We start from the raw sequence: 57671 nt of genomic DNA, 5'->3' as shown, positions 1-57671 counted from the left end.
ACCGTGCTGGCCAACGAGGAGGTCACCGCCGACGGCCGCTCCGAGCGCGGCAACTTCCCGGTCTTCAAGGCCAAGCTGCGCCAGTGGAACATGCGGATCACGTCGTACGCCGACCGGCTGCTGGACGACCTGACCGAGCTGGACTGGCCCGAGGCCATCAAGCTGCAGCAGCGCAACTGGATCGGCCGCTCCGAGGGCGCCCGCGTCGACTTCCCCGTCGACGGGGAGAACATCACCGTCTTCACCACGCGCCCCGACACCCTGTTCGGCGCGACCTACATGGTGCTGGCGCCCGAGCACCCGCTGGTCGACAAGTTCACGCCGGCCGCCTGGCCCCAGTCCACGCACGACGTGTGGACCGGCGGTCACGCCACCCCGACGGAGGCCGTCGCCGCGTACCGCGCGCAGGCCGGCGCCAAGTCCGACGTCGAGCGGCAGGCCGAGGCCAAGGACAAGACCGGTGTCTTCACCGGTGCGTTCGCGACCAACCCGGTCAACGGCGAGCGGCTGCCCGTCTTCATCGCCGACTACGTACTGATGGGCTACGGCACCGGCGCGATCATGGCCGTACCGGCGGGCGACCAGCGTGACTTCGACTTCGCGCGCGCCTTCGAGCTGCCGATCACCTGCATCGTCGAGCCGACCGACGGCCGCGGCACGGACACGTCGACGTGGGAGAACGCGTTCGGGTCGTACGACGCGAAGATCATCAACTCCTCGAACGACGAGGTCTCCCTGGACGGCCTGCCCGTCGCCGAGGCCAAGGCCCGCATCACGGAGTGGCTGGCCCGCAAGGGCATCGGCCAGGGCACCGTCAACTTCCGCCTGCGCGACTGGCTGTTCAGCCGCCAGCGCTACTGGGGCGAGCCCTTCCCGATCGTCTACGACGAGGACGGCACCGCCCGCGCCCTGCCCGAGTCGATGCTGCCGCTGGAGCTGCCCGAGGTCGAGGACTACTCGCCGCGCACCTTCGACCCGGACGACGCGAACACCTCCCCGGAGACGCCCCTGTCCCGCAACGCGGACTGGGTCAACGTCACCCTGGACCTGGGCGACGGCCCCAAGAAGTACCGCCGCGAGACCAACACCATGCCCAACTGGGCCGGTTCGTGCTGGTACGAGCTGCGCTACCTGGACCCGCACAACAGCGAGCAGCTGGTCGACCCGGAGATCGAGCGCTACTGGATGGGCCCGCGCGAGGGCCAGCCGCACGGGGGCGTCGACCTGTACGTCGGCGGCGCCGAACACGCCGTACTGCACCTGCTGTACGCCCGCTTCTGGTCCAAGGTGCTGTTCGACCTGGGGCACATCTCCTCGGCGGAGCCGTTCCACAAGCTGTACAACCAAGGCATGATCCAGGCCTTCGTCTACCGCGACAGCCGGGGCATCGCCGTGCCGGCCGCCGAGGTGGAGGAGCGCGACGGCGAGTACTACTACGCGGGCGAGAAGGTCTCCCGGCTGCTGGGCAAGATGGGCAAGTCCCTGAAGAACGCGGTCACTCCGGACGAGATCTGCGCCGAGTACGGCGCCGACACCCTGCGCCTGTACGAGATGGCGATGGGCCCGCTGGACGTCTCGCGGCCGTGGGACACGCGCGCGGTGGTGGGCCAGTTCCGGCTGCTGCAGCGGCTGTGGCGCAACATCGTCGACGAGGCGACCGGCGAGATCACCGTCACCGGCGCCGAGCCCGACGAGGAGACGCTGCGCGCCCTGCACAAGGCGATCGACGGGGTGCGCCACGACCTGGACGGCCTGCGCTTCAACACCGCCATCGCCAAGGTCACGGAGCTGAACAACCACCTGACCAAGTCGCGCGGTTCGCTGCCGCGCGCCATCGCCGAGCCGCTGGTACTGCTGGTCGCGCCGCTGGCCCCGCACATCGCCGAGGAGCTGTGGCGCCTGCTGGGCCACACCGAGTCTGTCGTCCACCAGGACTTCCCGGTCGCCGACCCGGCCTATGTCGTCGACGAGAGCGTGACCTGCGTCGTGCAGATCAGGGGCAAGGTCAAGGCACGCCTGGAGGTCTCCCCGTCCATCTCCGACGAGGAGCTGGAGAAGGTCGCGCTGGCCGACGAGAAGGTCGTCGCGGCGCTGGAGGGCGCGGGTATCCGCAAGGTGATCGTGCGGGCGCCGAAGCTGGTGAACATCGTTCCGGCGTAGCGCTCCGCGGTAGAAGGCGCAGCGCTCCGCGGTAGAAGCGGTGGGCGTGGGTACCGGAGGCGTGGGTACGTCTCCGGGTAGTCCCCTACGGGCAGGTTCGGGGTTTTTCTGGAACTCCGGGCCTGCTCTTTGCGTTTACCGTGGAAGAGCGGCGCGACGTCCGTCGCGACGCCGGAGGAGGAGTGTGGTGGAAGCCGTGATCGCAGTGTTCGCCCTGCTCTTCGTGCTCTTCCTGGTGCTCGGTGCCTACGCGACGGTGAAGGTGATCGGCGCCGCCAAGCGCGGTGTGGACCGCACCATCGGCGAGGCCCGCCGCACGGTCGAGGACCACGCCCTGCGCGCCAGGTCCTTCGTCCAGCAGGGCCCGGCCGGCGAGGTCGCCCAACTGCGCCTGCAGTTGCGTACGTCGATGCGCGCCACCCAGGACGCGCTGCGCGCCGGTGCGCCGGCGGACGAGTCCCTGAAGGAGTCCGTCGCCCTCTTCCAGCGGCTCAGCGCGCACGGCCACGAGTTGGACGGCGAGCTCAGGCGCCTGGAGTCCGACCCCGACCGCGCCACCCTCACCCAGCGACTGCCCGACCTGCGTGGCCGCACCGCGCGCATCACGGAATCGGCCGACGCCCTGCGCTGGGCGGTCCGCGACCGGGCCCACCGGTTCGCCGAGGACGACCTGGACTCGCTCAGCTCACAGATAGACATGGAGGCCGGCGCCCTGCGGCACTGGACGAAGGCGGAGCCGCAGGGCACCCCGACGCCGTGGCCCGAGGCACCGGCCGCAGATGCGGCGGCCTCGCAGCAGACCTGGCCGGAGACCCCCGGCTCGCGCCCTGCCGAGGAGCCGACCCGGACCGCCATCACCCCGCCCGGCCGGCGCCCCACCTACCCTTGGCAGAAGAAGCCCCGCCCGGAGAGCACTACTTGATCCGGAGAGCACGACTTGATCCGGGAGCACGACTTGATCCGGTCAAAGGCTGCCCAGGTGAGCGGGCCCGGGCTGCCGTCCAGGCGCTACGGCAGGTAACCTCCAGCTCATGTCCCGCCATGTCGCGATCGTCACCGATTCAACGGCCTACCTGCCGCCGCGGACGATGGAGCGGCACGGCATCACTGCGGTGCCGCTGACGGTGGTCCTCGGCAATCAGGCGCTGGACGAGGGCACCGAGATCTCGACCCGTTCGCTGGCCCAGGCGCTGCAGAAGCGGCGTCCCGTCACCACTTCCCGCCCTAGCCCCCAGCTCTTCGCCGAGACCTACCGCAAGGTAGCGGACGCGGGTGCCACCGGCATCGTCTCCCTCCATCTCTCCGCCGAACTGTCCGGCACCTACGACGCGGCCGTCCTCGCGGCGCGCGAGGCACCGGTGCCGGTGCGGGTGGTGGACACCGGGATGGTCGCGATGGCCCTCGGCTTCTGCGCACTCGCCGCGGCGGAGACCGCGGAGGCCGGCGGCACGGTGGACGAGGCGGTCACGGCGGCCGAGAAGCGCGCCGCCGGCACGTCCGCCTACTTCTACGTCGACACCCTCGACTATCTGCGCCGCGGCGGCCGCATCGGCGCCGCGCAGGCCCTGCTGGGCTCGGCACTGGCCGTGAAGCCGCTGCTGAAGCTGGAGGGCGGCCGCATCGAACTCCTGGAGAAGGTCCGCACGGCGTCCAGGGCGATCGCCCGCCTGGAGGAGATCGTGGCCGACCGGGCCGGCAGCGCGCAGGTCGACATCGCGGTCCACCACCTGGCTGCGCCGGACCGGGCGGCGGCCTTGGCGGATCGGCTGCGGGCGCGGGTGCCGGGGTTGGCGGATCTGCATGTAAGTGAGGTGGGGGCGGTGATCGGGGCGCATACGGGGCCTGGGTTGTTGGGGGCCGTGGTTTCGCCTCGATGATGCTGAGGCTCACTCGTGCGGGTGGCGAAGTTATCCACAACTGGGCGGTAATCCCCGGGAATTGAGCAAGATCATCGCGATGGTGGCGGGTGTCCGATCCTCGTCGCATGGCACTTCGATCACGATCACGCACAGCGACGGTGACCAGCGGGCCGGGCCGCGGTCCTGCTTCCGACGGCAGGACTCGCCATCGCCGCCAACCGTCCCGGAGTACGGGTAGGGGCAGGGCTCGGCAGCGGCACGCGTCGGCGCAGGAACTCCGGCGTCGGGCGGAGGTGTTGTTTCCCGGGCGCGCCGGCGTGGAGGAGTGGCGGGAGCCCGGAGTTGGGCCGCCGGTGGGGGACGACGGTGAGGCGGCGGGGCCGGTTTCGGTGGCTGCGGCGGTGCCTGTCGACCTCGGTGCCGGAAGCCCGGTGGACGCCTGGCGCGGGCGGGCTGGGGCTGCGTTGCGGGAGCGGATGCCGTTGTGGGTGCAGGCGCGGTGTGGGATGGAGCGGCGGAGTGTGGTCGCGCTCGGGGTGCTGCTCGTGGTCGCTGCCGTGTTCGCCGTGCAGCACTTCTGGACCGGTCGGACGGAGTCTGTGCGGGCGCCCGAGGTGGTGCGGGCGGGGGCTCCGTTCGGGGCGGGGAGGGCGGGCGGGGAGTCCGCGCCACCGGGCTCGGCGGGCGTGGCGGGCTCGGCCGGTGTGTCGAACACGGCGGGCGTGGCCGGTGCGGCGGGTGCCGAGATCGTGGTGGACGTCAGCGGCAAGGTCCGGGAGCCCGGGATTCATCGACTGCCGGCTGGGTCGCGTGTCGCCGATGCGTTGCGTGCGGCGGGCGGGGTGCGGCCGGGGACGAGTACGGATGGACTCAATCGGGCGCGGTTCCTCGTGGACGGGGAACAGGTGGTCGTTGGCGGTCCGGCCGTCGCCGCTGCTCCGGGGGTGGTGCCCGGAGCGGCGGGGGGTTCGGTCGGCTCCGGGGCGGGTCCCGCGGCCCCGGTTGCTCTGAACACGGCCACCGTGGACCAGCTCGACACACTGCCGGGCGTCGGGCCGGTGCTGGCCCAGCACATCATCGACTACCGCACCCAGCACGGTGGCTTCAGGTCGGTGGATGAGCTGCGGGAGGTCAACGGCATCGGCGACCGCCGCTTCGCCGATCTCCGGAATCTCGTACGGCCATGAGCGCGGCCGGTTCCGACGAGCGGTCGGCCGTTCACGCCGCCTCCGGGAAGCGGCTCGGCGATGCCCATCCCCGGCAGGAAGGGCCGACGGATCTGCGGCTCGTACCGCCCGCGCTGGCGACCTGGGTGACGGCCGCGTTGATGCTGGACGCGTCGCAGACGTGGGTCACCGGGGTCACCGTCGGGTGCCTTGTCGCGGCGGGAGTACTGCTGCTCCTGCGTCGGAGTAGGGCGGTCGGGGGTGGTGCGGCATGGCCACGCGTCTTGGCCGCCGCCGTCCTGCTCTGCGTCGCCGCGGCTGCCCTTTCCGCCGGGCTGCACGGAGCCGATGTGCGGCGGGGGCCGGTGCCTGGCCTGGCGGACCGCTACGCCACCGTCAACGCCGAGGTCGAGGTCACCGGTGATCCACGGCTCACCCGGCCGCGGATCAGCGGGGATCAGGCGGCGCCGGCGTCCGTGGTGATCGAGGGGGAGGTGCGGCGGGTTCGGGAGACGGGCGGGACGGAGGTGAGGACGCGGGCGCCGGTGTTGGTGATCGTCGATATCGGCGTCGGCAGCGGTGCCGGTAGGACGCCTCCCGCTGACACCGCCACCGCCACCGGCGTCGGCCGCGCGCCCTCAGCCAAGGGCCCGGCCCAGTCGCCGTGGCTCGGTGTGCTGCCCTCCACGCGGCTGTGGGTCGTCGGGCGGTTGGCGCCGGCGTTGGTCGGGGGTGATCGGGTCGCGGGGGTGTTGCGGGTGCGTGGGCAGGCGGTGCCTCAGGTGGTGGAGGGGCCGTCGGGGGCGCAGCGGTTCGCGGGGCGGTTGCGTGCGGGGCTGCGGGAGGCGACCGACGGGTTGCCGGGGGATGCCCGGGCGCTGCTGCCGGGGCTGGTCGTCGGGGACACCTCGCGGATCTCGCCCGAGTTGGACGAGGCCTTCAAGGAGACGGATCTGGCGCACACGCTCGCCGTGTCCGGGAGCAACCTCACGATCATCCTCGCCCTGCTCATCGGGCCACCGGGACTGGCCCAACGGGCGGAGCGCAGGGGCCTCGCCCCGCGGCTCGGCATCTCGCTGCGGACGACGGCACTGTTCGGCGGAGCACTGACGCTCGCGTTCGTCGTCGTGTGCCGGCCCGACCCGAGCGTGCTGCGGGCCGCGGCCTGCGGAGCGGTCGCGTTGCTGGCGCTGGCGACAGGGCGCCGCAGATCGCTGATCCCGGCGCTGGCGACAGCGGTACTGCTGCTGGTGCTGTACGACCCCTGGCTGGCCCGGAGTTATGGCTTCCTGCTCTCCGTGCTGGCCACCGGCGCCCTGCTCACACTCGCGCCGCGCTGGAGCGAGGCGTTGCGACGGCGCGGGGTGCCCGCGAGGTGGGCCGAGGGGCTGGCCGCGGCGGCTGCGGCGCAGGCGCTGTGTGCGCCCGTGGTCGCTGTGCTGTCGGCGCGAGTGAGTCTGGTGGCCGTGCCGTGCAACCTGCTCGCGGAGGTGGCGGTGGCCCCGGCGACGGTGCTGGGGTTCGCGGCGCTGGCGACGGCTCCGTTGGCGCTGCCGGTGGCCAAGGTGCTGGCCTGGTGCGCGAGTTGGCCCGCCGGGTGGATCGCGGGGGTCGCCCGCACCGGGGCCGCGCTGCCGGGTGGGGGCGTGGACTGGCCGGGGAGTTGGGGCGGGGCGGCACTGCTCGGACTGGTCACGGTGGTCGTCCTGTTCGCCGGCCGATGGCTGCTCCGGCATCCGTGGTGGTGCGGGGTGTGTGGGGTGCTGCTCGTACTGGTCGTGGTGCAGCCGCCGCCGTTGACCAGGGTGGTGACGGGGTGGCCGCCGCCGGGATGGCGGTTCGCGATGTGCGACGTCGGCCAGGGCGACGCCACGGTGCTCGCGGCGGGCGAGGGCACCGGTGTGGTCGTGGACACGGGACCCGACCCGGCGCTCGTCGACCGGTGCCTGCGCACGCTCGGTATCACCAGGATCCCGCTGGTCGTGCTGACCCACTTCCACGCCGATCACGTTGCCGGGCTGCCCGGTGTGCTGCGCGGGCGTGCGGTCGGGGCGATCGAGACGACGGGGTTCGAGGAACCGGCGGACCAGGTCGAGTTCGTACGGAAGGAGGCGGCGGCCCGACACATCCCGCTCGCCCAGGCTGTCGCCGGGGAGGAACGGCGGACCGGGCCGTTGTCCTGGCAGGTGCTGTGGCCACCGCCTCCCGGGGCGCCCACCCCGGACGGGCCGAACGACGCCAGCGTCACCCTGCTCGTCCGGTCGGGCGGACTGCGCCTCCTGCTGCTCGGCGATCTCGAACCCCCGGCCCAGCAGGCGCTGTTGAGATCGCCGGAGGGGGCTTCGGTGGCCGGCGTGGACGTGTTGAAGGTCGCCCATCATGGGTCGGCGTACCAAGATCCGGAGTTGATACGCGTGGTGGCGCCGCGGCTCGCGCTGATCTCCGTCGGGGCGGACAACACCTACGGTCACCCGGCCCCCAGCACGGTCGCGGCGCTGGGCGCCCTCGGCGCGGTGGTGCTGCGGACCGACCGGGACGGGGCATTGGCGGTCACGGGGACGGGCGAGGAGGTGCGGGTGGCGAGAGACTGAGCCGCATGGACTCCGTACAGATCGATGCCTACCTCCGCCGACTGGGAATCGAGCGCCCGGCGGGCTCCGTCGAACCCGCCGTCGGTTCGCCTCCCGAACCCACTGTCGACGTGCTGCGCGACCTGCATCTGCGGCATCTGCGGGCTGTGCCGTTCGAGAACCTCTCGGTTCATCTCGGCGAGGAGATCGTGCTGGAGGAGGCGCGGTTGGTGGAGAAGGTCGTGGGGGCGCGGCGGGGTGGGTTCTGTTACGAACTGAACGGGGCGTTCGGGGCGTTGCTCACCGCGCTCGGCTTCGAGGTCACGCTGCTCGCGGCGCGGGTGCACGGGGACGAGGGGCGGCTCGGGATCCCGTACGACCATCTCGCGCTGCGGGTGCGGACGGTGGACGGGAGCGAGTGGCTGGCCGACGTCGGATTCGGGGCGCACAGTCACTATCCGCTGGCGTTCGGGGAGCGGGGGGAGCAGGTGGATCCGGGGGGCGTGTTCCGGATCGTCGAGGCGGAGACGGAGGCGGCGGAAGGGGAGGGGGTGGGGGCGGGGGAAACGGGAGACCTCGACGTCGTGCGGGACGGACAGCCCCAGTACCGCATTGAGACGCGGCCCCGAGTACTCGGTGACTTTGTCGCCGGCGCCTGGTGGCACAGTACCTCCCCGGTCTCGCACTTCACGCGGTCGCTGGTGTGTTCGCGGGTTGCGGAGGACGGCGGGAGGATCACGCTCAGTGGGCGCACCCTCAAGGTGACGGGCGGGGACGGGGCGCGTGAGGAGCGGGAGTTGGACACGGACGAGGAGGTGCTGGCGGTCTACCGGGATCGGTTCGGGATCGGACTCACCTGTGTGCCAACTGTGCGGAAAACCGACCAGTATGGCTAATTCCCGCGATGTGGTCCCGAGTTGCCTCGAAAGCCGCAACGGTGATCGAATGTATCTTCGGCAAGAGTGATGTCGAGGCGTGCAGAGGTGGCGTTGATGTTCGGCCGCTGGCTTGGAAACCGTACGAACCGGGTGCAACGGTCGAGTCCCCTGGCGGCGGTGCAGACCCCGCCGAGTGCCGGGGTGCTGAGCTGTCGGGTGCTCGATCCGGTCAACGAGCCGGTGACGCATGCGGAGTTCGCGGTGAGCGACGCCCAGGGGCGCAAGGTGGTGTGCGGCGAGACGGACCCCTTCGGGGCGTTCGTGACCGCGGTGCCGGCGGGGGAGTACCGGCTGGCGGTGTCGGCCGAGGGGTACACGCCGTACCGGGCGAGTGCGACCGTCGCGGCGAGCACGCTCGCCTCGTTCGGCGATGTGACCCTTCAGGTGGCGCAGCCCCTGGAGCTGCCGGCGGCCGGTGACTGGGACATTGAGCCGGCGCACTCCTCGATCGCCTTCACCGCACGGCACATCGGCCTCGCGCGGGTCCACGGGCGGTTCAACACCTTCGCCGGGGCGATACGGATCGTCGATCCGGTGGGACAGTCGGCGATGCATGTGGTGATCGACGCGGCGTCCATCGACACCAATGTGCGGATGCGGGACGACCATCTGCGGTCGGCGGACTTCCTGGACGTGAACCGTTTCCCGACGCTCGAGTTCTACAGCGAGCGGTGTGTGCACAAGGGCGGCAATCGGTGGGCCGTCACCGGGGCGCTGACGTTGCACGGGGTGACGCGCACGGTGACCCTGGACACGGAGTACCTCGGCCTCGGGAACGGTATGGAGGGCGAGGTGCGGGGGGCCTTCCGGGCCACGACCGAGCTGCATCGCGATGACTTCACGGTGAGTTGGCAGACGATGCTGGCGCGGGGGATCGCGGTGGTGGGGCCGAGTATCCGGATCGAGCTCGACGTGCAGATCGTGCGCAAGGGCTGACCCGTGAGCGGGGGGCGGGCCGTGCGTCCGGTGCTCACGGGGTGCCGGAGAATGGGCCCGTGAGTGATGTGAGACATGTGCTGGTGCTGCCCGATCGTGATGCCGCCGAGGAGGCGGTGCAGGCGCTCGGGGAGCGGTTCGCTGTCGCCGAGGAGCCGCAGTTGGTGCGGGACGCGCTGGCCGGTGAGGACGATGCCGAGGACGCGCAGTGGCTGGTCGTGCTGCGGGACGAGGCGGGGCGGTTGGATCCGGCGGAGTTGGACGCGTTCGCCGGGGAGTGGGACGGGTGGCGCGAGGAGCCGTAGGGCTGCCGGCCGTTGCGGTTGGCGCAGTGCACTGAGGGCGTTCGTTGTCAGTGCCGCGTGCCATGCTTGTCGCAATGGCCAGGAAGACTGCTGATGACGACCCTCTCGCCCCCGTGACGCTCGCCGTGGGCCAGGAGGACCTCCTGCTCGACCGTGCCGTGCAGGAGGTGGTGGCCGCCGCCAAGGCCTCCGACGCCGACACGGACGTACGTGACCTCACCTCGGACCAGTTGCAGCCCGGCACCCTTGCCGAGTTGACCAGCCCGTCGCTCTTCGCGGAGCGCAAGGTCGTGGTCGTACGCAATGCGCAGGATCTGTCCGCCGACACGATCAAGGATGTGAAGGGGTATCTCGGGGCGCCCGCCGAGGAGATCACCCTGGTGCTGCTGCATGCGGGCGGGGTCAAGGGCAAGGGGCTGCTCGATGCCGCGCGCAAGGCGGGGGCGCGGGAGGTGGCCTGTCCGAAGATGACCAAGCCGGCGGATCGGCTGGCGTTTGTGCGGAGTGAGTTTCGGGCCACCGGGAGATCTGCCACGCCCGAGGCTTGTCAGGCGCTTGTCGATTCCATCGGGAGCGATCTGCGGGAGTTGGCGGCCGCCGTCTCTCAGTTGGTCGCCGACATCGAGGGCACGATCGACGAGGCGGTGGTGGGGCGGTACTACACGGGGCGTGCCGAGGCGTCGAGCTTCACCGTTGCCGATCGGGCGGTTGAGGGGCGGGCGGCTGAGGCGTTGGAGGCGTTGCGGTGGTCGTTGTCGACCGGGGTCGCGCCGGTGTTGATCACCAGTGCGCTGGCCCAAGGGGTGCGGGCGATCGGGAAGTTGTCGTCTGCTCGGGGTGGGCGGCCCGCTGATCTGGCGCGGGAGTTGGGGATGCCGCCGTGGAAGATCGATCGGGTCCGGCAGCAGATGCGGGGGTGGACGCCTGATGGGGTGGCCGTCGCGTTGCGGGCCGTGGCCGATGCGGACGCGGGGGTCAAGGGGGGCGGGGACGATCCTGAGTACGCGTTGGAGAAGGCGGTTGTGATCATTGCGCGGGCGGCTCGGTCGCGTAGGTAGTTCTCGCTCCGCGACATACCGAAGGCCCCGGCGTCCGCCCGAGGAGGGCGAGGCCGGGGCCTTCGGTGCAAGCTGATTGGAACCGCGCCCGCGTGGCGAACGCAGTCGCGCGCGGTATCCGTAAGTGCCGGTCGGGGGCGGAGAGAGAGGGCCCGCCCGGGTCCTTCCGGCGATCACATCAATGTGTCAGCCCTTGAGGGCAACGACCTTCGAAGCAAGCGCCGACTTCTTGTTGGCGGCCTGGTTCTTGTGGATGACGCCCTTGGAGACGGCCTTGTCGAGCGCACGCGCGGCAGCGCGCTGCAGCTCGGCGGCCTTCTCGACGTCACCCGCGGCAGCAGCCTCACGGGCCTTGCGGACCGCGGTCTTGAGGGAGGACTTCACGGCCTTGTTGCGCAGCCGGGCCTTCTCGTTGGTCTTGATCCGCTTGATCTGGGACTTGATGTTCGCCACGAATGAGCCTTTTCAGGTTCAGGCACGAGACCGCGAGGGACTCGCACCAGGTGATTTCTTGGGTGCGTCTCGTGCAGAGAGGGCATGAGACACAGCTGCCCACGGTACCAGGGGGCCACCGGATGGCCCAAACCGGTCTCAGGTCCCCACCCGTGGGACGATGGAGCCTACGTATCGATCCGACCCGAGGCACAAGGCGCCTCAAGAGACAGGACCCTGCGTGCCCGCGACCCCTGACATTGTGCCCGCGCCGAGCCGTACCGCCCCGGCTCTGATCCGCAATTTCTGCATTATCGCGCACATCGACCACGGCAAGTCCACCTTGGCCGACCGGATGCTCCAGCTGACCGGTGTGGTCGAGCAGCGACAGATGCGCGCTCAGTACCTCGACCGGATGGACATCGAGCGCGAGCGCGGCATCACGATCAAGTCCCAGGCGGTGCGTCTGCCCTGGGCCCCGACCGAGGGGCCCGACAAGGGCACCACGCACATCCTCAACATGATCGACACCCCGGGGCACGTCGACTTCACCTATGAGGTCTCGCGATCGCTGGCCGCGTGTGAGGGGACCGTCCTCCTCGTCGACGCCGCCCAGGGCATCGAGGCCCAGACCCTCGCCAACCTCTACCTGGCGATGGAGAACGACCTCACGATCATCCCCGTACTGAACAAGATCGACCTGCCGGCCGCCCAGCCGGAGAAGTTCGCCGAGGAGCTGGCGAACCTGGTCGGCTGCGATCCCGACGATGTGCTGCGGGTCTCCGCCAAGACCGGCATCGGCGTCGACGCGCTGCTCAACCGGGCCGTGCGGGACATCCCGGCGCCGGTCGGTGTCGCCGACGCGCCCGCCCGCGCGATGATCTTCGACTCGGTGTACGACTCGTACCGGGGCGTCGTGACGTACGTACGTGTCATCGACGGGCAGCTCAGCAAGCGTGAGCGGATCCGGATGATGTCCACCAACGCCACGCACGAGCTGCTGGAGATCGGCACGAACTCGCCGGAGATGCTCGGTGCCGACGGGCTCGGGGTCGGCGAGGTCGGCTATCTGATCACCGGCGTGAAGGACGTCCGCCAGTCCAAGGTCGGTGACACGATCACCACCCTGCACAAGGGCGCGACCGAGGCGCTCGGCGGTTACAAGGACCCCAAGCCGATGGTCTTCTCGGGTCTGTATCCGCTCGACGGGTCCGACTACCCCGAGCTGCGCGACGCCCTCGACAAGCTGCAGCTCAACGACGCGGCGCTCGTCTACGAGCCGGAGACCTCGGCCGCGCTGGGCTTCGGCTTCCGCGTCGGCTTCCTCGGGCTGCTGCACCTGGACGTCATCCGTGAGCGGCTGGAGCGCGAGTTCGGGCTCGACCTCATCGCCACCGCACCGAACGTGGTGTACCGGGTGGTCCTGGAGGACGGGACCGAGATCACGGTCACCAACCCGAGCGAGTTCCCCGAGGGGAAGATCAACGAGGTGTACGAGCCCGTCGTACGGGCCACCATCCTCGCGCCGACCGAGTTCATCGGGTCGATCATGGAGCTGTGCCAGACCCGGCGCGGCACCCTGCTCGGGATGGACTACCTGTCGGAGGACCGGGTCGAGATCCGGTACACGCTGCCGCTCGCGGAGATCGTCTTCGACTTCTTCGATCAGTTGAAGTCCAAGACCAGGGGTTATGCCTCGCTCGACTACGAGCCCACCGGGGAGCAGACCTCCACGCTGGTCAAGGTGGACATCCTGCTGCACGGCGACAAGGTGGACGCCTTCTCGGCGATCACGCACCGGGACGCGGCGTACGCGTACGGGGTGCGGCTGGTCGCCAAGCTGCGCGAGCTGATCCCGCGGCAGGCCTTCGAGGTGCCCATCCAGGCCGCCATCGGCTCCCGGGTGATCGCCCGCGAGACCATCCGCGCCATCCGCAAGGACGTCCTCGCCAAGTGCTACGGCGGCGACATCTCCCGTAAGCGCAAGCTCCTGGAGAAGCAGAAGGAGGGCAAGAAGCGGATGAAGATGGTGGGTTCCGTGGAAGTTCCGCAGGAGGCCTTCATCGCCGTGCTCTCCAGCGACGAGAACGCGGGATCGGGCAAGGGCAAGAAATAGTCCCGAGGTGCACCGATTTCCCGGGCCCGTCGCGCTGCCGCGTGGTGGGCCCGGTCTCTTCGGCCGGTGGATCGGCGCCTCCGCTGGTGGGAAGTGGCTGTCCGCCGCCTCTTACGCGGTGGCCGGTCGCGCTTTACTCTGATCCCCTGCTCGATAGTTACTCGCGAGTTAAACAACAGCCGCACTTGAGCTAGCCGCCGCACTGTCGCGGGCCCGGAGGATGTCGTGAGCGACACACAGACCCTGATCGAGAACCGTCCGCCGAGCGTGGCGACCCTCTTCCTGGAGCGCGTTTCGGCCACACCGGACGCCGAGGCGTACCGCTACCCGGTGCCGCCGGCCGCCGGCGAGGGCCCTGACGACTGGAAGTCGCTGACCTGGGCCCAGGCGGCCGAGCGGGTCTACGCGATCGCGGCCGGCCTGATCGAGCTGGGCGTCCAGCCCGAGCAGCGCGTGGCGCTCGCCTCCTCGACCCGCGTCGAGTGGATCCTGGCCGACCTGGGCATCCTGTGCGCCGGCGCCGCCACGACCACGGTCTATCCGCAGACGAACGAGGACGAGTCGGCGTTCATCCTCGCCGACTCCGACAGCCGGGTGCTGATCGCGGAGGACGCGGCCCAGCTGGCCAAGGCGGTCGCCAAGCGCGCCGAGCTGCCCGAGCTGACGCACGTGATCGTGATCGACCCGGCCGGCGTCGAGAGCGGCGACTGGGTGCTCACCCTCGCCGAGCTGGAGCAGCGCGGCGCCGAGTACCTGGAGAAGAACCCCGACCTGATCAAGGAGCGGGTCGGCGCGATCACCAAGGACCAGCTGGCCACCCTGATCTACACCTCCGGCACCACGGGCCGCCCCAAGGGCGTCCGCCTCCCGCACGACAACTGGTCGTACATGGCGAAGGCCATCGCCGCGACCGGTCTGATCAGCGGCGAGGACGTGCAGTACCTGTGGCTGCCGCTCGCGCACGTCTTCGGCAAGGTGCTCACCTCCGGCCAGATCGAGGTCGGGCACGTCACCGCCGTCGACGGCCGCGTCGACAAGATCATCGCGAATCTGCCGGTCGTGCAGCCGACGTACATGGCGGCCGTCCCGCGCATCTTCGAGAAGGTCTACAACGGGGTCGCCGCGAAGGCCCGTGCGGGCGGTGGCGCCAAGTACAAGATCTTCCAGTGGGCCGCCGAGGTCGCCCGCGAGTACGCCAAGGCCTCCCAGGACAACTTCCGGCGCACCGGCACGGCCTCCGTCCCCTTCGGGCTCGGCGCCAAGCACAAGGTCGCCGACGCGCTCGTGTTCGCCAAGATCCGCGAGGCCTTCGGCGGCAACCTGCGCGCCTGTGTCTCCGGCTCGGCCGCCCTCGCGCCCGACATCGGCTACTTCTTCGCCGGCGCCGGCATCCACATCCTGGAGGGCTACGGGCTCACCGAGTCCTCGGCGGCCTCCTTCGTGAACCCCGGCGAGGCCTACCGCACCGGCACGGTCGGCAAGCCGCTGCCCGGCACGGAGGTGCGCATCGCGGAGGACGGCGAGATCCTGCTGCGCGGGCCCGGCATCATGGAGGGCTACCACGGGCTGCCCGAGAAGACGGCGGAGGTGCTGGAGTCGGACGGCTGGTTCCACACCGGCGACATCGGTGAGCTGTCGCCCGACGGCTATCTGCGCATCACCGACCGCAAGAAGGACCTCATCAAGACGTCCGGCGGCAAGTACATCGCGCCGGCCGAGGTCGAGGGTCAGTTCAAGGCGGTGTGCCCGTACGTCTCCAACATCCTCGTGCACGGCGCCGACCGGAACTTCTGCACCGCGCTGATCTCCCTCGACGAGCCGTCCATTCTCGAGTGGGCCAAGGAGAACGGGCTGGAGGGCAAGTCGTACGCCGAGGTGGTGGCCGCGCCGGTCACGGTCGCCCTCGTCGAGGGGTACGTGGCTCAGCTCAACGAGGGCCTGCAGCGGTGGCAGACCATCAAGAAGTTCCGGCTGCTGCCGCGTGACCTCGATGTGGAGCATGGGGAGATCACGCCCAGCCTGAAGCTGAAGCGGCCTGTTGTGGAGCGGGAGTACAAGGCCCTTATCGACGAGATGTATGCCGGGTCTCGCGAGGCGTAGGGGGCGGCGGGGGACTGCTCGGCGGCTGACTGCGCGTCGTGGCCTGTCGCGCAGTTCCCCGCGCCCCTGGGTCAGTTGACGCGGCCTCGGCCCAGAAGTTGGCGTAGCTCCCTTACATGAGCACGCAGCACCGATAGGTCGGGCGGCTCATCACCGTCCAACTGCCGCTCCAGCTCCGCCAGTTGGACGTTCGCCCGGTTGTAGTCGGCCTGTTCCCGGGTCAGTAGTCGCTCCAGCTGCACGTTCTTGCGGTGCAGGTCCAGGAACACGCTGACCTTTGCCCTGAGGACCCAGGGGTCGAAGGGCTTGGTCAAGTAGTCGGCGGCGCCCGTGGCGTAGCCGCGGAAGGCGTAGCCGGAGTCGTCCTCCGCGCCGGTCAGGAAGATGATCGGGACGTCCTTGGTCTGGTCGAGCCGCTTGATGTTCGCGGCGGTCTCGAAGCCGTCCATGCCGGGCATGCGGACGTCGAGGAGGACGAGGGCGAACTGCTGCCGCAGCAGCGCCTTCATCGCCTCCTCGCCCGAACGCGCCCGCACGATCGGCTCGTTGAGGGACCCCAGGACGGCCTCCAGCGCGACCAGGTTGTCCTCCATGTCGTCGACGAGGAGGATGCTGGCGCGCTCTTCGGTCGGTGCCTCAGCGCTCATGGTGACTGTGCCTCATTCGGTGTCCGGCGGAACCGCGGCTTCCCCTGTCGTGCTGCCCGGTCCCGGTGCGACGGTCTCGGGGACGGCATCGGCCACTGCCCCGCCCGTGCCCTCCGGATCGAGGAGCGCGCAGACGACGGTGAGCAGTTGGTCGACGTCCACCGGCTTCGGTACGTAGTCGTTGGCGCCCCGCGCGATGGATTTCTCGCGGTCTCCCGGCATCGCCTTCGCGGTCAGCGCGACGATGGGCAGGCCGGTCCAGCGGGGGGCGCGGCGGATGGCGGAGATGGTCTCGTAGCCGTCCATCTCCGGCATCATGATGTCCATCAGGACGAGTTCGACGTCCGGGTTGCGCTCCAGCGTCTCGATGCCCTCGCGGCCGTTCTCCGCGTACAGCACCGGCATGCCGACCCGGCCCAGCACATGGGTGAGGGCGAAGACGTTGCGGATGTCGTCGTCGACGATCAACACCCGCCTGCCGGGCAGTACTTGTCCGGCCCGCCCCGCCTTCCACGCCTCCAGTTTGGTGGGCGCAGGCCACGAGTCGTCGGTGTCGTGCGTGGCCTGGATCGGCTCGGACGAGAGCTGCTCCGGCAACGACACGTCCGGGTCCTCGGGGGTCGGCACGGTCGCCGGATGGCCGGGGGTGACGACGGGGACGTACAGCGTGAAGGTGGATCCCCGGCCGGGCCGGCTCTCGGCGACGATGCGGCCGCCCAGCAGGCCCGCGATCTCGCGGCTGATGGACAGGCCGAGGCCGGTACCGCCGTACTTGCGGTTGGTGGTGCCGTCGGCCTGCTGGAACGCCTCGAAGATCACCGGGAGTTTCTCGGCGGCGATGCCGATGCCGGTGTCGGTGACCGCGAAGGCGATGACGTCGCCGCTGTCGCGAACGAAGCGGTGCTCGGGGTCCTTGATCCGGTTCACCCGCAGCTCGACCCGGCCGGTCGCGGTGAACTTGATCGCGTTGGAGAGCAGGTTGCGCAGGATCTGCTGGAGGCGCTGCTCGTCCGAGTGCATCTCGCGCGGTACGTCCTGGCCGACCGCCACTTCGAAGGCGAGTCCCCGGTCCAGGGTGAGCGGGCGGAAGGTGGCGTGGACGTAGTCGAGCAGCTTGATCAGCGGCAGCTTCTTGGGGCGTACGTCCATCCGGCCCGCCTCGATCTTCGACAGGTCGAGGATGTCGTTGATCAGTTGGAGGAGGTCCGAGCCGGAGCGGTGGATGGTGGTGGCGAACTGGACCTCCTGGTCGGTGAGATGGCCGTCCGGGTTGTCGGAGAGCAGCCGGGCCAGGATCAGCAGGGAGTTCAGCGGGGTGCGCAGCTCGTGCGACATGTTCGCCAGGAACTCCGACTTGTACTGGGAGCTGGTGGCCAACAGGGCCGCCTTGTCCTCCAGTTCGGCGTTCGAGCGCTGCAACTCCGCCTGCTGCTTCTGGAGTTCGTCCGAGCGTTCCTGGAGCTGCATGGCCAGGCGTTGGGACTCGCCGAGCAGGGACTCGGTGCGGGAGTTGGCGATGATGGTGTTGATCGCGACGCCGATGGTGTTCACGAACTGGTCGAAGAAGGCCAGGTGGACGTCGGAGAAGCGGGAGAAGGAGGCCAGCTCGATCACGCCGAGGAGCTTGTCCTCGAAGAGGATCGGGATGATGACGACGCTGGCCGGCGCGGCCTCGCCGAGCCCGCTGTTGATCTTGATGTAGTCCGGCGGGGCCTCCTCCACCAGGATCCGTTTCTTCTCGCGGGCCGCCTGGCGGACCAGGCCGTGCACCGGCATGCCGCCGGTGTCGACGGTCGCGCCCTGCGCCGACCCGTACCCGGCGATGAACGCCAGCCCTTTCGCAGGAACGGTTGTGCGCAGGGCCGCGCCGTCCTCGTCCGGGTCGGCCAGGAAGAACGCGCCGTACTGCGCGTTCACCAGCGGCGTCAGCTCGCGTAGGATCAGGTCGGCGACCTCCATCAGGTCCCGGTGGCCCTGCATCAGCGCGGCCAGCCGGGCCAGGTTGGATTCCAGCCAGTCCTTCGCGCGGGTCGTCTCGCGCAGGTTGGCCACCATCAGGTTGATGTTGTCCTTGAGCTCGGCGACCTCGCCCTGCGTCTCCACCGTGATCGAGCGGGACATGTCACCCTGGGCCACGGCGGAGGCGACCTCGGCGATCGCGCGGACCTGGGTGGTCAGGTTCGACGCGAGTTCGTTCACGTTCGTCGTCAGGCGCTTCCAGGTGCCGTACACGCCCTCCACCCGTGCCTGGCCGCCGAGTTGGCCCTCGGAGCCGACCTCGCGGGCCACCCGGGTGACCTCGGAGGAGAAGGAGGACAGCGTGTCGACCATGGTGTTGATGGCGGTCTTCAGTTCCAGGATCTCGCCGCGCGCGTCCACGTCGATCTTCTTCGACAGGTCGCCGTTGGCCACGGCCGTGGTGACCTGGGCGATGTTCCGCACCTGTGAAGTGAGGTTGTCGGCCATGTAGTTGACGTTGTCGGTGAGGTCACGCCAGACACCGGAGACGCCCAACACCTGGGCCCGGCCGCCCAGTCGGCCGTCGGTGCCGACCTCGCGGGCCACCCGGGTCACCTCGTCGGCGAAGGCCCGCAGTTGCTCCACCATCGTGTTGACGGTGTCCTTCAGCTCCAGGATCTCGCCGCGTGCGTCGACCGTGATCTTCTTCGACAGGTCGCCGTTGGCCACGGCGGTCGTCACCTGGGCGATGTTGCGGACCTGCGAAGTCAGGTTCAGGGCCATGAAGTTGACGTTGTCGGTGAGGTCTTTCCAGACGCCGGAGACGCCTCGCACCTGGGCCTGTCCGCCGAGGTTGCCTTCGGTGCCGACCTCGCGGGCGACGCGGGTGACCTCGTCGGCGAAGGCGGAGAGCTGGTCCACCATCGTGTTGATCGTGGACTTCAGCTCCAGGATCTCGCCCTTCGCCTCGACCGTGATCTTCTTGCCGAGGTCGCCCTGGGCCACGGCGGTGGAGACGAGCGCGATGTTGCGGACCTGCGAAGTGAGGTTGTCCGCCATGAAGTTGACGTTGTCGGTGAGGTCCTTCCAGACGCCGGAGACGCCTCGCACCTGGGCCCGCCCGCCGAGGTTGCCCTCGGTGCCGACCTCGCGGGCGACGCGGGTGACCTCGTCGGCGAAGGCGGAGAGCTGGTCCACCATCGTGTTGATGGTCGACTTCAGCTCCAGGATCTCGCCCTGGGCGTCCACGGTGATCTTCTGCGACAGGTCGCCGTTGGCCACGGCGGTCGTCACCTGGGCGATGTTGCGGACCTGCGAAGTCAGGTTCGAGGCCATGAAGTTGACGTTGTCGGTGAGGTCCTTCCAGACGCCGGAGACGCCTCGCACCTGGGCCCGCCCGCCCAACTGCCCCTCGGTGCCCACCTCGCGGGCGACCCGGGTGACCTCGTCGGCGAAGGCGGAGAGCTGGTCCACCATCGTGTTCACGGTCAGCTTCAGTTCGAGCAGCTCACCGGTCGCCTCGACGGTCACCGTACGGGTCAGGTCGCCGCGCGCCACCGCCGTCGTCACCAGGGCGATGTCCCGCACCTGCGCGGTCAGCCGGGAGGCCATGGTGTTGACCGCCTCGGTCACATCACGCCAACTGCCGGACAGACCCGTCACCTTGGCCCGCCCGCCGAGCCGCCCCTCCGTGCCCACCTCGCGCGCGACCCGGGTCACCTCGCCGGTGAACAGCGACAGCTGGTCCACCATCTTGTTCACGGCCCGGCCAAGGCGGCGCAGATCACCGCGCAACTGCCGGTTGCCGTCGTGCAGATCGACCCGCTGGGTCAGATCGCCGCCGGCCACCGCGTCCAGCACGCGCGTCGCGTTGGCCGCCGGTGCCACCAGGGCGTCCAGCAACTGGTTCACATCGTTGACCCGGGTGGTCCAGGCACCTTGCCCCGGACTGGCGCTGAGCCGCTCGTCGAGCCGCCCGTGCCGCACCAGCTCCCGCTTCACCCGCTGCACCTCGGTGTTGAAGTGCGTGCTGCGGTCCACGACCTGGTTGAAGGCGGCCGTCAGTTCGGCCACCAACCCATGGCCGGTTTCCGGCACTTTGGTGAAGTCACCGTCCCGGGCCGCGGTCATCGCGGCGAGCAGAGGGCGCAGCTCCGATGCTCGAAGCAGTTCCGGTTTCTGACCGTCTTCGAGCACACGCGTACCACTGTTCTCACTCATGGCGGCCCACTTCGGTAACTCGGCGCTTATGGGCGTGGTCAGTCTGTCACTCTGTCGGCATCCACTGAGGTGTATTCGTGCGAACCGTTCGGGGAGCTGTCCATGGGGGCCATTCCGACGCAACGGGAGACCGCCTCCCGTGCTTCTGATGCGCCCGCGCACAGGAGCGCGGAGCGGCGCTCGGGCGGTGTGCGCCCGCGCGCGCAGAAGTCCGCCGCGCTCCCCGGGAGCCCTCTCGCGCCCGGCACCGCCCGCGCGATCGTGCGCGCCGCCCTCACCGAATGGGCCGAGGTCGATCTGCCCGGCACCGAGCACCTCACCGACCGGCTGGCCGACGACGCCGTGGTCGTGGTCAGCGAACTCGTCACCAACGCCGTCGTGCACGCCGGCACCGACGTCGAGGTGGCGTGCCGGATGGAGGAGGCGAGCGGCGACGTGGTCGTCGAGGTCTGCGACCACCACCCCTCCCGCGCGCCCCGCGACACGGACCAGCGGGGGCCGCAGGAGACGCCGGAGCACGGCCGCGGACTGCGCCTGGTCTCCACGCTCGCCGAGTCCTGGGGCGTCACCTACCGCAGGGGCGCCAAGACGGTCTGGGCGCGGCTGTCCGCCGAGGGCACCACGGCCGTGGACGGCATCGAGGAGTACACCGGCCGGCACGCCGTGACCCAGGGCCTCGACGCCGCCGAGATCCTCGCCCCCGAACCCCTGCGCGCCGAGCACGACCGCGAGTGGCTGGACCGCGGCGCCCTGTCGTTCCTCGCGGAGGCCTCCGACCTGCTGGCCGGGCAGCTCGACGAGAACCTGGTCGCCGCGCTCGCCGGACAGCTGATCGTGCCCCGGTTCGCCGACTGGTGCGCGGTCTGGCTGGAGGACGAGGCCACCGGCCGCGGCGGCTGGGCCGACGGCTCCGGCGGCACCGGGCTGCGCTTGGCCCGCGTCTGGCACGGCAGCGAGAACCGCATCGAGGAACTGCGCCGGGCCCTGGAGAAGGTCCCGCCGCACCCGGCCGACGCCTCCCGGCCCGGACCCGCCGGCTACCCCTGGCCCAAGGGCGCGCTGGGCCCGCACGGCACGGCACTCGCGTACCGGCTGATCGCCGGCGGCCGCCCGCTCGGCACGCTGGTCATCGGGCGGTCCGGGCTGCTGCGTTTTCCCGACGAGGTCACCGGGCTGATCGAGGACCTCAGCCGCCGGGTCGCGCTCGCCGTCGGCGCGGCCCGCCAGTACGCCCGCCAGGCCACCATCAGCCGGGTCCTGCAGCGCGGCCTGCTGCCCGTCGCCGTCGCCGAGATCCCCGGCGTGCACAGCGCCCTCGTCTACGAACCCTGCGACAAGGGCGGCCCCAGCGGCGACTTCTACGACCTCTTCCCGGCCGGCGACGGCCGCTGGTGCTTCGCCGTCGGCGACGTCCAGGGCAAGGGCCCCGAGGCCGCCGTCGTCATCGGCCTGGCCCGCCCCTGGCTGCGGCTGCTGGCCCGCGAGGGCTACCGCGTCGCCGACGTCCTGGACCGCCTCAACCGCCTCCTCCTCGACGACGCCACGGAGGCCGCCGACGCCGCCGCCCGGGCCCTCGTCCGCCCGCCCGGCCCCGGCGACGGCCCGCAGACCCGCTTCCTGTCCCTCCTCTACGGCGAGCTGGCCCCCTTCGACGGCGGAGTGCGCTGCACCCTCGCCTCCGCCGGACACCCGCTGCCGCTCCTGCTCGGCCCCGACGGCGGCGTGTGCACGGCCGCGCGCCCGCAGATGCTCCTCGGCGTCATCGAGGACGAGACGTACGCCAGCGAGACCTTCGAACTGCGCCCCGGCGACACCCTGCTCTGCGTCACCGACGGCGTGACCGAACGGCGCTCAGGGCCCCGCCAGTTCGACGACGGCGACGGCCTCGCGACGGCGCTCGCCGGGTGCGCGGGACTGAGCGCCGAGCTGATCGCGGAGCGCATCCGCCGGCTGGTCCACGAGTTCGGCGGCAAGCCACCGGAGGACGACCTGGCGCTCCTGGTCCTCCAGGCGGAACTGGCCTGAGCGGCGTACCGGACAAGGGCCGGACCGTCGTACCGGAAACGGCCGGACGAGGACCGGGTCGCCGTGCTGGACAATGGAAGGCATGCCTTCCGCACTCCCCGACGGTGAACCGGTCCCCGACGACGGCGCACTCCCGCAGGCCGCGCTGGCCGGCGCCGCCGACCGCCCGCTCGGGTTCTATCTGCACGTCCCGTACTGCGCGACCCGCTGCGGCTACTGCGACTTCAACACCTACACCGCCACCGAGCTGCGCGGCACCGGCGGTGTCCTCGCCTCCCGCGACAACTACGCCGACACCCTGATCGACGAGGTCCGCCTGGCCCGCAAGGTCCTGGGCGACGACCCACGGCCGGTCCGCACGGTGTTCGTCGGGGGCGGTACGCCGACGCTGCTGGCCGCCGACGATCTCGTGCGGATGCTGGGCGCGGTCCGCGACGAGTTCGGTCTCGCGGCCGACGCGGAGGTCACCACGGAGGCGAACCCGGAGTCGGTCGACCCGCGGTATCTGGCCACGCTCCGCGAGGGCGGCTTCAACCGGATCTCCTTCGGCATGCAGAGCGCCAAGCAGCACGTCCTGAAGATCCTGGACCGCACCCACACCCCCGGCCGCCCCGAGGCCTGCGTCGCGGAGGCCCGTGCGGCGGGCTTCGAGCACGTCAACCTCGACCTGATCTACGGCACCCCCGGCGAGACGGACGACGACTGGCGGGCGTCCCTGGAAGCGGCGCTCGGCGCCGGACCCGACCACGTCAGCGCGTACGCCCTGATCGTCGAGGAGGGCACCCAGCTGGCCCGTCGTATCCGCCGCGGCGAGGTCCCGATGACCGACGACGATGTCCACGCGGACCGGTACCTGATCGCGGAATCGGTCCTTTCGGAGGCGGGCTACGACTGGTACGAGGTCTCCAACTGGGCCACCTCCGACGCCGGCCGCTGTCTGCACAACGAGCTGTACTGGCGCGGCGCCGACTGGTGGGGTGCGGGCCCCGGCGCCCACTCCCACGTCGGCGGGGTGCGCTGGTGGAACGTGAAACACCCGGGGGCGTACGCGGGGGCGCTGGCGGCGGGCCGGTCGCCGGGGGCCGGGCGCGAACTGCTCTCGGCGGAGGACCGGCGTGTGGAGCGGATCCTGCTGGAGCTGCGGCTGCGCGAGGGCGTACCGCTGTCGCTGCTGCACGAGGAGGGCCTCAAGGCCGCACGCCGGGCGCTGACGGACGGCCTGCTGAAGGCCGGACCGTACGAGGAGGGGCGGGCTGCGCTCACGCTGCGGGGGCGGCTGCTGGCGGACGCGGTGGTGCGGGACCTGGTGGACTGAGCGGCCCCGTGGACTGAACGGTCGGGGGACCGGACGGTCGGGGGACTCGGCGGTCAGTCGCCGGGTGTCGTGACGAAGTCGATCAGTTCCTCCACCCGCCCCAGCAGCTCCGGCTCCAGGTCTTTGTACGACCGCACCCGGCCCAGGATCGCCTGCCAGGCCGCACCGGTGTTTTCCGGCCAACCCAGCGACCGGCACACGCCCGTCTTCCAGTCCTGGCCGTGCGGGATCCGGGGCCAGGCCTCGATGCCGAGGGAGGACGGTTTCACGGCCTCCCAGATGTCGATGTAGGGGTGGCCGACCACGAGCGCGTGCTCGCTGGTGACCGACTGGGCGATGCGCCACTCCTTGGTGCCCGGCACCAGGTGGTCCACCAGGATGCCGAGGCGGGCGTCCGGGCCCGGCCCGAACTCGTCCACGATGGCGGGCAGATCGTCGACGCCCTCCAGGTACTCCACGACCACGCCCTCGACGCGCAGGTCGTCGCCCCACACCCGCTCGACCAGTTCCGCGTCGTGCCGCCCCTCGACGTAGATGCGCCCGGCACGCGCCACACGCGCGCGTGCGCTCGGCACGGCGACCGAACCGGATGCCGTACGGGAGGGCCGGACGGGGCCCGAAGCGGGGCGTACGAGGGTCACCACACGGCCCTCAAGCAGGAACCCGCGCGGCTCCATCGGGAACACCCGGTGCTTGCCGAAGCGGTCCTCCAGGGTCACCGTGCCCGCCTCGCAGCGGATCACCGCGCCGCAGAAACCGGTGCCGGGCTCCTCCACGACCAGTCCGGCCTCCGCCGGGACCTCGGGAACGGGCTTCGGCTTCTTCCACGGCGGGGTCAGGTCGGCGGAGTACTGGCGCATTCGGATGACGATAGGAGAAGCGCCGCCGTCACGTCGTGCAGATCGCGGCGACACGCCGTGACCGACCTCATGGTGAGACGCCGAAACGCGCCGCCAGCTCGTTCCGCTGTCCCCGCACGAACGCCGCGTCCACCACCGCCCCGTGGCCGGGCACGTACAGCGCGTCCTCGCCGCCGAGGCCGAGGAGGCGGTCGAGGGCGGCCGGCCAGTGGGACGGTACGGCGTCCGGGCCCGCCTGTGGTTCGCCGGACTCCTCGACCAGGTCGCCGCAGAACACCACCGCGGGGGAGTCGGGCGCGGCGGGGACGAGGACCGCCAGGTCGTGGGCCGTGTGCCCGGGACCGACGTTCGCCAGCAGGACCTGCCGGCCGCCGCCCAGGTCGAGCGTCCACTCGCCGGAGACCTGGTGGTGCGGGACGACGAGCGCGTCCGCGGCCTCGGTCGCCGCCCCCTCGTCCAGCCCGTTGCGCACCGCGTCCAGCCGCAGCTCCTCGCGCGCGTGGACGGACACCATGTCGAGGCCCACCGCGCCGAACACCTCCGCACTCGCGAACGCCGCCGCCCCGAGGACATGGTCGAAATGAGGGTGCGTGAGCGCGAGATGGGTCACACGGTGGCCGGCGAGCTCCTGGGCGCGCGTACGCACCAGCGCGCCCTCCGCGAGACTCGACCCCGCGTCGATCACGAGAGCCGTGCCGTCCCCCACGACCAGCCCCGCCGTGCAGTCCCAGCCGGGCAGCCGGCAGCGCCCCACTCCGGCCCCCAGCCGCTCCCACCCCAGCTCTTCCCAAGTCACCGTCATACGGCGACGCTAGCGGTACGAGCACGTCCGACCGGACCGACCTTGCCCAGGCGGTACCCCACCGCCGTACACTGGGCCGGGGAACGCTGGCACTCGGACGGACAGAGTGCCAGGTGAAGCGCCAGGGGACGACTGCTGGAGGTGTGCGCGATGTTGAGTGAACGAAGGCTCCAGGTGCTGCGCGCCATCGTCCAGGACTATGTCGGCACCGAGGAGCCGGTCGGGTCGAAGGCCCTCACCGAGCGGCACAACCTCGGCGTCTCCCCGGCGACGGTGCGCAACGACATGGCGGCCCTGGAGGACGAGGGCTTCATCGCCCAGCCGCACACCAGCGCCGGGCGCATCCCCACCGACAAGGGCTACCGGCTGTTCGTCGACAAGCTCGCCGGCGTCAAGCCGATGAGCGGTCCCGAGCGGCGCGCCATCCAGAACTTCCTGGACGGTGCCGTCGACCTCGACGACGTCGTGGCGCGCACGGTGCGGCTGCTCGCGCAGCTCACCCGGCAGGTCGCCGTCGTGCAGTACCCCTCGCTGACCCGCTCGACCGTGCGGCACGTGGAGCTGCTCGCGCTGGCTCCCGCCCGGCTGATGCTGGTGCTGATCACGGACACCGGCCGGGTCGAGCAGCGCATGGTCGACTGCCCGGCGCCCTTCGGGGAGGCCTCGCTCGCGGACCTGCGGGCGCGGCTCAACAGCACGGTCGCGGGCCGCCGGTTCTCGGACGTCCCCCGGCTCGTGGAGGACCTCCCGGACGCCTTCGACGTCGAGGACCGCGGCACGGTCTCGACGGTGCTCTCCACCCTCCTGGAGACACTCGTCGAGGAGAACGAGGAGCGGCTGGTGATCGGCGGAACGGCCAATCTCACCCGCTTCGGACATGACTTCCCCCTCACCATCCGTCCCGTTCTGGAGGCGTTGGAGGAACATGTCGTCCTTCTCAAGTTGCTTGGCGAGGCGGGGGATTCGGGCATGACCGTACGCATCGGTCACGAGAACGCCTACGAGGGACTCAACTCCACTTCGGTGGTGTCGGTGGGCTACGGTTCGGGCGGCGAGGCAGTCGCCAAGCTCGGCGTGGTCGGACCGACCCGCATGGATTACCCGGGAACGATGGGAGCGGTACGCGCAGTGGCACGGTACGTCGGACAGATCCTGGCGGAGTCGTAAGTGGCCACGGACTACTACGCCGTTCTCGGCGTGCGCCGCGACGCGTCGCAGGATGAGATCAAGAAGGCGTTCCGTCGGCTCGCGCGCGAGCTGCACCCGGACGTCAACCCGGATCCGAAGACCCAGGAGCGGTTCAAGGAGATCAACGCCGCCTACGAGGTGCTGTCGGACCCGCAGAAGAAGCAGGTCTACGACCTCGGCGGCGACCCGCTCTCGCAGGCCGGCGGCGGTGCCGGCGGCTTCGGTGCGGGCGGCTTCGGCAACTTCTCCGACATCATGGACGCCTTCTTCGGCACGGCCTCGCAGCGCGGCCCGCGCTCGCGGACCCGCCGGGGCCAGGACGCCATGATCCGGCTGGACATCGAGCTGGACGAGGCGGCCTTCGGCACCACGAAGGACATCCAGGTCGACACGGCGATCGTCTGCACCACGTGCAACGGTGAGGGCGCGGCGCCGGGGACCTCGGCCCAGACCTGTGACATGTGCCGCGGTCGCGGCGAGGTGTCCCAGGTCACCCGGTCCTTCCTGGGCCAGGTCATGACCTCGCGCCCCTGCCCCCAGTGCCAGGGCTTCGGCACGGTCGTGCCGACCCCGTGCCCGGAGTGCGCGGGCGACGGCCGGATCCGCTCGCGCCGCACGCTCACGGTCAAGATCCCGGCCGGTGTGGACAACGGCACGCGCATCCAGCTCGCGGGCGAGGGCGAGGTCGGCCCCGGCGGCGGCCCCGCCGGCGACCTGTACGTCGAGATCCACGAGCTGCCGCACGCGATGTTCCAGCGCCGCGGTGACGACCTGCACTGCACGGTGACCCTCCCGATGACCGCGGCCTCCCTCGGCACCAAGGTGCCGCTGGAGACGCTGGACGGCCTGGAGGAGGTCGACATCCGGCCCGGCACCCAGTCCGGCCAGTCGATCCCGCTGCACGGCCGCGGTGTCACGCATCTGCGCGGCGGCGGCCGGGGCGACCTCATCGTGCACGTCGAGGTCATGACCCCGAGCAAGCTGGACCCGGAGCAGGAGCGGCTGCTGCGCGAACTGGCCCTGCTACGCGGCGAGGAGCGTCCCACCGGACAGTTCCAGCCGGGCCAGCAGGGACTGTTCTCACGGTTGAAGGACGCCTTCAACGGTCGCTGACCGGGGCCGCCGGGCCTGACCGGCGGCGACAGATGCCGTGGGCCTATGCCCTGCCGAAGGCCGATTCGGACTTGTTCGGAGGACGTGACAACATGCCGTCATGTCCTCCGCACTGACCGATCTCTTCCCTCACCCGATCGTGCAGGCCCCCATGGCGGGCGGCGTCTCCGTGCCGCGGCTCGCCGCCGCCGTGTCCGAGGCCGGCGGGCTCGGGTTCCTTGCCGCCGGGTACAAGACGGCCGACGGCATGTACCAGGAGATCAAGCAGATCCGAGGGCTCACCAACCGTCCCTTCGGCGTGAACCTGTTCATGCCGCAGCCGGACAACGCCGACCCCGGCGCCGTCGAGATCTACACCCACCAGCTGGCCGGCGAGGCCGCCTGGTACGAGACCGAGCTCGGCGACCCGGACAGCGGCCGGGACGACGCCTACGACTCGAAGCTCGCGGTGCTGCTCGACAACCCGGTGCCGGTGGTCTCCTTCCACTTCGGCATCCCGAGCCGGGACGTGCTGGACTCGCTGCGCCGGGCCGGCACCTTCACCGTGGTCACCGTGACCACCGCCGAGGAGGCCCTCGCGGTGGAGCGGGCCGGTGCCGACGCGGTGATCGCGCAGGGCGTGGAGGCCGGCGGTCACCAGGGCACCCACCGGGACATCCCGGAGAACGACGGCTCCGGCATCGGCGTGCTCTCCCTGGTCGCCCAGGTCCGCGAGACCGTCACCCTGCCGATCCTCGCCGCCGGCGGCATCATGCGCGGCGGCCAGATCGCCGCCGTCCTCGCGGCGGGCGCGAGCGCGGCCCAGCTCGGCACGGCGTTCCTCGCCACCGCCGAGTCCGGCGCCAACGCCGTCCACAAGCAGGCGCTGACCAACCCCCTGTTCGTCCGTACGGAACTGACCCGCGCCTTCTCCGGCCGCCCCGCCCGCGGCCTGGTCAACCGCTTCATGCGCGAGCACGGCCCCTACGCTCCCGCCGCCTACCCGCAGGTCCACCACCTCACCTCGCCGCTGCGCAAGGCCGCCGCCAAGGCCGGCGACGCGCAGGGCATGGCGCTGTGGGCGGGACAGGGCCACCGCATGGCCCGCGAACTGCCCGCCGGCCAGCTGGTGGAGGTCCTGGCGGCCGAACTCGACGGAGCGAAGACAGCGTTGTCGGGCAAGGGCGGCTTCCGGTGACCGCGCCCGTGTTCGTGGTCGACTCCCTGGCGGGCGTGGGCCCCGGTTCGGTCGTCGAGGTGGCAGGACCCGAGGGACGGCACGCGGTCTCGGTACGACGCCTGCAGCCCGGCGAGGACGTGGTGCTGACCGACGGGCTGGGCCGAGGGGCCGCCGGTGTGGTCCTGCGGACCGAGGGCAAGGACCGCCTCCTCGTCGAGCCCTCCGACTTCCCGGTGGAACCCGAACCCGCCCCCCGCATCACCGTCGTCCAGGCCCTCCCCAAGGGCGACCGCGGCGAGTTGGCCGTCGAGACGATGACCGAGACCGGCGTCGACGCGATCGTCCCCTGGGCGGCCGCCCGCTGCATCACCCAGTGGAAGGGCGAGCGCGGACTCAAGGCCCTCGCCAAGTGGCGGGCCACCGCCCGCGAGGCCGGCAAGCAGTCCCGCCGGCTGCGCTTCCCGGAGGTCGCGGACGCCTCGACGACCGCCCAGGTTGCCGCACTTCTCGCCAAAGCCGACTTCGCCGCCGTCCTGCACGAGGACCGTGCCTACGGCAGCGACCCGCTGGCCACCGCCGAACTCCCCGCCACGGGCGAGATCGTGCTGGTCGTCGGCCCCGAAGGCGGTGTCTCCCCCGAGGAGTTGGCGCGCTTCGAGGACGCGGGCGCGAAGGCCTACCGCCTCGGGCGTAGCGTGCTGCGTACCTCGACCGCGGGCACCGCGGCGACGGCCCTGCTCCTCGGCCGCACCGGCCGCTGGTCCTGATCGACCTCCGGGGGAACCTCATGGAACTCGCCCAAGTCCGCCTCCTCGTCAGCGACTTCGCCGCCTGCTACCGCTTCTACGCCGAAGTCCTCGGCCTCAAGCCGCAGTCGGGCGCGACCGAGGGGCCGTACGAGAAGTTCAGCCCGGCCATCGGCTCGGCGGGCATCGCCCTCCAGGACCGCGTCATGATGGCCGAAGTCCTGGGCGAACTCGGCGACTCGGCCACCGGCCACCGCTCCCTCGTGGTCCTGCGCGTGGACGACCTGGACACCTACTGCGCCCAGATCACCGAGCGCGGCGCGACCCTCCTGCACGGCCCCGCGGCCCTGACCGACCGCATGCGCGTCGCCCATCTCAAGGACCCCGAGGGCAATCTGGTGGAACTTCAGGAGTGGTTGCTGCTGCGCGGCTGACGGTCACCGGGCGGGTGTTCGGGTCCGGCAGCTTGTCCGTGAGCCTCCCAAGGTGACCGCATGCGGTCTACCGTGGTGCCGTGCCAAGTGGCAGGCTGCCCTCCATGGGGGCATTGAGGCGGATTTGGTTCCGGCCGCGCGGGCCGCGGGTGCTGGCCGTGGCCGGGCTCGTGGTGCTCGGTGTCGGCGGGGCCGTCGGGTGTGATCCCAACGGGTTGAGCGCCGCCTCGGTGGCGTACACGACCGACCAGACCGCGACCAAGGAGCTGGAGCGGAAGAACGTCGACGTGCAGTGGCTCAGCTGCACCGCCAACTACGGCAACGACAAGGCGTACACGCCCGGGAAGACGGCTCCCTCGGCGAGCGAGACGACCGTCGCCAACGTGGACTGCCAGGGCGAGACCAAGGACGGCAGGGACATCACCGTCACCGGGACGGTCACCCGGGCGGTGAACGGGTCGTGCGTGCGCGGTCAGTTGGTCGCCAAGGTGGGCGGCAAGGAGTGGTTCCGGGTGAACGGGCTCGGCAACTGCAACGCCACCCCGTCGCCGGTCAACCCGCCCGCCACCTACCAGCAGCCCGGAGAGCCCACGGTCACTGTGACCGTCACGCGGACGATCTACTGCCAGGGCGACCCCAGTTGCTGGCCCGTCGAAGGCAAGTGACCCGGCCGGACGGTCGGCAGGCAAGTGATCCAAACCCCTGTGCCTGGTGAGCGCGGCTGCATAGAGTGATCGGGTGACACAGTCCGCGACCCACGCCTATATCCGGTATCCGCATCCGCACGGCGACTCGGTGGCGTTCACCGCCGAGGACGACGTGTGGCTCGCTCCCCTCGACGGCGGCCGGGCCTGGCGGGTCAGCGCCGACAACGTGCCGGTCAACCACCCGCGCATCTCGCCCGACGGCACCACCGTCGCCTGGACCTCCAGCCGTGACGGCGCCCCCGAGGTGCACGTGGCCCCGATCGACGGCGGGGCCGCCAAACGCCTGACGTACTGGGGGAGTTCGCGCACCCAGGTGCGCGGCTGGACCCCGGACGGCGAAGTCCTCGCGATCAGCACCCAGGGCCAGGCGAGCCTGCGCCGCAGCTGGGCGCGGGCAGTACCGCTGGACGGCGGACCCGCCACCACCCTGCCGTACGGACCCGTCGGCGATGTGGCCTTCGGACCGTCCACCGTCCTGCTGTCCGCGCCGATGGGCCGCGAGGCCGCCTGGTGGAAGCGCTACCGGGGCGGCACCGCGGGCAAGCTGTGGATCGACCCGGACGGCGACGGCGAGTTCGTCCGCCTGCACGAGGAGTTGGACGGAAACCTGGAGAACCCGGTGTGGGTGGGGGAGCGGATCGCCTTCCTCTCCGACCACGAGGGCGTCGGCGCCGTCTACTCCTCGCTCGCCGACGGTTCCGACCTGCGCCGCCACACACCCGTCGACTCCTTCTACGCAAGGCACTTGGCGGGCGACGGCAGCCGGCTCGTCTACGTCAGCGCCGGCGAGCTGTGGACCCTCGACGGCCTCGACGCCGAGCCGCGCCGCCTCGACATCCGGCTCGGCGGACCGCGCGCCGACCTCCAGCCCTTCCCCGTGAACGCGGCCCGCTGGTTCGGCTCCGCCCACCCCGACCACACCGCCCGCGGCAGCGCGGTCGCCGTCCGCGGCGCCGTGCACTGGGTCACCCACCGCGCCGGCCCGGCCCGCGCGCTCGCCGCCGAACCCGGCGTCCGGGCCCGTCTGCCGCGCACGTTCCGCGCCGACGGCGAGGAACACGTCGTCTGGGTGACCGACGCCGAGGGCGACGACGCCCTGGAGTTCGCCCCCGCGACCGGCACCGCCCCGGGCGCCACCCCGCGCCGGCTCGCCGCCGGACAGCTCGGCCGGGTCCTCGACCTCGCCGTGGCCCCCGACGGCAGCCGGGTCGCCGTCGCCGCGCACGACGGACGGGTCCTGCTCGTCGAGCGGGACAGCGGCGAGGTCCGCGAGATCGACCGCAGCGCCGACGGCAATGTCTCCGGGCTGGTCTTCTCGCCCGACTCCGGTTGGCTCGCCTGGTCGCACCCCGGCCCGCGCCCGCTGCGCCAGCTCCGCCTCGCCAACACCACCGACCTGTCGGTCACCGAGGCCACCCCGCTCCGCTTCCGCGACTACTCCCCGGTCTTCACGCTCGACGGCAAGCACCTGGCCTTCCTGTCGGCGCGCTCCTTCGACCCGGTCTACGACGAGCACGTCTTCGACCTGGCCTTCGTCGGCGGCTCCCGACCGCACCTGATCACGCTGGCGGCCACCACCCCCTCCCCGTTCGGACCGCAGCGCCACGGCCGGCCCTTCGAGGCCCCGGACAAGGACGAGACGCCCGACAGCGAGGGCGCCCCCAGCACCCGGATAGACCTCGAAGGGCTCGCCGACCGGATCGTGCCCTTCCCGGTCGAGGCCGCCCGCTACACCACCCTGCGCGCGGCCAAGGACGGCGTGCTGTGGCTGCGTCACCCGGTTCGCGGTGTCCTCGGCGCCTCCCGGGCCACCCCGGACGACCCCGACCCGCGGACCGCGCTGGAACGGTACGACCTGGTCCAGCAGCGCATCGAGCACCTCGCCTCCGACGCCGACCACCTCGCGGTCAGCGGCGACGGCAAGCGGGTCCTGCTGTGGACCGACGGCAAGCTCAAGGTCGTCCCCAGCGACCGGCGGGCCTCCGGCGACGACGACAGCGACACCAACATCACCGTCGACCTCAGCCGCGTCCGCCAGACCGTCGACCCGGCCGCCGAGTGGCGCCAGATGTACGCCGAGACCGGCCGCCTCATGCGGGACAACTTCTGGCGCCCGGACCTGGGCGGCGTCGACTGGGACGGCGTACTCGACCGCTACCGCCCCGTCCTGGAGCGCGTCGCCACCCACGACGACCTCGTCGACCTCCTCTGGGAGGTACAGGGCGAGCTCGGCACCTCGCACGCCTACGTCACCTCGCGCGGCGGCCACGGCGACGGCGAGCGCCAGGGCCTGCTCGGCGCCGACATCTCCCGTCACGAGGACGGCAGTTGGCGCATCGACCGGGTGCTGCCCGCCGAGACCTCCGACCCCGACGCCCGCTCCCCGCTCGCCGCGCCAGGCGTCGCGGTCCGCGCAGGCGACGCGATCGTCGCCGTGGCCGGCCGCCCCGTGGACCCGGTCACCGGCCCAGGCCCGCTCCTGGTCGGCACGGCAGGCAAACCGATCGAGCTGACGATCCTCCCGTCCGGCGGCGGCGACCAGCGCCACGCGGTCGTGGTCCCCGTCTCCGACGAGGAGCCCCTGCGCTACCACGCCTGGGTGGCCGACCGCCGCGCCTACGTCCACGAACACTCCGACGGCCGCCTCGGCTACCTCCACGTCCCCGACATGCAGGCCCCCGGCTGGGCCCAGATCCACCGCGACCTCCGTATCGAGGTGGCCCGCGAGGGCCTGGTCGTCGACGTCCGCGAGAACCGCGGCGGCCACACCTCCCAACTCGTCGTCGAGAAACTGGCCCGCCGCATCGTCGGCTGGGACGTCCCCCGCGGCGTCCGCCCCTACAGCTACCCCGAGGACGCCCCCCGCGGCCCCGTCGTCGCCATCGCCAACGAGTTCTCCGGCTCCGACGGCGACATCGTCAACGCCGCCATCAAGGCCCTCGGCATCGGCCCGGTCGTGGGCACCCGCACCTGGGGCGGAGTGATCGGCATCGACAGCCGCTACCGCCTGGTCGACGGCACCCTCGTCACCCAGCCCAAGTACGCGTTCTGGCTTGAGGGTTACGAGTGGGGAGTGGAGAACCACGGCGTGGATCCCGACGTGGAGGTCCTGCAGAGGCCGCAGGACTGGGCGGCGGGCAGGGACCCGCAACTGGACGAGGCGATCAGGTTGGCACTTGAGTCCCTGGAGACCAGTCCCGCCAAGACGCCGCCGGGTCTGCCGACGTAAGGGGCGCGGGGCTGTATCGATTTGCGGCTCCGCCGCGTGGGCGCGCTCAGCCACAAACCACCCGTACCCGACGACGATACGATGCCCCGTATTCGATCAATCTGCTGAGGAGCGGCGCATGCCAGGAGACCCCCAGGCCGACTGCCTGTTCTGCAAGATCGCCGCAGGACAGATCCCGGCCACCATCGTCCGTGAGACTCAGACCACCGTCGCGTTCAGGGACATCAACCCCCAGGCCCCCACCCACATCCTGGTCATCCCCAAGGCCCACTACACGAACGCCGCCGAACTCGCCACCGCCGAACCGGCGATCGCCGCCGACGTACTGCGCGAGGCGGGCGAGATCGCCGCCGAGGAGAAGCTCGACAGCTACCGGATCGTGTTCAACACGGGCGCCGGCGTCGGCCAGACCGTTTTCCACGCCCACGCGCACCTCATGGGCGGCCGAGGCATGACCTGGCCCCCCGGCTAGGCAACCAAGCCGCCATGTCCGTACGCGAACTCGTGGTGCTGGGCACCGCCAGCCAGGTCCCCACCCGCCACCGCAACCACAACGGCTACCTCCTCCGCTGGGACGCCGAAGGCATCCTCTTCGACCCCGGCGAGGGCACCCAGCGCCAGATGCTCCGCGCAGGCGTCGCCGCGCACGACCTGAACCGGATCTGTGTCACGCACTTCCACGGCGACCACTCCCTCGGCCTCGCCGGCGTCATCCAGCGCATCAACCTCGACCGCGTCCCGCACGAGATCACCGCGCACTACCCGCGCTCGGGCCAGCACTTCTTCGAGCGCCTGCGCTACTCCACCGCCTACCGTGAGACGGTCGGCATCACGGAGGCCCCCGTGGACACGGACGGCGTGTTCGTCACCACGCCCTCCTACACGCTGGAGGCCCGCAAGCTCTCCCACCCGGTCGAGTCCTACGGCTACCGCCTCACCGAACCCGACGGCCGCCGCATGCTCCCCGACCGCCTCGCCGAGCACGGCATCAAGGGCCCGGACGTGGGCCGTATCCAGCGCGAGGGAGCCATCGGCGACGTCACGCTCGACGACGTCAGCGAACCGCGCCGAGGCCAGCGCTTCGCGTTCGTCATGGACACCCGCCTCTGCGACGGCGTGCACGTCCTCGCCGAGGGCTGCGACATGCTGGTCATCGAGTCGACGTTCCTGGACGAGGACGAGCAACTCGCCGTGGACCACGGCCACTTGACCGCCGGGCAGGCGGCGACGGTGGCGCGCGACGCGGGCGTAAGGCATCTCGTCCTCACGCACTTCAGTCAGCGCTACTCCGATCCCGACGAATTCGAGCGGCAGGCGCGGGCGGCGGGCTACGAGGGTGAGCTGACCGTGGCGCACGATCTACTGCGGGTGCCGGTTCCGAAGCGCAGATAAAACGCCCGTACGATACTGCGATGCCCCTCCCCAAAGCCGAACTGCACCTGCACATCGAAGGCACCCTGGAGCCGGAACTCGCTTTCGCCCTCGCCGCCCGCAACGGCGTCGAGCTGCCCTACGCGGACACCGAGGAACTGCGCAAGGCGTACCTCTTCGACGACCTCCAGACCTTCCTGAACCTCTACTACGAGCTGATGGCCGTCCTGCGCACCGAGCGGGACTTCGAGGACCTCGCCAACGCCTATCTCGCCCGCGCCGCCGCGCAGGGCGTACGGCACGCGGAGATCTTCTTCGACCCGCAGGCGCACATCGCGCGGGGCGTGGCCATGGGCACGGTGGTGGAGGGCCTGTGGCGGGCGCTGGGGAGCAGCGAGACGAACCACGGCGTCTCCACCCGCCTCATCCTGTGCTTCCTGCGCGACGAGTCCGCCGACTCGGCCATGCGGACCCTGGAGGCCGCGAAGCCGTACCTCGACCGGATCGTCGGCATCGGCCTCGACTCGGCCGAGGTCGGCCACCCGCCGGTGAAGTTCCGCGAGGTGTACGAGGCCGCCGCCGAGCTGGGTCTACGACGCGTCGCGCACGCCGGTGAGGAGGGCCCGCCGGAGTACATCACCGAGGCCCTGGACGTCCTCGGCGTCGAGCGCGTCGACCACGGGCTGCGCTGCATGGAGGACGCGGAGCTGGTGGCACGCCTGGTCCGGGACCGCATCCCGCTGACCCTGTGCCCGCTGTCCAACGTCCGGTTGCGCGCGGTGGACGTCCTGGCCGAGCACCCGCTTCCCGCGATGCTGGACGCCGGTCTCCTCTGCACGGTCAACTCCGACGACCCCGCCTACTTCGGCGGCTACGCGGGCGACAACTTCGATGCCGTGCGCTCGGAGCTGGGACTGACCGAGGACCGGTTGCGCGAGCTGGCCCGCAACTCGTTCGTCGCGTCCTTCCTGGAGGACGACGAGGAGTTGCGGGCCAGGTACCTGGCCGAGGTCGACGCGTACGAGTTCTAGACGTACGTGTTCTAGGCGGCCGGTGTCGTGTCGTAGGTGTGCGGCGCGGGATTCTCCACCGGGATCGTCTCGACCGGGATCTCGATGCCAGGGCTCTCCATGACCGGGATCTCGACGACCGACAGCCGCCTCCTGCCGAAGCGCAGCGCGACCGCGGTCATCGGTACGGCGATCACCAGCAGCCCGACCGCCAGGATCGCCCCCATCGCCGGGAACCCGGCCCGCGCGGCCAGCACGCTCCCCGCCAGCGGTCCCGCCGCCGTCCCCAGTGAGGACGCCGCGCCGACCAGGACCGCCCAGCGGCCGCGCGGGTCGAGGCAGGCGGCGAGGCCGATGACGTACGACAGGACGACCGGGTAGAGCAGGTTCCAGGCGATCTCGCCGGTCGCGAAGGTCGTCAGGTCGCTCGCGGACGCGCTCAGCAGGATGCACAGCGAGATGACGGCCGTACCGGCACCGATGGGCAGCGCGTGGCCCAGGCGCGGGCCGAGTGCGCCCGCGACCGTCACGCCGAACAGCCCAGCGCCGAGCGCCACCGCGAAGACCGCGCCGACGGTGGTCTCCGTCAACCGCGCCTGTTCCAGGCCGATCCGGCCGCTGACGCCCCACAGGGAGTTCTGCACGAGGGACCAGCAGGGCATGGTGACGGCGAGGAGCAGACCGGCGCGGAAGTGCGGGAGGCGGCGGCTGCCGCCGAGTACGGACTGCGTTGCCGCCGTGCGCAGCGGGAGCCGGCCGGTGAAGGGCCACACGAGCAGCGCGGTCAGGGCGATCGCGGCGAGTGGCCGGCCGTGGCCCGGACCGAGGTGCGGGACCGTCAGATAGACCGCGCCGGCGAGCGCGGAGACGCCGAGCAGGCCCACCGTGGTGGTGCGGTGCGGGTCGGGTTGGGCGGCGATTCCGGTGGCGGCGACCGTGGTAGCCGTACCGGAGCCGAAGCCGCCGACCAGCGCGCCCACGACGACGGCGGGAACGGCGTTGGTGAGGGCGGCCGTGCCGTAGCCGAGGACGGCCAGGGCGAGGCCGATGCGGGCGAGGGTGCGGGGGCCGACGCGATCGACGCGGGCGGCCAGTACGAAGCCGGCGGCGGCCGAACTCAGCAGCAGCGCACTGCCGAGGGCACCGGCCTGCGTGGCGCTCAGCGGCAGCCCGGAGTCCAGTCGGCCGACGGTGGTCGGAAGGAGGTAGGGAGCGAGGTACCCGGCCGTGAAAAGGGCGACGAGGGGCCAGGCGATGGTGCGGGGGGCGAACACGGGCGTTCCCAGGGCATGCGAAAGAAGCGGCTCAAGAAGGGGGTTGGGCGCAGGCCGTCGACGGACAGGAACGCGCGAGGAATTTGCATCAAGCACGCGGTTCCGGAAAGAAGCCGGGGGTGTGTGATGTGGCGCACGTTGTGTTTGGGGCGGGGGAGGTCGGGTAGCGGAGAGCGACGCCGACGTGAACTCAGCCTGTCCGGCCGGCGCTAACGCCAGTCCACCGCGCCGCCGGCCGCAGGCGCCCCCGCCTCGATCTTGGCCCTGATCTCCCGCATCACCGCCACGATCCGCTCCTCGTGCTCCGCCGTCAGCCGGGCGACCGGTACCGAGCAGCTGATCGCGTCCTGGGCGGGGACGTCGTAGCGCAGGGCGAAGCCGAAGCCGACTATGCCGAGGACGCCCTCCTCGCGGTCGATCGAGTAGCCGCGGGCGCGGATCAGGGCGAGGTCGGAGGCGAGGGACTCGCGGGTCGTGCGGGTGTTGGGGGTAAGGGCCTCGTACGGTTCCTCGGGCAGTTCCTCGTCCGGCCGCTGGGCCAGCAGTGCCTTGCCCAGCGCGCCCACGTGCGCCGGCAGCCGCCGCCCGACCCGCAGGATCGTGCGCAGGTACTCGTGCGACTCCCGGGTCGCGAGATACGCCACGTCCCGGCCGTCAAGGCGTCCCATGTGGATCGTCTCGCCGAGCGCCACGGAGGCCTCGTCGAGATACGGGCGTACGGCGCGCACGCGCGGGTCGGAGTCGAGGTAGCTGGTGCCGGTGAGCAGGGCGTGGATGCCGATGCCGTAGAGCGAACCGGTGACGTCGGTACGGACCCAGCCCCTGCTGATCAGGGTCTGGAGCAGCGCGTACATCGAGCTGCGCGGCACGCCCAGCTCGTCGGCGAGCTCCTGGAGGCGCGCGGGGCGGTCGCCGCGCGCGGCGAGCAGTTCGAGCAGCTCGACGGTGCGCGCCGCGGACTTCACCTCGCGGACGCCGCCAGCCTCACTCCCGGTCTCCGGCATGAGCCGATCGTAAACGGACATGACCGGACCATTGACGCCCAAGGTTCACCTATCTAATCTTCATCTGCATACATGGATAGCATCTACATAGGGAGATGAACGAGGGTGAGCCTCGACAGCGACCTCGGCAGGGACACGGTCCGGCGGCTGCGGGACGGCATGGCACGGGGCGTGCTGTCGTTCCCGCTCACCAGCTTCCACGACGACGGCTCGCTTGACCCGGAGGGCCTCCGCGCCCATGTCGCGGCGCAGATCGCCACCGCCCCCGGCGCCGTCTTCCCGGCCTGCGGCACCGGCGAGTTCTTCTCGCTGGACGAGGACGAGTACCGCCGGGTCGTGGCCGTCACGGCCGAGGAGGCGGCCGGCCGGTTGCCCGTCGTGGCCGGCATCGGATACGGCTGGGCGCAGGCCGTACGGTTCGCGCGCATCGCCGAGGAGTCCGGTGCCGACGCCCTCCTGGTCCTGCCGCACTACCTCGTCGCCGCCCCGCAGGACGGCCTGGTCGCCCAGCTGGAGCAGATCGCCGCCCGCACCTCGCTGCCGCTCATCGCCTACCAGCGCGGCCAGGTCGCCTTCGGGATCGACGCGTTCAGGCGGATCACCGAGATCCCCGGCGTCATCGGCCTCAAGGACGGCCACAGCGACCTCGACCGCCTCCAGCGCCTCACCCTGGCCGCCCCCGAGGACTTCCTCTTCTTCAACGGCGCCTCCACCGCCGAGATCCAGGCCCGCGCCTACGCCACCGTCGGCGTCCCCTCCTACTCCTCCGCAGTCCACGCTTTCGCCCCCGAGATCGCGAACGCCTTCTTCGCCGCGCTGAACGCCGGCGACGACGGCACGGTCGACAAGCTGCTGCGCGGCTTCTACGTCCCGCTCGTCGAACTCCGCGACCGGGTACCGGGATACGCCGTCTCGCTGGTCAAGGCCGCGGCCCGGCTGCGCGGCCGTCCCGTCGGCCCCGTCCGCGCCCCGCTCACCGACCCCTCGGCCGCCGACCTGGCCGACCTCAAGACCCTCCTCGCCACCGGCCTCGACCTCGTAGGAGCCACCCTGTGAACCCCACGATCACGGACGTCCGGCTGACCCCGATCCTCATCGCCGACCCGCCCCTGCTCAACACCCAGGGCGTGCACCAGCCGTACACCCCCCGGCTGATCGTCGAGGTGGAGACGGCCGACGGGATCACCGGCGTCGGCGAGACGTACGGCGACACCAAGTACCTGGAACTGGCCCGGCCGTTCGCCGAGAAACTGAAGGGTCGTCAAGTCACCGATCTGAACGGCCTGTTCACGATCGCCGACGAGGTCTCCGTGGCCGACGACCGGGTCTCCGCGCAGGTCGACGTCGGCGGACTGCGCGGCGTCCAGACCGCCGAGAAGCTGCGCCTGTCCGTCGTCTCCGGCTTCGAGGTCGCCTGCCTCGACGCCCTCGGCAGGACGCTCGGCCTGCCCGTGCACGCGCTGCTCGGGGGCAAGCTGCGGGACGCCGTCGAGTACAGCGCGTACCTGTTCTACAAGTGGGCCGACCACCCGGTGGGCGTGGCCTGCGAGAAGGACGACTGGGGTGCCGCGATCGACCCGGCGGGGGTGGTCGAACAGGCGCGGAAGTTCAAGGAGCGGTACGGGTTCACCTCGTTCAAGCTCAAGGGCGGGGTCTTCCCGCCGGAGGAGGAGATCGCGGCCGTACGGGCGTTGGCCGAGGCCTTCCCCGGGCATCCGCTGCGCCTGGACCCCAACGGCGCCTGGTCCGTGGCGACTTCGCTCAAGGTGGCGCAGGAGGTGGGCGACCTCCTGGAGTACCTGGAGGACCCCGCCCTCGGTACGCCCGCCATGGCCGAGGTCTCCGCCGGGACCGACGTGCCGCTGGCCACCAACATGTGCGTGACGACCTTCGCGGAGATCAAGGAGGCGTTCACGAAGGACGCCGTCCAGGTCGTCCTCTCCGACCACCACTACTGGGGCGGCCTGCGCAACACCCAGCAACTCGCCGCCGTCTGCCGCACGTTCGGTGTCGGGGTGTCCATGCATTCCAACACCCACCTGGGGATCAGCCTCGCCGCGATGACCCACGTCGCGTCCACCGTCCCGAACCTCCACCACGCCTGCGACTCCCACTACCCCTGGCAGTCCGAGGACGTCCTCACCGAGCGCCTCACCTTCGACGACGGCAAGGTCGCCGTCTCCGACGCACCCGGCCTCGGCGTCCAACTCGACCACGACAAGCTGCGGTTGCTGCATCAGCGGTGGCTCGACGACGACGGTTCGCTGCGCGAGCGGGACGACGCGGCGGCGATGCGGATCGCGGAGCCGGGGTGGCAGACGCCGAGCGTGCCTCGCTGGTAGCCGCCGGGCGGGAGCGTGACGGCCGGATCCGGACGCGGGCGACGGCCGGGCGCGATCGCGGTGCCGGCGGGTCGGCACGCGGTGGACCTGCGACTCCCCTCCCCGGCGCGACCCACGGGCAGGCCTGCGGCGACAGTCGGTTGTCAGTGGGGTGGTGCACACTGGCCTGATCCGCACCATGTCAGGGAGTGCACCGTGATCGCGCCCACCGGGAAGGGACCGTCACCCGTCACCTCGGGACCGCAGTGTCAGGCCGAGGTCGATCCGCTGGCCGCCGTGCGCGCACCGGACGATCCTCCCTGGGACGTGTACCTCACGGGCACGGTCTTCCTCGACATCGTCTTCACAGGTCTTGAGACCGCACCGGTGCGCGGTACCGAGTCCTGGGCGCGCGGCATGGGGTCGAGCCCCGGCGGCGTCGCCAACATGGCCACCGCCCTGGCCCGCCTGGGCCTGCGCACGTCCCTCGCCGCGGCCTTCGGCGACGACCACTACGGGGAGTACTGCTGGGACGCCCTGGAGCAGGGCGAGCACATCGACCTCTCCACCTCCCGCACCGTCCCCGGCTGGCACTCCCCGGTCACCGTCTCCATGGCGTACGAGGGCGAGCGCACGATGGTCTCCCACGGCCATGAGCCGCCCCCCGGCGCCGTGGCCGTCTCCGTGGCCGACGGTGTGTCCGAGGCCGGTGCCCTCGACAGTCCGCCCCGCGCGCGTGCCGCCATCGCCTCCCTCACGCCCGGCGAGCGCGCCCCCTGGATCGCCGAGGCCGCGAGCTGCGGCACCCGCGTCTTCGCCGACGTCGGCTGGGACGACACCGGCGCCTGGGACCTGGCGGGCCTGCCCGACCTCGCCCACTGCGAGGCCTTCCTGCCGAACGCGGAGGAGGCCATGCGGTACACGGGCGCCAAGTCCCCCCGGGCCGCCGCCCACGCCCTCACCGAACACGTGCCGCTCGCGGTGGTGACCCTCGGCGCGGAGGGCGCCTACGCGGTCGACCGGCGGACCGGCGAGACCGCCGAGGTGCCCGCCATCGCCGTGGAGGCCCTCGACCCCACCGGCGCCGGCGACGTCTTCGTGGCCGGCTTCGTCACCGGCACCCTCGCCGACTGGCCCCTCGCGGACCGCCTCGCCTTCGCGGGCCTCACGGCGGCCCTGTCCGTCCAGGAGTTCGGCGGCTCGCTCTCGGCGCCCGGCTGGTCCGAGATCGCGGCCTGGTGGCGCAAGGTCCAGTCCGTGGAGGGCCAGGACCCGACGGCCCTCCAGCGGTACGCCTTCCTGGAGACCCTCCTCCCGGAGGAGGCGGCGAGACCCTGGCCGCTGCGACGGGCGGTGCCCACGATCGGCTTCGGCAGATCGACCTGACAGCACCCGGCTTCGTCGGCGGGCGGGGTGTCGGTGGGGCGGTTACCGGTTAGGCGGGTGGGTCAGCGGGCTCCGGCCCGGCCCAGAACCTCAGTGACCTGCTCGTGGACCACCTCGCGCACCTGCACCGGCAGCGACCCCAGCGTCGTACCGTCCAGCGCCTCCAGGACCGCGTCGGTGTCGGTGTCGGTGTCGGTGTCGCACGGTGTGGTCTCGCTGATCACCTCGTAGCCCTCCCGCACGGCGACCCGCAGCAGGGGCCGGGTGCCCTCGGGGGCGTGTACGGCGGAGGCGACCACGTAGGGCGGCGGGCCGCCGGCCGCCTCGGGCAGCTTGCGGTAGCCGCTGGCGACCGGTGTGCGCCAGTGCAGGCTCAGCAGCAGGGGCTGCTTGGCCAGCAGCTCGGCCAGGTCCGTCCCGACCGGGCCCTCCGGAGTCAGCACCAGCGCGCGGGCGCCCAGCACCACGGCCGCGGGCAGCAGACACCGCAGCGTGCTCCCGACGATGTTCCCGCCCACCGTCGCGGTCCGCCGCACGGCACCCGTGCCGATCCCGGCCGCCGCCCGCCGCAGCACCTCCGGCACCCGCTCGTCGACCTGGTGCAGCAGCACCGCCGCCCCCAGCTCCTCGGCGCCGAGCACGTTCGCCTCCGGCACCTCGCGCAGCGAGACGGCCTGTTCCGGGAAGCCGTCCCGTTGCCAGCCGGCCCAGACAAGGGTGGCACCACCGACGGGTATCGCCCCCTCGGTCAGGCACCGCTGTGCCTCGGACACGGACGTGGGCAGACGCAGGAGCACGGCCTACCTTCTTTCTCCGGACGGACGGGGTGACGCGCCGCCGCCCTCGAACACCTGTAGCCGCACACGAGGAACAGCACCGGAGCGCATTCTTCCCACGCGCGCGGGGGGAGCATGCAGGGCTCATCGCTTCACACAGGGCGCCCTGGCCCGTGAAAAGCCCTACGGCGTTGTCAGTGCACCGACGTACTCTTGGAACCGCGAGGCCGCCCTCAGCTACGCGGCCGTGACGAGGAGGAATCGCAGGCCTACAGAGCCGGCCCATGACTCAGACACCCACAGCTCCCACCCCCGCGCAGGGGCAGGCCAGAGCACAGTTCACGGTCCCTGCCCAGCACCCGATGGTCACCGTGCTGGGTTCCGGCGACGCCCTCCTGCGCGTGATCGAGAAGGCCTTCCCGGCGGCCGACATCCACGTCCGGGGCAATGAGATCAACGCGGTCGGCGACGCCGGTGAAGTCGCCCTCGTCCAGCGCCTGTTCGACGAGATGATGCTGGTGCTCCGCACGGGCCAGCCGATGACGGAGGACGCAGTGGAACGCTCGATCGCCATGCTGAGGGCGAGCGAGAACGGGAAGGGCGACGGCCAGGAGACCCCGGCCGAGGTCCTCACACAGAACATCCTGTCCTCGCGCGGTCGCACCATCCGCCCCAAGACCCTCAACCAGAAGCGGTACGTCGACGCGATCGACAAGCACACGATCGTCTTCGGTATCGGCCCCGCCGGCACCGGCAAGACCTACCTCGCCATGGCCAAGGCGGTCCAGGCCCTGCAGTCCAAGCAGGTCACCCGCATCATCCTGACCCGCCCGGCGGTGGAGGCGGGGGAGCGGCTGGGCTTCCTCCCGGGCACGCTCTACGAGAAGATCGACCCCTACCTCCGCCCGCTCTACGACGCCCTGCACGACATGCTGGACCCGGAGTCGATCCCGAAGCTGATGGCCGCGGGGACGATCGAGGTGGCACCGCTCGCATACATGCGTGGTCGCACGCTGAACGACGCCTTCATCATCCTGGACGAGGCCCAGAACACGAGCCCCGAGCAGATGAAGATGTTCCTCACCCGGCTCGGGTTCGAGTCGAAGATCGTGATCACCGGCGACGTGACGCAGGTCGACCTGCCGAGCGGGACCAAGAGCGGTCTGCGGCAGGTGCAGGACATTCTGGAGGGGCTCGACGACGTCCACTTCTCGCGGCTGTCGTCGCAGGATGTCGTACGGCACAAGCTGGTCGGCCGTATCGTCGACGCGTACGAGAAGTACGACAGCGAGAACGGTACGGAGAACGGCACCCACAAGGGCGCCCGTAACAAGCGGAAGTAGATCAGCACGACCATGTCGATCGACGTCAACAACGAGTCAGGAACCGAGGTCGACGAGCAGGCGATCCTCGACATCGCCCGCTACGCGCTCGCGCGGATGCGTATCCACCCGCTCTCCGAGCTCTCGGTGATCGTCGTGGACGACGACGCCATGGAGCAGTTGCACATCCAGTGGATGGACCTGCCGGGGCCGACCGACGTGATGTCCTTCCCGATGGACGAGCTGCGTCCGCCGGCGAAGGACGACGAGGAGCCCGTGCAGGGGCTGCTCGGGGACATCGTGCTGTGTCCCGAGGTCGCGAAGAAGCAGGGTGAGGACGCGCCCACGCAGCACTCCATGGACGAGGAGCTCCAACTGCTCACCGTCCATGGGGTGCTGCACCTGCTGGGCTACGACCACGAGGAGCCGGACGAGAAGGCCGAGATGTTCGGTCTGCAGGCCGCCATCGTGGACGGCTGGCGCGCGGAGAAGGGCATGACCGGCCCGTCTCCGGCCCCGACCGTCTCATGAGCGCGCAGATCGTCGCGGGCGCCGTCGCGCTGGTCGTCGTCGCCTGGCTCGCCGCCTGCGCGGAGGCGGGCCTCGCGCGCGTGTCCAGCTTCCGGGCCGAGGAGGCCGTCAAGTCCGGCCGCCGGGGCAGCGCGAAGCTGGCGCAGGTCGCCGCGGATCCGACCCGCTATCTGAACGTCGCGCTGCTGGTCCGGGTGGCCTGCGAGATGGCGGCCGCAGCGCTGGTGACGTACGAGTGCCTGCAGGCGTTCGACGGCACCACCGAGGCCCTGCTGGTCGCGATCGGCGTGATGGTCCTCGTGTCGTACGTGGCCGTCGGGGTCTCCCCGCGCACCATCGGCCGCCAGCATCCGCTGAACACGGCGACGGCCGCGTCGTACGTGCTGCTGCCGCTCGCCCGGATCATGGGGCCGATCCCGTATCTGCTGATCCTCATCGGCAACGCGCTCACCCCCGGCAAGGGCTTCCGCCGCGGACCCTTCGCCTCCGAGGCGGAGCTGCGCGCGCTGGTCGACCTCGCCGAGAAGGAGTCGCTGATCGAGGACGACGAGCGCCGTATGGTGCACTCGGTCTTCGAGCTGGGCGACACGCTCGTACGGGAGGTCATGGTCCCGCGGACCGACCTCGTGGTCATCGAGCGCTACAAGACGATCCGTCAGGCCCTCACCCTCGCCCTGCGGTCGGGTTTCTCGCGCATCCCGGTGACGGGTGAGAACGAGGACGACATCGTCGGGATCGTGTATCTGAAGGACCTGGCCCGCAAGACGCACATCAGCCGGGACGCGGAGAGCGAGCTGGTGTCGACGGCCATGCGCCCCGCGGCCTTCGTGCCCGACACGAAGAACGCCGGCGATCTGCTGCGCGAGATGCAGCAGGACCGCAACCACGTCGCCGTCGTCATCGACGAGTACGGCGGCACGGCCGGCATCGTCACCATCGAGGACATCCTGGAGGAGATCGTCGGCGAGATCACGGACGAGTACGACCGTGAACTCCCGCCGGTCGAGGAGCTCGGCGACGACCGCCACCGGGTCACGGCCCGCCTCGACATCACCGACCTGGGCGAGCTGTACGGCCTGGAGGAGTACGACGACGAGGACGTCGAGACCGTCGGCGGCCTCCTCGCGAAGGCCCTGGGCCGGGTGCCCATCGCCGGCGCGTCCAGCGTGGTCGAGCTGCCGGACGGGCGGGAGTTGCGCCTGACCGCGGAGGACTCGGCCGGCCGCCGGAACAAGATCGTCACGGTCCTGGTGGAGCCGGTGGACCCGGCCGACACCGAGGAGAAACCGAAGGAGTGACGGGGGAGTGAGGCAGGGGTGACGGAGGCCGACGGGGGACCGGTGGCCCGGATGCGGGTGACCAACAGGGATACGGAGTTGCTGGAGTTGATCCTGGAGCCGTACGGCAGCGACCACTGGCTGCGGCCCGGCGAGACGTTCGTGGTGGAGACGTACGGCTTCGGGGACGGCGATCCCTTCGAGGTCGAGCACGAGCCGGCACGGGTGACGGTGCACCTCGACGGGCACGGGGATGTGGTCGACGTCCACGGCGTCGTAATCGAGTGCGGCCACGGCCGTCCGAAGACCGGCGAGGAGACGACCGTATGAATCCCGAAGAGCTGCGCGGCTTCTGCCTCTCCTTCAACGCCGCCGTGGAGGACTTCCCCTTCACCCCCGAGACGTCCGTCTTCAAGGTGCTCGGGAAACTGTTCGCGCTGACCCGGCTGGACGGCAGCCCGCTCACCGTGAACCTCAAGTGCGATCCCGAGGACGCGGTGCGGCTGCGGGAGGAGCACCCGGGGCTGATCGTCCCCGGCTATCACATGAACAAGCGCCACTGGAACACGGTCACGGTCGACGGCGAGCTCCCGGACCGGGTGGTCCGGGAGCTCGTGGAGGACTCGTACGACCTGGTGGTGGCCGGTCTACCGCGCGCCGAGCGGCTCCGCCTCGACCGTTCCTGAGCGGACCCGCAGGCCCAGCGCGACCAGTGCGGCGGCGACCAGGACGATCACCGAGTCGATCGCCAGGACCGTGTGCACGCCCGACATCAGGTCGTCGGCGGTCGTGGCGAGGACGCCCAGGAGCGGGATGCCGACGGTGAGGCCGATCTGCTGGGTCGAGGTGACCAGGCCGGTGGCCAGGCCCTGTTCCTCGTCCGGGACGCCCGAGGTGACGGTGACGCCGTAGGAGATGATCGCGCCCAGGTGGCACATGCTGGCCAGGGAGACGGCGGTCGTGGCGAGCCAGACCGACCAGGTGTGGGCGTTCAGGCCCAGCAGGGCGGCGACCAGGGCGCCCTGGCCGGCCAGCGAGAGGGCGAGGGTGCGGCGGGCGCCGAGCTGGCCGATGACCTTCGGGGCGTACGTGCCCGCCACCGCCGACAGGACGCCCTGGACGCCGAAGACCAGTCCCGTCTCGAAGGCGGACAGGTCGAGGACCTCCTGGAGGTACAGGGTCAGGACGAAGACGACCGTCGACATCATCGAGAAGGTGACCAGGCCGCCGATGTTCCCCCAGGCCACCGTGCGGCGGCGCAGCATCGGCAGGGAGACCAGGGGAGCGGAGCTGCGGGACTCGACGGCCACGAAGGCGGCCAGCAGCAGGACGCCGGCGACGAGGGTGACGATGACGTCCGCGCCGCCGAAGCCGCGGTCGGCCGCGGTCGACAGGGCGTAGATCAGGGCGAGCAGACCCCCGGTGACCGTGATCGCGCCGGGGATGTCCAGGCGCGGTCGGTCGGGGGTGCGGGACTCGGGGAGCAGGGCGGGGGCCAGCGGCAGGACGATCAGGGCGAAGAGGGAGAGCAGGCCCATCGTGGAGCGCCAGCCGAGGGCGTCGGTCAGGACGCCGCCGGCCACCATGCCGACGGTGAAGCCCAGCGAGAGCAGGGTGCCGGAGATGCCGAGGGCGCGGTCGCGGGCCGGGCCCTCCGGGAAGGTCGTCGTCAGCAGGGACATGCCGGTCGGGACGATCGCCGCCGCGCCCAGGCCCTGCAGCGCCCGGCCGGCCAGGAAGGACGCCGGGTCCCAGGCGAAGGTGGCCAGCAGCGAGGCCGCGCCGAACAGCGCGAGCCCCGTCAGGAACAGTCTGCGGCGGCCGTAGAGGTCGCCGATGCGGCCGAAGAGGAGCAGGAACCCGCCGGACGGGAGCGCGAACGCCGTCACCGCCCACTGCAGGCCCGAGGTGCTCATGCCCAGGTCGGGGCCGAGGACCGGGAGAGCGACGTTCAGGACGGAGAAGTCCAGGGCGACCATGAACTGGGCCGCGCACAGGACGAACAGGACGAGCTTGTCGCGCCTGGACAGCCGGGGAGTGCCGAGCGGTGGGGTGGACGGAGTGGTCGGGGTCGTGGTCTCGATCGCCATGGCAAGAGCATCGGGCGACCGGAATAAGCGTGGGGAGTCGGAACTTATCGTGGTGGTGGCACCACCAGACAGAGGGGGATCTGTACGTGGCTGAGGACGTGGGCAGGAGCCATCGGCGGCGCGAGTTGCGCGAGTTCCTGATGAGCAGGCGGGCCCGGGTGAGCCCGGCCGAGGCGGGGCTGCCCGACGGCGGCGCCCGGCGCCGTACCCCGGGGTTGCGCCGCGAGGAGGTCGCCGTGCTCGCGGGCGTGGGCGCCTCCTGGTACCAGTGGCTGGAGCAGGGCCGGGACATCTCGGTCTCCCCGCAGGTCCTGGACGCGGTGGCCCGGGTGCTGCGGCTGAGCGGCACCGAGCGCCGGCACCTGTACGTGCTGGCCGGGCTGAACCCGCCGGTGCCCGAAGTGGCGCCGGAGCAGCGGGACATGTGCGAGGGGCTGCGGCGGCTGATCGACACGTGGATGCCGTATCCGGCGCACATCATGGACGCGTACTACAACTGCGTGCAGTACAACGCGGCCGCCGCGATCGTGCTCGGCATGCGGCAGGAGGGCACGCAGAACTGCCTCGTCGACTTCTTCACCGACCCGCTCTACCGCTCCCGTTCCAAGAGCTGGGAGAAGAACGCGCGTACGGTCGTCGCGCAGTTCCGGGCGGCCTCCTCCGCGCGGCCCGATGACGAGGGCTACCAGGAGCTGCTGGACCGACTGCACGCGGACAGCCCGGAGTTCGCGGCGCTGTGGGCGGAGCGGGACATCGAGGACGCCGGGCAGATCCGCAAGGAGCTGGACCATCCGCTGGCCGGGCTGCTGGTCGTGGAGTCGACGGCGATGCGGGTGCCGGCCCGCCCCGACCTGACGATCGTGCTGCACACCCCGCTGGACGAGGCGAACACCGCGGCCAAGCTGGAGTGGCTGGCCTCCCCGCAGGCGCGGCGCGGGGCGATGTACCCCGTGGCGGGGTGACGCGAGATACCCCCGGCTACCCCGTGGCCGGGTGATGGCGGGGCCGCTTCGTATGCTCTGGGCATGACCGACAGCAACGCGCTCGACCCCGAGGACCGCAAGATCGTCACCCTGGCCCGCTCCGCGCGGGCCCGCAACGGTGTGCCCGAGGGGGCGGCCGTACGGGACGACACCGGCCGTACCTATGTCGCCGGGACCGTCGAGCTTCGGTCACTGAAGCTGAGCGCGCTGCGGACGGCGGTGGCGATGGCGGTGGCTTCCGGGGCGAAGTCGCTGGAGGCGGCGGCGGTGGTCACTCAGGCCGAGTCGGTGTCGGACGAAGACCTCGCGGCGGTGGCTGACCTGGGCGGGACCGGGACGCCCGTGCTGGTGGCCGGGCCCGACGGCACCGTGCGGAGCACCGTGACCGCAGGCTGAAAATCGCCCTTTTCAGAGTCGGCCGGAATTCAACCTTGCCGCTCCCGTGTCTCTCGCGCATCAATGGAACCGGTAGTTCCGACGGACCGTCAGATTCAGGCACCCAGCTCCACCACCCCCCACTCGGCGCCCCGCACCGCGCCCGCCTGCGGCCCGTTCGGATCTCTCCCATCCATCCCCACATGGCAATTCCCGCACGGGAAGGGAGCCGGATCCCCATGAACGGCAAACGAATCAGCACAGGTGCGGCCATGGCGGTAGGGGCCCTCGCGGCCGCGTCGCTCGCGTTCGCGCCCAGCGCCCTCGCCGTCACCCCGCAGGAGGCGACGATCAACGCCGACTGCGGCATCTTCGGCGGTGGCGAGGCCACCCTCACGGCGACCCAGGACGGCACGGCGGCCACCATCACCGTCACGTCCGCGATCACCGCTCCGATCGACCTGTCGGAGGACTCCATCGCCTCCACGCTCACCCTGGTGAACGCGAGCGGTGGCACCACCGCCTTCGCCGGTACGGAGAACCCGGCGATGACCACCGGCGACTCCGTCACCGTCGGCCCGCTCAACGGCACCGTGGCCTCCGGCGACAGCCTGGAGGCGTTCGGCGGTTCGCTGCAGATGACCATCTTCGGCATCAACGTCACCTGTACGGCGACCGCGGCGCAGTCGCCCGGCCCGTTCGTCTTCGACTGAGCCGTACCGAACCGAGCGGTGCTCGACTGACGCAGTTCATTGATGGGCCGTCAGTTCCTGTGAGCCACACAGGAACTGACGGTCCATCAGTTCATTTCGGCGTCTCCATTGACTTCTCACGCAATCCGCACATCAATGCCCCCAGCGAGCACAGAGAAGAGGGGGCACACCCATGGGTTCGCACAACCGAAGACGCCGCTGGGCGTCACTGCTCGCGGGAACCGCACTCGCGGTCACCGCCGGCGGCGCGCTGGCCTGTCCGGCCGGCGCAGCGGGCACGGACGTCGACTTCGCCACGCACTGCATCCCGCCCGCGATCGCCGGCATCCCGCCGATCGACGGCACCACCACCGGCAACGTCTCGGTGGACAACGCCAGCCCGAAGGTCGGCGACACCGTCACGGTGACGTACACCGTGGTCAAGCCGGCCGCCAACAACCCGACGGCCATCGCCCTGCCGGCCGACATCATGACGCCCACCGGAAAGGTCACCCTGGGCGGCGCGCAGACCGGTTCCGTGACCGTCACCGGGCCCAAGAAGAACGCCCCGGTGCCCGGCAACGGCGCCTTCCCGTCGTTCTCCATGACCGGCACCTTCACGGTCACCTCGCCCGGCGCGATCACCCTCTCGCCCGGCGACTACAACATCCACACCAGCTACATCCTGGAGCTGGACACCCCGTGCACGGTGATCACCCCGCCCGCGCCGGTCTCCCAGACCGTCACCGCGACGGACGCCAATCCCACCAACAACCGTGCCATCTCGCTGGGTTCGGCCACCGGGAACCCCGGTGACAGCGTCACCGTGAGCGGCACCGACTTCACGCCGGGCGCGACCGTCACCCTGGCCGGGCGCTCCGGCACCACCCAGACCGCGGACACCGCGACCGTCACCGCCGCCGGCGACGGTGCCTTCAGCGGCTCTCTCGTCGTCAGCGACAAGACGACGACGGGGATCGTGGCCTACGAGGGCAGCGCGTGGAACGCCGACAAGGGCGCCGGGCCTGCCGCCTACGTCGTCAACGACACCACGCCCGTGCCGGACGGCAGCCAGAAGCTGACCACGACCGTGAAGGCGGGGACGCTGTCCATGTCCCAGGCCGGCGACTCCGTGGCGCTGTCGGCCGTCGACTTCGGTCGGGGCGGGGCCTCCACCGGGGCCCTGAACGCGGTCACCGTCAAGGACTACCGCGGCGGTCCCGCGGGCTGGTCCCTGACCGGCAAGGTCACCGACTTCACCGGTCCCGGCGCCAAGATCGATGCCGGGAAGCTGAGTTGGAGCCCCGCCTGCGCCACCAAGGCGGGCAGTCCGAGCACCTGCCAGGCCGGTTCCGCCGGCACGGTGGGCCTCTCGGGCGCGACCCTGGCGGCCGCTCCGGACGGCACGGTCACCGGCGGTGAGTTCACCGTCGACGCCGGACTGTCCCTGGACGTACCGGCGTTCACGCCTCCGGGCTCGTACGCCGGAGTCCTGACCCTCACGCTCAGCTGACCGTACGGGCGTCCGCACCCGCCCGTCCTTCTCCTTCTCGTCCGTGGGGGTTCGCACCCATGCGCAAGCTGTACGTCCTCCTCCTGGGCCTCCTGCTGGCCTGGCAGGCCGCGCCCGCGCACGCCGCCGACAACGGCAGCTGGTCGGTCTATCCCGTCTCCTCGGCCGTCGCCGCGCGGCCCTACTTCTATCTCTCCGCCGATCCCGGGCAGACCATCGACGACAAGGTGGTCGTCGCCAACAAGACCGGGAAGCCGCTGACCTTCCGGCTGTACGCGGCCGACGCCTACAACACCGCGCGCGACGGCGGGTTCGCGGTGCGCACGGTAGAGGAGAAGCAGTTGGGCGTGGGCGCCTGGGCGAAGCCCGCGAAGACCCGCGTCACCGTCCCCGCACACGGCACGGTCACCGTCCCCTTCACGCTGAAGGTGCCCGAGGGCGCCGAACCGGGCGACCACCCGGGCGCGTTGGTCGCGCTGGACGAGCGGATCGACAAGGGCGACGGATCGCTCGCCCTGGGTGTGCAGCGCGCCGTCGCCGCCCGCGTCTACCTCCGCGTCGGCGGCCCGACCCTCCCCGCGATCGCCGTCGAGAACGTCCACGTCACCCACAGCCAGCCGCTCGTCCCCGGCGTCGGCGACAGCACGGCGCGGATCTCCTACACCCTCCACAACACCGGCAACGTCACCCTGAACCCCAAGGTGGAGCTGCGCGCACAGGGCCTGTTCGGCCGCACCCTGCTCACCCGCGACCTCTCGAAGATCCCCTCGCAACTGCTCCCCGGCCAGCGCGTCCACCTCACCGAGCCGTGGCGCGGGGCGCCTCAACTCGACTGGGGGGACGTCACGTTGACGGCGAGCGCGAAGAGCACCCGGGAGTCGGCGAGCGCGTCCTTCTTCGCGCTGCCGTGGCTGGTCGCGGCGATCCTGCTCGCGGTGTGCGTGGTCGGCGGCACGCTCTGGATCAGGTCGGTACGGGCGCGGAAGGCGACCGGCCTCACAGCGCGTCCGGGCCGCGTTCTCCCGTTCGTACGCGCACGACCGTCTCGACCGGCATCGCCCACACCTTCCCGTCCCCGATCTTCCCCGTCCGCGCGGCCTTGACGATCGCCTCCAGGACGGGCTCCGCGTCGGCGTCCTCGACGACCACCTCAAGACGGACCTTCGGCACGAGGTCGACCTGGTACTCGGCGCCCCGGTAGACCTCGGTGTGGCCGCGCTGACGGCCGTACCCACTGGCCTCCGTCACGGTCAGGCCGTGCACGCCGAGCTCCCGCAGGGCGGTCTTCACCTCGTCGAGGCGGAAGGGTTTCACGATCGCGGTGATGAGCTTCATGCCGGGCACCATACGGCCCGGGCCGGTCCGCATCGGGCCCCTGGGCGGACGCTTGTGCGGCGAGGGCCTGTGGATCAGGGAGAATGGGCGCCATGAGCGTTCGCACCCAGTCATCCGAGCAGCCGGCCGAGTCCGCCCACCGCGCCGGCTTCGCCTGCTTCGTGGGCCGCCCCAACGCGGGCAAGTCCACCCTTACGAACGCTCTGGTCGGCCAGAAGGTCGCGATCACCGCGAACCAGCCGCAGACCACACGGCACACGGTGCGCGGGATCGTGCACCGGCCGGACGCCCAGCTGATCCTGGTCGACACCCCCGGGCTGCACAAGCCGCGCACGCTGCTGGGCCAGCGGCTCAACGACATCGTCCGCACCACCTGGGCCGAGGTCGACGTGATCGGCTTCTGCCTCCCGGCGAACGAGAAGCTCGGCCCCGGTGACCGCTTCATCGCGAAGGAACTGGCGGGGATCAAGAAGACCCCCAAGGTCGCCATCGTCACGAAGACGGACCTCGTCGACTCCAAGACCCTCGCCGAGCAGCTCATCGCCATCGACCAGCTCGGCAAGGAGCTCGGCTTCGAGTGGGCGGAGATCGTGCCGGTCTCGGCGGTCAAGGACCAGCAGGTGGACCTGCTCGCCGACCTCCTCGTCCCGCTCCTGCCGGAGGGCCCCGCGCTCTACCCCGAGGGCGACCTCACCGACGAGCCCGAGCAGGTCATGATCGCGGAACTGATCCGCGAGGCCGCGCTGGAAGGCGTCCGCGACGAGCTGCCGCACTCCATCGCCGTCGTCGTAGAGGAGATGCTCCCCCGCGAGGACCGCCCCGCCGACCGGCCCCTCCTGGACATCCACGCCTTCGTCTACATCGAGCGCCCCAGCCAGAAGGGCATCATCATCGGCCCCAAGGGCGCACGCCTGAAGCAGGTCGGCATCAAGTCCCGCAAGCAGATCGAGGCGCTGCTCGGCACGCCGGTCTTCCTGGACCTGCATGTGAAGGTGGCGAAGGACTGGCAGCGGGATCCTCGGCAGCTGCGGAAGCTGGGGTTCTAGATGCCCTGCGGGGCCATGTCCTGAAGGCCCAACACTCGCAGCAACTGCAGACGTTCGTACGACTCCGTCCCCGGGCGGGCCGTGTGGACGACGAGTCGGTGGTGGTGTTCGTGGCTCAGGAGGATCTCGCAGTCGAGTTCCAGCAGGCCCACCAGCGGGTGCAGGAAGCGCTTGGTCGTGAACCGGCGTACCGCGACCTCGTGTTCGTCCCAGAGGGCGGCGAACTCCTCGCTGGACGACCGTAGTTCGGCGACCAGTGCGGCCGGTTCCGGGTCGTTCGGGCGGGACGCGGCGACCGCGCGCAGGTTGGCCACGTGGGAGCGGGCGTGGTCGGGGCGGTCCTCCGGCGGGAACAGCGCGGGCCCCTCCTTGTCGAGGAAGAAGCGGCGCAGCATGTTGCGGTCCCGGGGCGGGCGGGCGAACGCGTCGCCCGACAGGGCCCTCGACATCGCGTTCTGCGCGAGCAGCTCACCGCAGTCCGTCACCACCATCGCGGGGGTGTCGTGCAGACGGTCCAGGACCAGCAGCAGACCCGGGCGGACGTGCGACGACGGGCTCTCGCGGCGCGGTGGCTCCTCGCCCGCCAGGTGGAACAGGTGGTCGCGTTCATCGTCCGTCAGGCGCAGCCCGCGCGCCAGCGCCGTCAGCATCTGGCGGGACGGGTGCGGGCCCCGGGACTGTTCCAGGCGCGTGTAGTAGTCCACCGACATGCCCGCCAGCTGCGCCACCTCCTCGCGGCGCAGCCCCGGCGTACGGCGGCGCGGGCCCGCGGTGAGGCCCACATCCGACGGGTCCAGTCGGGCTCGGCCGCGGCGCAGGAAGTCGGCGAATTCGGTTCGGTCCACCCCTCCAGCGTGCGCCGGACCGCCCGGCTTAGCCAGGGACTGCCGATCCCCCGATCGGAAGGTCTCTCCCGCCCGTGGCCCCGGCGCCGGAGGCTGGTCGCTGACGAGAGGAACACATCATGCTGACGTTGGTGACAGGTACGACAGGTCAGGTGGGCCGGCGACTGGTCCCGAGGCTGCTGGCACAGGCCCGGCCGGGAGAGGGCGTACGGGTCCTGGTCCGGGACGCGGCCCGCGGCGAGCGGTTCGCGGAGCTCGGCGCCGAGGTCGTGGTCGGCGACCTGCGCGACACCGAGGCGCTCGGCAAGGCGGTGGCCGGCGCGGACGCGGTACTGAACGTCGCGGCCTCCTTCCGCGGGGTGCCGGACGAGGAGGCGTGGGCCGTCAACCGGGACGCGGCGGTCGCCCTGGGCCGCGCCGCGCAGGCCTCGGGAGTGCGGAGGTTCGTGCAGGTCAGCACCGGGATGGTGTACGGCGTCGGGCGGGGCCGCCCGCTCGTCGAGGAGGACGAGAGCCGGCCCGGCGGCCAGCTGTGGGGCGCCTACAACGAGTCGAAGGTGGCGGCGGAGCGGGAACTGCTCGCGCTGGAGGGCATCGACGTACGCGTCGGCCGACTGCCCTTCGTCTACGGCGAGGGGGACCCGCATCTGGCCAACTCCCTGATGTGGGCCCGGAACTGGGCGCCGGCCCAGCGGCTGCAGATGGCCCACCACGTCGACGTCGCCCAGGGACTGCTACGGCTCCTGTACGCACCGGCGGTGAGCGGCCCCGTCTACAACATCGCCGACGACGCCCCGGTCACGGCGGTCGAGCTGCACCAGCTCAACGGCGTCGAGGTCCCCGCCGAACTCCAGGAGCACACCGACCCCGACCCGTGGTTCGGCATCATGTCCACCCAGCGGATCCGCCGCGACCTCGGCTTCCGGCCCGTCTACCCGAGCGTGTGGTCGGCACTGGACGCCGGAGCGCTCTGACACGGCGGGAGCGTCAGGGGCGTCAGTCCACGCCCCTGATCCGCCCCACCAGCACCGCCCCCGCCAACCCGACCACCGCCGCCACCAGGTACAGCACCCGGTAGCCGCCCAGGTAGGTCACGATCGGCGCGGCCAGGGCGGGGGCCGCGACCTGGGGCAGCGCGTTCGCCACGTTGATCACGCCGAGGTCCTTGCCGCGGTCCCCGGCCTTCGGCAGGACGTCCGTCATCAGGGCGAAGTCGACCGAGGTGAAGACGCCGAAGCCGATGCCGAGGACCGCCGCCGCGACGATCGCGCCGGGCCAGGTCTGCCAGGCCGCGAGCCCCGCCGTCGCCACCGCCATGAGGATGCCGGACCAGATCACGAACGGTTTGCGCCGGCCCAGCCGGTCCGACCACACCCCGCCGACGACGACCGTGGCGAGCAGGGTCAGCCCGTTCACCGCGGTCAGGATCAGCACACCCTGGCCGGGGTCGTCGTAGTGCAGGCGGTCGCGCAGGTAGTACAGGAGGTAGAGCAGGACCAGCGCGTTGCTGAGGTTGATCAGGAACCGGGTCAGCCAGGCCCAGCCCAGGTCCGGGTATTGGCGCGGGCTCAGCCAGAAGCCCGCGAGGAACGACCGCCACGACCAGACCGGCCGGTCCGTCGCGGGCAGCCGCAGGTCCGGGTACTTCAGGACGTACGGCAGCACCCCCACGACCGTGAACACCGCGCACGCCGCATACCCGGCCCCGATGCCCCCGACCACCGTCGCAAGGCCGGTCCCGCCGACCACACCCAGGATCTGTGCCGCCCCCAACCACCCGCCCACCGAGCCGCGTTGGAGCCTGGGCACCCGGTCCGGCACCGCCGCCGTGACCGCCGCGAAGGCCGAGTTCAGGGTCAGCTGGACCAGGCACCAGCCCAGCGCCATCGTCCACACCCCGCCCGCCCCCGCGAGCAGCAGCAAGGACAGCGCGCCGCCCGCCGCCCCGGCCACGATCCACGGCGTACGGCGGCCCCACCGGCCCGTCGTCCGGTCCGAGAGGGCGCCGAAGAACGGGTTGGCGGCGAGCGAGACCAGCGCGCCGGCGCCGGTCACCCAGGCCAGCATCGCCTCCTTGGACATGCCGGAGCCCGGCGCGAAGTCCTTCGCCTGCGAGGCCAGCAGAATCTGCAGCGGGCCGTACCAGCCCACCCAGATCGCCCCGTTGGCGAGCGAGAGGGACATCGTCCAGCCGCGCCCGACCCGTTCGACGGGCTCGGCGAGCGCCGCCGGCGAGTCCTGGGAGTCCTCCGGAGGGGCCGTCATCTCTGCGCCCGGAGCAGGTCCCGGAACCACGCGTACGAGGCCTTCGGCGTGCGCACCTGCGTCTCGTAGTCGACGTGCACCAGACCGAAGCGGCGCTGATAGCCCTCCGCCCACTCGAAGTTGTCGAGCAGCGACCACGCGAAGTAGCCGCGCACGTCCACACCGGCCGTCACCGCGTCGTGCAGGGCCCGGACATGGCCGTCCAGGTAGG

Annotated in this window: 51 protein-coding genes (2 of these 51 cut by a window edge); 38 read left to right on the top strand and 13 right to left on the bottom strand. The window is 71.2% G+C overall.

Translation table 11 applies throughout. The annotated features are described in order from the left end of the window. From leuS to holA, 9 genes are all read left to right on the top strand, one after another. On the top strand, positions 1 to 2160 hold the 3' portion of the coding sequence (gene leuS / locus M2283_RS14620; protein ID WP_280876621.1) for a leucine--tRNA ligase. Its footprint begins 723 nt before the window's first position; the window shows 2160 of its 2883 coding nt (coding positions 724–2883); the start codon falls outside the window, past its left edge; the stop codon is at positions 2158 to 2160. 187 nt (positions 2161 to 2347) lie between these two features. Next, positions 2348 to 3082 (top strand): hypothetical protein, encoded by a 735-nt coding sequence (locus M2283_RS14615; protein WP_280876620.1) that lies wholly within the window; start codon positions 2348 to 2350, stop codon positions 3080 to 3082. A 109-nt stretch (positions 3083 to 3191) separates the two neighbouring features. After that, positions 3192 to 4037, top strand: a complete 846-nt coding sequence (locus tag M2283_RS14610) for a DegV family protein (protein ID WP_280876619.1) — start codon at positions 3192 to 3194, stop codon at positions 4035 to 4037. Between the two features lie 107 nt (positions 4038 to 4144). Beyond that, positions 4145 to 5206 carry a ComEA family DNA-binding protein gene (locus M2283_RS14605; RefSeq protein ID WP_280876618.1) on the top strand — a complete coding sequence of 354 codons (1062 nt, stop codon included), beginning with the start codon at positions 4145 to 4147 and terminating at the stop codon, positions 5204 to 5206. Next, positions 5203 to 7776, top strand: a complete 2574-nt coding sequence (locus M2283_RS14600; RefSeq protein ID WP_280876617.1) for a ComEC/Rec2 family competence protein — start codon at positions 5203 to 5205, stop codon at positions 7774 to 7776. Before M2283_RS14605 ends, M2283_RS14600 begins: the two co-directional genes overlap by 4 nt. Before the next feature lie 5 nt (positions 7777 to 7781). Continuing rightward, positions 7782 to 8651 carry an arylamine N-acetyltransferase family protein gene (locus M2283_RS14595; protein WP_280876616.1) on the top strand — a complete coding sequence of 290 codons (870 nt, stop codon included), beginning with the start codon at positions 7782 to 7784 and terminating at the stop codon, positions 8649 to 8651. Positions 8652 to 8747: 96 nt separating this feature from the next. Next, positions 8748 to 9629 (top strand): YceI family protein, encoded by an 882-nt coding sequence (locus M2283_RS14590; protein WP_280876972.1) that lies wholly within the window; start codon positions 8748 to 8750, stop codon positions 9627 to 9629. Between the two features lie 59 nt (positions 9630 to 9688). Continuing rightward, the gene (locus tag M2283_RS14585) at positions 9689 to 9934 is read left to right on the top strand and encodes a hypothetical protein (RefSeq protein ID WP_280876615.1); all 246 of its coding nucleotides are present in this window, start codon (positions 9689 to 9691) and stop codon (positions 9932 to 9934) included. 74 nt (positions 9935 to 10008) lie between these two features. Next, positions 10009 to 10992 (top strand): DNA polymerase III subunit delta, encoded by a 984-nt coding sequence (gene holA / locus M2283_RS14580; protein WP_280876614.1) that lies wholly within the window; start codon positions 10009 to 10011, stop codon positions 10990 to 10992. A 186-nt stretch (positions 10993 to 11178) separates the two neighbouring features. On the opposite strand, the gene rpsT is transcribed toward holA, so the two are convergent. Continuing rightward, entirely contained in the window at positions 11179 to 11445 is a 267-nt protein-coding gene (gene rpsT, locus M2283_RS14575) for a 30S ribosomal protein S20 (protein ID WP_280876613.1), read from the bottom strand. 220 nt (positions 11446 to 11665) lie between these two features. Between rpsT and lepA the strand changes: the two genes are divergently transcribed. Both lepA and M2283_RS14565 read left to right on the top strand, forming a co-directional pair. After that, a complete protein-coding gene (lepA, locus tag M2283_RS14570) occupies positions 11666 to 13540 on the top strand; it encodes a translation elongation factor 4 (RefSeq protein WP_280876612.1) in 1875 nt (624 codons plus the stop codon). Positions 13541 to 13765: 225 nt separating this feature from the next. Further along, the gene (locus tag M2283_RS14565; protein WP_280876611.1) at positions 13766 to 15640 is read left to right on the top strand and encodes an AMP-dependent synthetase/ligase; all 1875 of its coding nucleotides are present in this window, start codon (positions 13766 to 13768) and stop codon (positions 15638 to 15640) included. 71 nt (positions 15641 to 15711) lie between these two features. Here M2283_RS14565 and M2283_RS14560 read toward each other — a convergent pair whose 3' ends face one another. Further along, entirely contained in the window at positions 15712 to 16287 is a 576-nt protein-coding gene (locus M2283_RS14560) for a response regulator (RefSeq protein WP_280876610.1), read from the bottom strand. Positions 16288 to 16299: 12 nt separating this feature from the next. Continuing rightward, positions 16300 to 20466: a HAMP domain-containing protein gene (locus M2283_RS14555; protein WP_280876609.1), complete on the bottom strand. Its 4167-nt coding sequence runs from the start codon at positions 20464 to 20466 to the stop codon at positions 16300 to 16302. Between the two features lie 102 nt (positions 20467 to 20568). On the opposite strand from M2283_RS14555, the gene M2283_RS14550 reads away from it, so the two are divergent. Next, positions 20569 to 22491 (top strand): SpoIIE family protein phosphatase, encoded by a 1923-nt coding sequence (locus M2283_RS14550; RefSeq protein WP_280876608.1) that lies wholly within the window; start codon positions 20569 to 20571, stop codon positions 22489 to 22491. 82 nt (positions 22492 to 22573) lie between these two features. Then, complete coding sequence (gene hemW / locus M2283_RS14545; RefSeq protein WP_280876607.1) at positions 22574 to 23806, top strand: radical SAM family heme chaperone HemW; 1233 nt, start codon at positions 22574 to 22576, stop codon at positions 23804 to 23806. A 53-nt stretch (positions 23807 to 23859) separates the two neighbouring features. On the opposite strand, the gene M2283_RS14540 is transcribed toward hemW, so the two are convergent. Next, positions 23860 to 24666, bottom strand: coding sequence for a DUF3097 domain-containing protein (locus M2283_RS14540; RefSeq protein ID WP_280876606.1), 807 nt, complete (start codon positions 24664 to 24666; stop codon positions 23860 to 23862). A gap of 67 nt (positions 24667 to 24733) precedes the next feature. Beyond that, positions 24734 to 25468 carry an MBL fold metallo-hydrolase gene (locus tag M2283_RS14535; RefSeq protein ID WP_280876605.1) on the bottom strand — a complete coding sequence of 245 codons (735 nt, stop codon included), beginning with the start codon at positions 25466 to 25468 and terminating at the stop codon, positions 24734 to 24736. A 150-nt stretch (positions 25469 to 25618) separates the two neighbouring features. Here M2283_RS14535 and hrcA point away from each other — a divergent pair, with 150 nt between their 5' ends. From hrcA to M2283_RS14485, 10 genes are all read left to right on the top strand, one after another. Further along, on the top strand, positions 25619 to 26635 hold the full coding sequence (gene hrcA / locus M2283_RS14530) for a heat-inducible transcriptional repressor HrcA (protein WP_280876604.1): 1017 nt from the start codon (positions 25619 to 25621) through the stop codon (positions 26633 to 26635). Then, complete coding sequence (gene dnaJ / locus M2283_RS14525) at positions 26636 to 27769, top strand: molecular chaperone DnaJ (RefSeq protein ID WP_280876603.1); 1134 nt, start codon at positions 26636 to 26638, stop codon at positions 27767 to 27769. A 100-nt stretch (positions 27770 to 27869) separates the two neighbouring features. Further along, positions 27870 to 28946 (top strand): nitronate monooxygenase, encoded by a 1077-nt coding sequence (locus M2283_RS14520; RefSeq protein WP_280876602.1) that lies wholly within the window; start codon positions 27870 to 27872, stop codon positions 28944 to 28946. Further along, the gene (locus M2283_RS14515; protein WP_280876601.1) at positions 28943 to 29695 is read left to right on the top strand and encodes a 16S rRNA (uracil(1498)-N(3))-methyltransferase; all 753 of its coding nucleotides are present in this window, start codon (positions 28943 to 28945) and stop codon (positions 29693 to 29695) included. Before M2283_RS14520 ends, M2283_RS14515 begins: the two co-directional genes overlap by 4 nt. A 20-nt stretch (positions 29696 to 29715) precedes the next feature. Further along, positions 29716 to 30108, top strand: a complete 393-nt coding sequence (locus M2283_RS14510) for a VOC family protein (protein WP_280876600.1) — start codon at positions 29716 to 29718, stop codon at positions 30106 to 30108. Positions 30109 to 30212: 104 nt separating this feature from the next. Continuing rightward, positions 30213 to 30773 carry a hypothetical protein gene (locus tag M2283_RS14505; protein ID WP_280876599.1) on the top strand — a complete coding sequence of 187 codons (561 nt, stop codon included), beginning with the start codon at positions 30213 to 30215 and terminating at the stop codon, positions 30771 to 30773. Between the two features lie 73 nt (positions 30774 to 30846). After that, the gene (locus M2283_RS14500) at positions 30847 to 34044 is read left to right on the top strand and encodes a S41 family peptidase (protein ID WP_280876598.1); all 3198 of its coding nucleotides are present in this window, start codon (positions 30847 to 30849) and stop codon (positions 34042 to 34044) included. A 118-nt stretch (positions 34045 to 34162) separates the two neighbouring features. Next, positions 34163 to 34516: a histidine triad nucleotide-binding protein gene (locus tag M2283_RS14495; RefSeq protein ID WP_280876597.1), complete on the top strand. Its 354-nt coding sequence runs from the start codon at positions 34163 to 34165 to the stop codon at positions 34514 to 34516. A gap of 14 nt (positions 34517 to 34530) precedes the next feature. Next, positions 34531 to 35436: a ribonuclease Z gene (locus M2283_RS14490; RefSeq protein WP_280876596.1), complete on the top strand. Its 906-nt coding sequence runs from the start codon at positions 34531 to 34533 to the stop codon at positions 35434 to 35436. A 20-nt stretch (positions 35437 to 35456) separates the two neighbouring features. Continuing rightward, positions 35457 to 36446, top strand: coding sequence for an adenosine deaminase (locus M2283_RS14485; RefSeq protein WP_280876595.1), 990 nt, complete (start codon positions 35457 to 35459; stop codon positions 36444 to 36446). An 11-nt stretch (positions 36447 to 36457) separates the two neighbouring features. On the opposite strand, the gene M2283_RS14480 is transcribed toward M2283_RS14485, so the two are convergent. Together M2283_RS14480 and M2283_RS14475 are read right to left on the bottom strand one after the other, a co-directional pair. Then, positions 36458 to 37699 carry an MFS transporter gene (locus tag M2283_RS14480; protein WP_280876594.1) on the bottom strand — a complete coding sequence of 414 codons (1242 nt, stop codon included), beginning with the start codon at positions 37697 to 37699 and terminating at the stop codon, positions 36458 to 36460. A gap of 209 nt (positions 37700 to 37908) precedes the next feature. Continuing rightward, complete coding sequence (locus tag M2283_RS14475) at positions 37909 to 38703, bottom strand: IclR family transcriptional regulator (RefSeq protein WP_280876971.1); 795 nt, start codon at positions 38701 to 38703, stop codon at positions 37909 to 37911. Positions 38704 to 38862: 159 nt separating this feature from the next. Here M2283_RS14475 and M2283_RS14470 point away from each other — a divergent pair, with 159 nt between their 5' ends. The 3 genes from M2283_RS14470 to M2283_RS14460 all read left to right on the top strand — a co-directional run bounded on the left by M2283_RS14470 (position 38863) and on the right by M2283_RS14460 (position 42410). Further along, the gene (locus M2283_RS14470) at positions 38863 to 39759 is read left to right on the top strand and encodes a 5-dehydro-4-deoxyglucarate dehydratase (RefSeq protein ID WP_280876970.1); all 897 of its coding nucleotides are present in this window, start codon (positions 38863 to 38865) and stop codon (positions 39757 to 39759) included. After that, on the top strand, positions 39756 to 41045 hold the full coding sequence (locus tag M2283_RS14465; RefSeq protein WP_280876593.1) for a glucarate dehydratase family protein: 1290 nt from the start codon (positions 39756 to 39758) through the stop codon (positions 41043 to 41045). The genes M2283_RS14470 and M2283_RS14465 overlap by 4 nt, the downstream gene beginning before the upstream one ends. Positions 41046 to 41240: 195 nt before the next feature. Continuing rightward, complete coding sequence (locus tag M2283_RS14460) at positions 41241 to 42410, top strand: carbohydrate kinase family protein (RefSeq protein ID WP_280876592.1); 1170 nt, start codon at positions 41241 to 41243, stop codon at positions 42408 to 42410. 62 nt (positions 42411 to 42472) lie between these two features. Here the strand turns inward: M2283_RS14460 and M2283_RS14455 are convergent, their stop codons facing one another. Beyond that, positions 42473 to 43207, bottom strand: coding sequence for an FAD binding domain-containing protein (locus tag M2283_RS14455; protein WP_280876591.1), 735 nt, complete (start codon positions 43205 to 43207; stop codon positions 42473 to 42475). A gap of 263 nt (positions 43208 to 43470) precedes the next feature. Here M2283_RS14455 and M2283_RS14450 point away from each other — a divergent pair, with 263 nt between their 5' ends. Genes M2283_RS14450 through M2283_RS14430 form a run of 5 tightly spaced genes read left to right on the top strand, consistent with a single transcriptional unit; the run spans position 43471 to position 47002 of the window. Further along, complete coding sequence (locus M2283_RS14450) at positions 43471 to 44529, top strand: PhoH family protein (protein WP_280876590.1); 1059 nt, start codon at positions 43471 to 43473, stop codon at positions 44527 to 44529. 12 nt (positions 44530 to 44541) lie between these two features. After that, entirely contained in the window at positions 44542 to 45039 is a 498-nt protein-coding gene (gene ybeY / locus M2283_RS14445; RefSeq protein ID WP_280876589.1) for an rRNA maturation RNase YbeY, read from the top strand. Next, the gene (locus M2283_RS14440) at positions 45036 to 46337 is read left to right on the top strand and encodes a hemolysin family protein (protein ID WP_280876588.1); all 1302 of its coding nucleotides are present in this window, start codon (positions 45036 to 45038) and stop codon (positions 46335 to 46337) included. Before ybeY ends, M2283_RS14440 begins: the two co-directional genes overlap by 4 nt. Before the next feature lie 18 nt (positions 46338 to 46355). Next, complete coding sequence (locus tag M2283_RS14435) at positions 46356 to 46646, top strand: hypothetical protein (RefSeq protein WP_280876587.1); 291 nt, start codon at positions 46356 to 46358, stop codon at positions 46644 to 46646. After that, positions 46643 to 47002: an MmcQ/YjbR family DNA-binding protein gene (locus M2283_RS14430; RefSeq protein WP_280876586.1), complete on the top strand. Its 360-nt coding sequence runs from the start codon at positions 46643 to 46645 to the stop codon at positions 47000 to 47002. The genes M2283_RS14435 and M2283_RS14430 overlap by 4 nt, the downstream gene beginning before the upstream one ends. Here the strand turns inward: M2283_RS14430 and M2283_RS14425 are convergent. Next, positions 46964 to 48406, bottom strand: a complete 1443-nt coding sequence (locus tag M2283_RS14425; RefSeq protein WP_280876585.1) for an MFS transporter — start codon at positions 48404 to 48406, stop codon at positions 46964 to 46966. The two genes, M2283_RS14430 and M2283_RS14425, sit on opposite strands and share 39 nt — an antisense overlap. Before the next feature lie 140 nt (positions 48407 to 48546). Between M2283_RS14425 and M2283_RS14420 the strand changes: the two genes are divergently transcribed. From M2283_RS14420 to M2283_RS14400, 5 genes are all read left to right on the top strand, one after another. Beyond that, on the top strand, positions 48547 to 49368 hold the full coding sequence (locus M2283_RS14420) for a helix-turn-helix transcriptional regulator (RefSeq protein WP_280876969.1): 822 nt from the start codon (positions 48547 to 48549) through the stop codon (positions 49366 to 49368). Between the two features lie 63 nt (positions 49369 to 49431). Then, entirely contained in the window at positions 49432 to 49785 is a 354-nt protein-coding gene (locus tag M2283_RS14415; protein ID WP_280876584.1) for a cytidine deaminase, read from the top strand. A gap of 218 nt (positions 49786 to 50003) precedes the next feature. After that, on the top strand, positions 50004 to 50477 hold the full coding sequence (locus M2283_RS14410; protein WP_280876583.1) for a hypothetical protein: 474 nt from the start codon (positions 50004 to 50006) through the stop codon (positions 50475 to 50477). Positions 50478 to 50649: 172 nt separating this feature from the next. Continuing rightward, positions 50650 to 51969 carry a beta-xylosidase gene (locus M2283_RS14405; RefSeq protein WP_280876582.1) on the top strand — a complete coding sequence of 440 codons (1320 nt, stop codon included), beginning with the start codon at positions 50650 to 50652 and terminating at the stop codon, positions 51967 to 51969. A gap of 59 nt (positions 51970 to 52028) precedes the next feature. After that, the gene (locus M2283_RS14400; protein WP_280876581.1) at positions 52029 to 53072 is read left to right on the top strand and encodes a WxL protein peptidoglycan domain-containing protein; all 1044 of its coding nucleotides are present in this window, start codon (positions 52029 to 52031) and stop codon (positions 53070 to 53072) included. On the opposite strand, the gene M2283_RS14395 is transcribed toward M2283_RS14400, so the two are convergent. Beyond that, a complete protein-coding gene (locus tag M2283_RS14395; RefSeq protein WP_280876580.1) occupies positions 52966 to 53304 on the bottom strand; it encodes a P-II family nitrogen regulator in 339 nt (112 codons plus the stop codon). The genes M2283_RS14400 and M2283_RS14395 overlap by 107 nt on opposite strands. 83 nt (positions 53305 to 53387) lie before the next feature. On the opposite strand from M2283_RS14395, the gene era reads away from it, so the two are divergent. Then, positions 53388 to 54350: a GTPase Era gene (era, locus tag M2283_RS14390; protein ID WP_280876579.1), complete on the top strand. Its 963-nt coding sequence runs from the start codon at positions 53388 to 53390 to the stop codon at positions 54348 to 54350. Here the strand turns inward: era and M2283_RS14385 are convergent. Next, positions 54347 to 55195, bottom strand: a complete 849-nt coding sequence (locus tag M2283_RS14385; RefSeq protein ID WP_280876578.1) for a helix-turn-helix transcriptional regulator — start codon at positions 55193 to 55195, stop codon at positions 54347 to 54349. The two genes, era and M2283_RS14385, sit on opposite strands and share 4 nt — an antisense overlap. 119 nt (positions 55196 to 55314) lie before the next feature. Between M2283_RS14385 and M2283_RS14380 the strand changes: the two genes are divergently transcribed. Continuing rightward, a complete protein-coding gene (locus tag M2283_RS14380; RefSeq protein WP_280876577.1) occupies positions 55315 to 56169 on the top strand; it encodes an NAD-dependent epimerase/dehydratase family protein in 855 nt (284 codons plus the stop codon). 22 nt (positions 56170 to 56191) lie between these two features. Here the strand turns inward: M2283_RS14380 and M2283_RS14375 are convergent, their stop codons facing one another. Continuing rightward, complete coding sequence (locus tag M2283_RS14375) at positions 56192 to 57460, bottom strand: MFS transporter (RefSeq protein WP_280876576.1); 1269 nt, start codon at positions 57458 to 57460, stop codon at positions 56192 to 56194. Beyond that, positions 57457 to 57671 carry the final stretch of a GH1 family beta-glucosidase gene (locus tag M2283_RS14370; RefSeq protein ID WP_280876575.1) on the bottom strand. 1108 nt of this gene lie beyond the right edge of the window, so 215 of the gene's 1323 nt are visible here — the last part of the coding sequence; the start codon falls outside the window, past its right edge; it ends in the stop codon at positions 57457 to 57459. The genes M2283_RS14375 and M2283_RS14370 overlap by 4 nt, the downstream gene beginning before the upstream one ends.

The organism is Streptomyces pseudovenezuelae (assembly GCF_029892565.1).
GTDB lineage: Bacteria > Actinomycetota > Actinomycetes > Streptomycetales > Streptomycetaceae > Streptomyces > Streptomyces pseudovenezuelae_A.
Note: the sequence above shows the minus strand (reverse complement) of the source record. Positions and strands in the feature narration are given on the sequence as shown.

Bases quoted from the DNA above. Each gene is read 5' to 3' on its own strand.
- M2283_RS14605 (WP_280876618.1), top strand. From the start codon at position 4,145: ATGGCACTTCGATCACGATCACGCACAGCGACGGTGACCAGCGGGCCG.
- hrcA (WP_280876604.1), top strand. From the start codon at position 25,619: ATGTTGAGTGAACGAAGGCTCCAGGTGCTGCGCGCCATCGTCCAGGAC.
- M2283_RS14420 (WP_280876969.1), top strand. From the start codon at position 48,547: ATGAGCAGGCGGGCCCGGGTGAGCCCGGCCGAGGCGGGGCTGCCCGAC.
- hemW (WP_280876607.1), top strand. From the start codon at position 22,574: ATGCCTTCCGCACTCCCCGACGGTGAACCGGTCCCCGACGACGGCGCA.
- M2283_RS14540 (WP_280876606.1), bottom strand. From the start codon at position 24,666: ATGCGCCAGTACTCCGCCGACCTGACCCCGCCGTGGAAGAAGCCGAAG.
- M2283_RS14600 (WP_280876617.1), top strand. From the start codon at position 5,203: ATGAGCGCGGCCGGTTCCGACGAGCGGTCGGCCGTTCACGCCGCCTCC.
- M2283_RS14520 (WP_280876602.1), top strand. From the start codon at position 27,870: ATGTCCTCCGCACTGACCGATCTCTTCCCTCACCCGATCGTGCAGGCC.
- M2283_RS14490 (WP_280876596.1), top strand. From the start codon at position 34,531: ATGTCCGTACGCGAACTCGTGGTGCTGGGCACCGCCAGCCAGGTCCCC.
- M2283_RS14475 (WP_280876971.1), bottom strand. From the start codon at position 38,703: ATGCCGGAGACCGGGAGTGAGGCTGGCGGCGTCCGCGAGGTGAAGTCC.
- M2283_RS14495 (WP_280876597.1), top strand. From the start codon at position 34,163: ATGCCAGGAGACCCCCAGGCCGACTGCCTGTTCTGCAAGATCGCCGCA.
- M2283_RS14610 (WP_280876619.1), top strand. From the start codon at position 3,192: ATGTCCCGCCATGTCGCGATCGTCACCGATTCAACGGCCTACCTGCCG.
- M2283_RS14395 (WP_280876580.1), bottom strand. From the start codon at position 53,304: ATGAAGCTCATCACCGCGATCGTGAAACCCTTCCGCCTCGACGAGGTG.
- M2283_RS14380 (WP_280876577.1), top strand. From the start codon at position 55,315: ATGCTGACGTTGGTGACAGGTACGACAGGTCAGGTGGGCCGGCGACTG.
- M2283_RS14405 (WP_280876582.1), top strand. From the start codon at position 50,650: ATGGGTTCGCACAACCGAAGACGCCGCTGGGCGTCACTGCTCGCGGGA.
- holA (WP_280876614.1), top strand. From the start codon at position 10,009: ATGGCCAGGAAGACTGCTGATGACGACCCTCTCGCCCCCGTGACGCTC.
- M2283_RS14410 (WP_280876583.1), top strand. From the start codon at position 50,004: ATGAACGGCAAACGAATCAGCACAGGTGCGGCCATGGCGGTAGGGGCC.
- M2283_RS14535 (WP_280876605.1), bottom strand. From the start codon at position 25,468: ATGACGGTGACTTGGGAAGAGCTGGGGTGGGAGCGGCTGGGGGCCGGA.
- M2283_RS14375 (WP_280876576.1), bottom strand. From the start codon at position 57,460: ATGACGGCCCCTCCGGAGGACTCCCAGGACTCGCCGGCGGCGCTCGCC.
- M2283_RS14510 (WP_280876600.1), top strand. From the start codon at position 29,716: ATGGAACTCGCCCAAGTCCGCCTCCTCGTCAGCGACTTCGCCGCCTGC.
- M2283_RS14415 (WP_280876584.1), top strand. From the start codon at position 49,432: ATGACCGACAGCAACGCGCTCGACCCCGAGGACCGCAAGATCGTCACC.
- M2283_RS14485 (WP_280876595.1), top strand. From the start codon at position 35,457: ATGCCCCTCCCCAAAGCCGAACTGCACCTGCACATCGAAGGCACCCTG.
- M2283_RS14425 (WP_280876585.1), bottom strand. From the start codon at position 48,406: ATGGCGATCGAGACCACGACCCCGACCACTCCGTCCACCCCACCGCTC.
- M2283_RS14595 (WP_280876616.1), top strand. From the start codon at position 7,782: ATGGACTCCGTACAGATCGATGCCTACCTCCGCCGACTGGGAATCGAG.
- M2283_RS14555 (WP_280876609.1), bottom strand. From the start codon at position 20,466: ATGAGTGAGAACAGTGGTACGCGTGTGCTCGAAGACGGTCAGAAACCG.
- M2283_RS14560 (WP_280876610.1), bottom strand. From the start codon at position 16,287: ATGAGCGCTGAGGCACCGACCGAAGAGCGCGCCAGCATCCTCCTCGTC.
- M2283_RS14470 (WP_280876970.1), top strand. From the start codon at position 38,863: ATGGCACGGGGCGTGCTGTCGTTCCCGCTCACCAGCTTCCACGACGAC.
- ybeY (WP_280876589.1), top strand. From the start codon at position 44,542: ATGTCGATCGACGTCAACAACGAGTCAGGAACCGAGGTCGACGAGCAG.
- era (WP_280876579.1), top strand. From the start codon at position 53,388: ATGGGCGCCATGAGCGTTCGCACCCAGTCATCCGAGCAGCCGGCCGAG.
- M2283_RS14550 (WP_280876608.1), top strand. From the start codon at position 20,569: ATGGGGGCCATTCCGACGCAACGGGAGACCGCCTCCCGTGCTTCTGAT.
- M2283_RS14590 (WP_280876972.1), top strand. From the start codon at position 8,748: ATGTTCGGCCGCTGGCTTGGAAACCGTACGAACCGGGTGCAACGGTCG.
- M2283_RS14430 (WP_280876586.1), top strand. From the start codon at position 46,643: ATGAATCCCGAAGAGCTGCGCGGCTTCTGCCTCTCCTTCAACGCCGCC.
- M2283_RS14505 (WP_280876599.1), top strand. From the start codon at position 30,213: ATGGGGGCATTGAGGCGGATTTGGTTCCGGCCGCGCGGGCCGCGGGTG.
- M2283_RS14450 (WP_280876590.1), top strand. From the start codon at position 43,471: ATGACTCAGACACCCACAGCTCCCACCCCCGCGCAGGGGCAGGCCAGA.
- M2283_RS14440 (WP_280876588.1), top strand. From the start codon at position 45,036: ATGAGCGCGCAGATCGTCGCGGGCGCCGTCGCGCTGGTCGTCGTCGCC.
- M2283_RS14400 (WP_280876581.1), top strand. From the start codon at position 52,029: ATGCGCAAGCTGTACGTCCTCCTCCTGGGCCTCCTGCTGGCCTGGCAG.